We start from the raw sequence: 57671 nt of genomic DNA on the forward strand, positions 1-57671 counted from the left end.
ATTATATTTTTGACAAATTTCTTTGGTGACCATGGAGGAGAGGGTACACCCGAACCCATTCCGAACTCGGTAGTTAAGCTCTCCATCGCCGATGATACTGCATAACGTCATGTGGGAAAGTAGGCCGTCGCCAAAGATTGCTCACAAACGCCCCTCGCCGCTCAACAGCGCGAGGGGCGTTTGTTTTTGCGCGCTGTTCTCGTTGCGGTTGCGCGCGGTACTCGTTGCGGTTGTGCGCTGCCCGCGCACTGACCGGCTGTCCTTACCCGTAAGCCGTCTTAGAGCATTTAACACTTGAAATGCTCGCTTACGGCAGGCAAAAGCCTGCCTTCTCGCATTTCGTGGCAAGGATTTTTAAGAAAATCCTTGCAGAGCAGTTAGCTCATTTCATTCGCTAACTGCCCTAAAGTTTGCCGGCCTGGCAGATTTGTCCTTCGCCAAAGAGCGCCAGCTCGCCGGCCGCAAAGGCCTTCAGGCAGTCCGCCACGCTGGGCAGCCCCGCGTGGTGGTATACGGCCATGCCCGCGGTCTGCAGTTCGCGTAGGGGCCGCAGGCCCAGGCCGCCGGCCAGCACTGCCCCCACGCCCATATCCCGCAAAGCCTGTACCACGGCGGCGCAGTCGCCCTGTTCGTGGTGCAGCCCCGCGCGCACGCGCACTTCGCCCACCACGCCGTTGTGCACGCGCGCCAGAGTGAAGGTGGTGCAGCGCCCGAAATGGGGCTCCGGGGCGGCGGCCAGCCCGCCGGGGGCTTGAGAGGGCACGGCCGCCAGCAATCCGTCCGTCGGGGGCGTGGCTTCTTCTTCCTCAGCGCCGCCCACGGCACAGACGCCGCCTTCAATGCGCAGGGCCTGGCTGTGCACCAGCGCGCCGGCCACGCACTGCCGCGCCCGGCGCAGCAGGCGGCCAAAGGTGTGGCGCGAAACGCCCATGCGCGCGGCGGCGGCGTCCATGTTCAGACCTTCCTGATCGGCCAGGCGTAAGGCCTCCAGGCCGTCCAGGGTAAGCACGGCCTCTTCCAGTTCGGTCATGGGCACGCCGCGCGGTTTGAAATAGCGGGCTTTGGGCAGGCCGCTGACGCGGCGACAGTGACAGGGACGGGCCATAGGCAATCCAAAAGGGGCGTTTGTAGGCTCAGACGCCGAATTCCGTTGCGCCGTGGGGGCTGTCGCCCTCCAGCAGCAGGACGTGGGCATAGCGGCCGCTTTTGCGGGCCTTGTCCGCCAGCTCCCGGCCCAGGGTGCGGCAGTGGGGGCAGGCGTGGCGCGGCGCGAGCAGGCAAAGGGAGCGGGCCACCCGCTCCGAACTGGTTTCCCAGCGGCCCAGACCGGAACAGTCCGGGCAGAGCCGCCAGCTTTCCCGCTGTTGTTCGCGCAGCATATCCGTATCATAAAAAATGTGTTTGGCGCGCGTCCACCAGCCGTCTTGGGCCTGGCCTTCCGTGGGCTGCTTGGGCGGGTGGAAGTAGACGTCCCGCACCTGCTCGCAGAGCCGGGCGATGTATTCGCCCACTTCCGGGCGCTGGCGGGTGGCTTCCGGCGTCCAGCCCGGTTCGCGGATGTCGGTGGCGGGCAGGCCGGCCAGGGCCAGGCAGATGCCCAGGTTGACGTAGGGCAGGGCTCCGCGGATGGCGTACCCGCCCTCCAGTACGGCGATGTGCGGCTTGAGGGCCGCGTTGAGGGCGGCGTAGCCCTGGGCCGAGAGTTTCATGTTGGCCAGGGGGTCGGTAAAGTGGTTGTCCTGCCCGGCGGAATTGATGATCAGGTCGGGCTGGAAATCTTCCAGCATGGGCAGCACAGCGTGGGTGATGGCGTAGAGGTAGCCTTCGTCGGAGGTTTCCGGCGGCAGGGGGATGTTGATGGTGCGGCCCAGTGCGCCGGGGCCGCCGCATTCACGCGGAAAGCCAGTGCCGGGATAGAGGGTGCGGCCGTCCTGGTGTAGCGAGATGAACAGGGTGTGCGGGTCGTTCCAGAAAATGTCCTGGGAGCCGTCGCCGTGGTGCACGTCCGTATCCACAATGGCTATACGCAGGGGGCGGCCGTCGGGGCGGGGATAGTGGTCGCGGATGTATTCCACCATGACGGCTTCATTGTTGATATTGCAGAAGCCGCGGTTGCCGTGCACCACGCGCATGGCGTGGTGCCCCGGAGGCCGCACCAGGGCAAAGGCGCGGTCTTCATGGCCTTCCAGCACCAGACGCGCGGCGCGGATGGCGCCGCCCGCCGAGGCCAGGTGCGAGTCGGTGCTCACCGCGCCCACCGAGGGCAGGCAAAAATGCACGCGGGCGAGCTGCTCCCGCGTGGCAAAGTCCGGCCGGTATTCGGTAATGCCGGGAATGTCGAACAGGCCTTCTTCCAGCAGCTGGTCTCGGGTGTAGAGCAGGCGCTCTTCCCGTTCGGGATGGGTGGGCGCTATGGCCCAGTCAAAGGCCGGAAAAAACACGACCCCCAGCCGTTGCACAGCCTGCAAGGGGGCGGACGCCTGTAGCGCGGATTCAGTCATGGTCGTCCAGATCCTCAAAAATGTCGGCCCCGTAGCGGGCATCGGCCACCAGGCGCCCCATGTGCGCCAGGCCGAGCCCGTAGGCCAGATTGCTTTCCGCCAGGGCGGCGCAAAGGCGGCCATCCCCATCGTGGAGCACAAACAGCCCGCCGGGGCCGTCGGTCCTGCGGTAGACCGCGCAGTGTAACAGGTCGGGATCGCCCAGCCGGGTCGTCAGGGTATAGCCTTCGGGCGGCGCGCCATGGTCCGCAACGTGCGGGCCCCCTTCGGGCAGGGGCGCGAAGCGCACGCCCGCGCCTTCCGGTTCCAGTACATAGTATTCGTTCATAGGACACCGCCTGTGTAGATTTCGGGAGCGGCTCCCGCGTGGAGCACCCCTGTAAAGCCGGACGCGCAGCCGTTTGCAGCCAACGTAAAAGTCTTGGGAGGGGGAGCATGGGGGCAGGGCCCCTTGCTCAAAAGGCTCCCTTAGAGTGTTTAACACTTGAAATGCTCGCTTACGGCAGGCAAAAGCCTGCCTTCTCGCATTTCGTGGCAAGGATTTTCAAGAAAATCCTTGCAGAGCAATTAACTCATTTCATTCGTAAACTGCTCTAGCGCAAAGCCGCACAAGTCCGCGCTCGCGCTAGTCCAGCCCCCTGCCGCGCCTGCCCAGATGCGTTTCCAGGGCCGAACGGCACTGCAGGGCCACATCTTCGGGCGGCTGGGCCGCGTCAATAATGGCAAAGCGTTCTGGTTCCTCTTCGGCCAGGGCGCGGTAGCCCGTGCGTACGCGTTCGTGAAAGTCCAGGCTTTCGCTGTCGAAGCGTCCTTCGGAAACAACCAGCCCTTTGATCCGGTTGCGCTCACCGGCGCGGCCCAGGCCGCAGCGTACGGGCAGATCCAGCAGCAGGGTCAGGTCCGGCGCAAGGCCGCCTGTGGCCGCATCGTTAAGGCGGCGCAGATATTCCGTATCCAGACCGCGCCCGTAGCCCTGGTAGGCCAGGGTGGAATCGGTGTAGCGGTCGCAGAGCACAATTTGCCCGGCCTCCAGGGCGGGGCGGACGATTTCGGCCACGTGCTGGGCCCGGTCGGCCAGAAAAAGAAAGAGCTCCGCCCGGCTGGAAAGCCCGCGCGTGCGGCCATCCAGCAAAATGGAACGCAGACTGCGGCCCAAGTTGCAGCCCCCCGGTTCACGGGTGAGCACGGGGTCCAGCCCGTGGTCCGCCAGGTAGGCGGCCAGCGCCTCCATGACTGTGGATTTGCCGGCGCCCTCTATGCCTTCAAAAGAGATAAACATTCTTCTTTCACCACCTTCTGGGGAGCCGTCCTGGGGGGCGTCGTTTTTTTGGCGGCGGGCTGCGGCGTGTGCGCGGCCCGATAGAGGGGGCGGCTCAATGTGGCCTGCCAGGGGGTCCAGTCCTGCCCGGTTTCGCCCAGTTGGGCAAAAAGCCCCCGGCACTGGGCCATTTTGGCGTCCAGGTTGTCCGCATAGTGCAGAGCCAGGGCTTCGGGCGTCTGCGGCAGGCGCACGGCGCCGAATTCCAGCGTGCCGTGATGGCTCAGGACAAGGTGCTTGAAATGCTCCTGCAGGGCCGCGTCCAGGCCGGATTTGGCCAGCAGGGGGGAGAGCATCTCCAGCCCCAGCATAAGGTGCCCCAGAAGCCGGCCCTCGGTGGTGTAGTCGTTGGCCACGCCGCCGGAAAATTCCCGGATTTTGCCCACATCGTGAAACAGCGCGCCGGCCAGCAGGGTCTGGCGGTCCAGTTCGGGATACTGGTCGGCAATGCGGCGGCAGAGGGTGAAGACCCCCAGGGTGTGTTCCAGCAGGCCGCCCACATAGGCGTGGTGCACGCTTTTGGCTGCCGGGCAGACGCGGAAGCGGGCGCGCAGATCCGCATGGTGCAGAAAGCCCAGCGCCAGCTTGCGCCACGCCGGGTACACAAACTCCGCCTTGCAGAGGTTGGTGAGCTGGTCCAGCATGTCGTCCAGCGGATAGGGGCTGGCGGGCAGCAGGGCGGCCTGGTCCACTGCGGCGCATTCTTCAGGCGTGAGCAGGCGCAGCTGCTCCACAGAAAGCTGCACCTGGTCGCGATAAAGGCCGGCACGGCCTTCGGCCCAGACCAGCGTGCCCACGGGGATGGCGTTAAAGGCCGCGCTGAGGGGGTGCCAGATCTTGGCCTCCAGCGCGCCGCTGGCGTCGGCCAGGGTCAGCCGCCAATAGGGGCCGTTGCGGGACTGCCCCTGCACGGCCTGACTCACGGCAAACAGTCCTCGCGCCTCGCCGGGGGGGGTAATGTCTTTGACGTAGCAGCCTTTTTCCATATATCTTCCCTGAACGCGGCCGGATGTCGGCGCGCTACTGACCCAAATTTCCCTTGTTTGCGAGGTATTGTCAAATGAAGGTTCTGCTCACCAACGACGACGGCATCCGCGCGCCCGGCCTGCGCGCCCTGTACGCGGCCCTGCGCGAGGCCGGCCACACGGTGTGGGTGGTGGCGCCCATGCGCCAGCAGTCGGGCGTGGGGCACTCCCTGACCGTTTTCGAGCCCGTGCGCTCTATGGATATTGTGGAGCCGGACTTTACGGGCACGGGGATTTTCGGCACGCCCACGGACTGCGTGAAGCTGGCCTTGGGCCGTCTGCTGCCGGAACGGCCGGATATGGTCATCTCCGGCATCAATGCCGGGCCCAACGTGGGGCCGGACATTCTCTATTCCGGCACTGTGGGCGCAGCCACCGAGGCCGCCCACGAAGATCTGCCCAGTATGGCCGTTTCTCACGACCTCAACGGCGGCCCCACCGTGGACCCCCTGCCCCAGGCCCGGCACGCCGTGGCCCTGGCCGAGCGGGTGGACTGGGCTCGTCTGGGCCATCGCCGGGTGCTCAACGTCAATTATCCCGCCCGTCCGCTGGATGCGGCCCTGGGCCTGCGCGTCTGCGTGCAGACCAGTGCAGTGTGGAAAAACACCTACCTGGAGCGCAAAGACCCGCGCGGCGCGCCCTATTGGTGGCTGGAAGGCGAAATCCCGCCCGAAACCATCGAACCGCAGTCGGACAAAGACCTGCTCAGCCAGGGCTACATCACCCTGACGCCGCTCTGCTTCGAGTTTACGGACCGCCAGGGCCTGCAGGCCCTGGAAAGCATGAATCTGGACGCGCGATAAGGACTTTTTGCCTGTTTTGGCGGGCCCCGGCGGCTAACCGACCTGTCCCCGCCCGCATACTCTTGTTGCTGCCGCGAACCGGGCGAAAAGCCCGCCGTGTTCACGCGCCCTTTTTGCCGCACGGGGCGCGGGCCATTCCCCTTTGCGCGGATTTGGTGTATGGAAGATCTTGCCCCGCACGGGCTGTGAAGGTATATTCCCGCCCCGCATCGCCAGTAACCCCCGGAGGAAGTCATGCCCCTTACCAGTCCCAAAGAGATGTTTGCCGCAGCCTATGCCGGCGGCTACGCCGTCGGCGCGTTTAACGTCAATAACATGGAAATCATCCAGGGCATCATGGGGGCGGCCGCTTCGGAAAAATCGCCTGTTATTCTGCAGGTTTCTGCAGGTGCGCGCAAGTATGCGGGCCAGGTCTACATCATGAAGCTGGTAGAGGCCGCCCTGCAGGAAGACCCCTCCATTCCCGTGGTGGTGCACCTGGACCACGGCCCCAGCTTTGAAATGTGCCGGGACTGCATTGACGGCGGCTTTACCTCCGTCATGATCGACGGCTCTCACCTGCCCTATGAGGAAAATATCGCCATCACCAAACAGGTGGTGGACTACGCCCACCCCCGCGGCGTGTGGGTGGAAGCCGAGCTGGGCAAGCTGGCCGGCATTGAAGAGCACGTTTCTTCGGCCGAGCACGTCTACACCGACCCGGACGAGGCCGTGGACTTTGTGCGCCGCACGGGCTGCGACTCCCTGGCCGTAGCCATCGGCACCAGCCACGGCGCTTACAAATTCAAGGGCGAAGCCAGGCTGGACTTTGAGCGCCTGCAGACCATCAGCAATAAGCTGCCCGGCTACCCCCTGGTGCTGCACGGGGCTTCCAGCGTGCCGCAGGAGTTTGTGGCCCTTTGCAACAAGTACGGCGGCCAGGTGGGCGGCGCCAAGGGCGTGCCCGAAGATATGCTGCGCAAGGCTGCGGGCATGGGCGTGTGCAAGATCAACGTGGATACGGATATCCGTCTGGCCCTCACCGCCTCCATCCGTCAGTTTCTTACGGAGCACCCGGAGCAGTTCGATCCCAGAGGCTACCTCAAGCCGGCCCGCGACGCTGTGCAGAACATGGTGGCCCACAAAATCCGCAACGTCATGGGGTCGTCCGGCAAGGCCTAGGGCGCGGGGCGTTTTGCCCCGGCCAGGGCCTTTTCGGCCAGACCCCGGTATATAGCAACATCTTCACGCATTAAGGAGCGCCCCATGCCCGTCAAACTGGGACTGAACGGCTTCGGCCGCATCGGCCGGTATCTGCTGCGGCTCATGGCCGACGAACAGGACATGACCATTGCCGCCATCAATGCCCGCGCCGACAACGCGGCTCTGGCCTATCTCTTCAAATATGACTCCACCTACGGCACGTTTGCCGGCAGTGTGGATCACGATGCGGACGGCATCATCGTCAACGGCCGGCATATTGCCGTTACCCGCTGCAAGGCCGGTGAATGGGAATGGGACCGCCTGGGCGTGAGCCTGGCCGTAGAGACTACGGGCACTATCAAGGACCGTGAAGGCCTGAGCAGACACCTGGATCGCGGGGCCAAAAAGGTGGTCATTTCCGCGCCCGGCAAGGATGTGGACGCCATGATCGTCATGGGCGTGAACCACGATATCTACGACGGCGGCAAGCACAAGGTCATCTCTGCCGCCTCTTGCACCACCAACTGTCTGGCCCCGGCGGCCAAGGTGCTGCACGAGCTCTGCGGCATCCGCCACGGGCTCATGACCACCATCCACTCCTACACCATGAGCCAGCGCATTCTGGACGGCTCCCACAAAGACTGGCGTCGCGGCCGCGCGGCGGCGGTTTCCATGGTGCCTTCCAGCACGGGCGCGGCCAAGGCCGTGGGGCAGGTGCTGCCGGAACTGGCGGGCAAGCTCAACGGCATGTCCGTGCGCGTGCCCACCTTTGACTGCTCTCTGGTGGACCTGACCTGCGAGGTGGAGCGCCCCTGCGACGCGGCCGCCGTCAATGCCGCCTTCAAGGCCGCCAGCGCCGGGCCCTTGGGCGCGCATTTCGGCTATTCCGACGAGCCGCTGGTTTCCATCGACTACAAGGGCAGTACCTGTGGCGGCGTGCTGGACGCCCTCTCCACCCAGGTGCTGGACCAGACCATGGTCAAGCTGCTGCTCTGGTACGATAATGAGGCCGGCTTCACCAACCAGCTGCTGCGCCTGCTGCGCATGGTGGCCAAGGACTGCTGAGCCCGTCAGCGTCAAGGATGCCCATGTTCCTTTGCCCTGAAATCCTGTTTGACGCCGGGCGCGTGCCCACACCCTGCTTTGTGCTGGACGCGGACCGCCTGCGCGCCAACGTCGCCGTGCTGGACCAGGTGCAGCAACGCACCGGAGCCAGAATCCTGCTGGCGCTCAAGGGCTTTGCGGCCTGGGCCACCTTTCCGTTGCTGTCGCGATTTAAAGGTACGGGCCCCCTGTGGGGAGCCTGCGCCAGCTCTGTGGACGAGGCCCGCCTGGCGCGGGAGGCGTTTGGCGGGGAGGTGCACGCCTTTGCCGCCGCCTGGAACGCGCGCGAAATGGCCGAGCTGCTCCCCCTCACAGACCACCTGGTGTTCAATTCCACGGCTCAGTGGCGGCAGTTTCGCCCCGCCATTGCCATGCACAATCAGAGCCGCTGTCCGGACCGGCGTATCCAGTGCGGGCTGAGGATCAATCCGGAGCATTCCGAGGGCGCGGCGGCCATCTACGACCCCTGCGCGCCGGGGTCGCGCCTGGGCATCCGGCGCAAAGATTTTGACCCCACGGCTCTGGAGGGCATCTCCGGCCTGCATTTCCATACCCTTTGCGAGCAGAACGCCGACGCCCTGCAGCGCACCTTGGCCGCCGTGGAGGAAAAATTCGGCCCCTGGCTGTCCCAGTGCCGCTGGATCAACATGGGCGGCGGGCACCACATCACCCGGCCGGACTACGACCTGGACCTGCTCTGCCGCCTGCTTACGGACTGGCGGGACCGTTACCAGGCGCAAATCTATCTGGAGCCGGGCGAAGCCGTGGCCCTGAACGCGGGCTGGCTTACAGCCACCGTGCTGGACGTGGTGCAGGCCGACATGCCCGTGGCCATCCTGGATCTGGGCGTGCCTTGCCACATGCCCGACGTGCTGGAAATGCCCTACCGGCCCAATGTGCTTTTTCTGGCCGAAGACGGTTTGCCCTCCCGCGCGGGCCTGCCCGGAAAACAGGCCTGGACCTGCCGCCTGGCGGGCAAATCCTGCCTGGCCGGGGACGTGGCCGGGGAATACTCCTTCAGCGCGCCCTTGCTGCCCGGCCAACGCCTGGCCTTTGAGGATATGGCCATCTACAGCATGGTCAAAACCACCACCTTCAACGGCCTGCGCCTGCCCTCCATCGGTATTTGCGAAGCTGATGCCGCGGGCGGCCAGGGCTTTCGTCTGCTGCGCCAGTTCGGCTACGAAGATTTTAAAGGCAGATTGTCGTAATGCCCAAACTCCCCACAGAACGCCGCAGGGCACGGTTGCTCCAGGTGCTGGCCCACCGGCAGGACGATCTTACCCTGGTGCTGGCCAATATTCACGACCCGCACAATGTTTCGGCCATCTACCGTTCCTGCGACGCCTTTGGGGTCAGCCGCGTGCACCTCTACTATACGGATACCCCTTTTCCTGTACTGGGGCGCAAAACCTCGGCCTCAGCCCGCAAATGGGTAGAAAGTTCCCGCCACAAAAATGCTGCAGATCTCTTCAACGGCCTCAGCGCCCAGGGCATGCAGATTCTGGCCACCTCCTGCGAGCCTGGGGCCCGCCCTCTGCGCCAGTGGGACTTCACCCAGCCCACGGCCGTCATCATGGGCAACGAGCACAGCGGCGTGGCCCCGGACCTGCTGCGCCAGGCCCACGGGTCGCTCTACATCCCCATGTACGGCATGATCCAGAGCTTCAACGTCTCCGTGGCCGCCGCCATTATTCTGGCCGAGGCCGCCCGCCAGCGCGAGGCCGCGGGCTTCTACGCCGCGCCCCGCGTGAGCGAGGGGGCCCTGGAAGCCCGCTTGAACGCCTGGCTGGAAAAATAGCTCGCCGCACATAAGAATTTTGCGCAGCCAACAATATTGCGGACCCCAAACCAGCGCTGTTGGGGGCTGGAACGCAGATTGCCTTTGAGAAGAATGCCTTCTCAAAGGCAATCTGCGTTGCGCGCGGGGAAAGCGCTGCGGCCGCAAAAACGCGGGTCAGGCTGCGCTTGCGGCTCCGGGGCGGGCGTCTGCTTACGCAGAGCCGCTAGGGCAGTTAGCGAATGAAATGAGCTAACTGCTCTGCAAGGATTTTCTTGAAAATCCTTGCCACAAAATGCGAGAAGGCAGGCTTTTGCCTGCCGTAAGCGAGCATTTCAAGTGTTAAATGCTCTAGGGCAGGACAACGCTGCAAGGCCCTAAGCGTCGGCAGTGTTGTCGGCGTCTGGGTGTTTTTCAAGGTTTTCCTGGATGCAGCGCAGCACATAGGTATTTTTTTCCATGCTCAGGACCACAAGAAACATGGTGAAAAAGATAAAAACGCCCAATGCGATCGCTGCCGTGTAAAAGACCACGCCGGACTGCGCTTTTTTGAGCATGACCTGTTCCCTTTCCTGGGCGATGCTCCTGCGCTGCGCGGCAATACTGCTGTCAATCTGTGCAAAATAATCGTCCAGAAAAAGCGCCCAGGTGATGTAGTCCGGGGCGGTCTGCGGCAAGGCCCGGATGCGATCCGCATCGGCTTCAAGGGCCTTGGCCTCCACGTCAAGCTGCGCCAGCAGACTGCTGACGCTGAAATGTGCGGTGTACTGCGTGGCGGCTTTATAAATGCGAAAGCGAAGTTTGTTGCCGGGAGAGAGCTGCTGCGCCTTGTTGGCAAAGCTGACGATGGATTTTTCAATGCTGTTCAGGACGTCCAGGTATTCTGCGGGAATAGCTTCAGGATTGGCGGGCGGGGTCTTGTCCCCCTGAGGGGTGGCGGGAGCCTGCTGTTGGGCCTTTGCCTGCTCCACAGCGGCCTTGGCCTGGGCCCTTTCGCGCTTGAGTCGTTCATAGGAAGGCGTGGGCTGCGTAAACCTTTCTTGCGGGCTGGCATTGTGCAGGTACAGGCCGTAAAGGCCAAGCCCAAAGGCGGTGACAAGACTTATTGAAGTAACAACAAAGAAAAAAAACTGACTGATTTTAAAAAACTTGCGTTCCACAGGCGTTTTCATCGGCGCACTTCCCCTTGCGGCGGTATCAGAAGTTTCTGAGCTGGACTGCCAACTTTGCAGCGAAAAAGACAGGTCTACTGGGAACTACTTCAACGGGCTGAAATCAGCTCCATTTTTCTGAAGCCTTGATTTGATCCAGCAACAGATTTGCTTCACGTTTTTTGTCTGCCTGGGCGAGATGCCGCAGCGAAGCGGCCAGCAATTCTTTCGCCTTGTCGTACTGCCGCCTTTCCATGTGGATTTTAGCCAGGTAAAAATAACAATTGGCGCGTGTTTCCCGGGGCAGAGCCTCGCTCTGCACGGCTTTGGACAAATCTTCAAAGGCCCCGTCAGGCTGGTGCGCCAGGAAGCGTGCGGCCCCGCGTCGGGCATAAAATACAGGAACGGAGGGGTCCAGGGATATGGCTTTATCCATGTCTGCCAGGGCCTTTTCCATCTGGCCCGATTCTCGGTAGGCCAAACCACGCAGGCTGTAGGCCCCGGCATTGATGGGCGTTACGGCAATGGCTTTGTCCAGGGATTTGACGGCGTTTTCATACTGCTGCGCCTGGAAGTAGAGGATGCCGAGTTTTTCGTGATAGCGGCCGTTGTCGGGAGCCAGTTCGGCGGCTTTGGCGCAATAGGTGATGGCTTCCTGCGGATTCTTCTCGGCGAGGCTGTAGAGGTAATAGGCCATGGCCTTGTATTCGTTGCTGGTATGCACGTCGTTGATGACGGCTTTGACCAGGTCTCTGGCCCTTTCGGGCTGGCCTCTTTCCAGCGCTTTTACCGCCGCATTGAGCTCGTCTATAGCATCGGCAAAACAGGGTGAAACCGGCGCAAGAAGCAAACAAAGAAGAAGGAACCCTCTGAGCATGGCATTCTCCGGTAGTGTTGCGGTAATGGGCACAAATATATAATACTATATTTATAATTGCAATATTTTTATATAAAAATAATTAATAAAATAATTTTATGCAGTTAAAGTTTTAATTGGCGTGGGTGTCCGGGGCGGCAAAACCCGGCAGAAGGGGGGATGTGTGCCTGTAAGGCCTGCGGCGCGACAGGCGGCACGGCAGCCCGTCAGGCAAACGGCCTGCCCGTTCGGGGCAGGCCGTTTGCCTTCCTGGGGAAGATTTTTGAAGGATGCGGGCGCCTGGGGTCAGGGAGCTTTTGTGCAAACGCCCTGCCCCTGACAGCTAGGCTTCCTGTCCGTTCTGGAGGCGTGTGAAAAAGGTTTTGCCTTCGTCCGTGCCAAGAATGGTCTGGAGGGCGGCGATCACCTGTGGGTCGTAGCTGGGCGGCGTGGTTTTGAGCAGCTTGAGGGCCGCGTCCACGGGCAAGGCGGTGCGGTAGGAGCGGGGACGGACCAGGGCGCAGAAGGTATTGGCCACGGCCAGGATGCGGGCGTTGGGGCAGATGTTCTCGCCCTGGAGGTGGTCGGGATAGCCGGAGCCGTCCAGGCGTTCGTGCATCTGGGTCATGGCTTCCAGCACGGGCAGGCCAAAGTCAATGCCGGCCAGGGCTTCGCGGGCGTAGTCCACGTGGCGTTCCAGCTGGGCTCGTTCGTCGGGGGTGAGGCTGCCGGACTTGGTAAGCAGCTCTTTGGGCAGCTGGATCATGCCCAGTTGGGAGAGCTTGGCGGCGGTGCGCAGGGTGGCCAGGGTTTCCGGGTCGTCGCGGCCCAGCTGGCGAGCCAGGAGGACGGCCAGCTGGGCGGTGAAGTCGGAATGTCCGCGCAGGTAGGCGTCCACGGCCTCGATGGCGCGCACAAAGGCGTTGACGGCCTGCGTGACCATAAGCTGGGCGCGTTGCTGGGCCAGGGCCAGCTCGGTCATGTCGCTGTAGACGGAAACCACGCCGGTGATGCGGCTCTGTTCGTCGCGGAAAGGCGTGCAGGAGGTCAAAAAGTAGCGGGTCTGCCCCCGGATAGGCAGGGTTTCGGTAAAGCTGGAAAGGCTTTGCGTCTGGTAGACGGCCAGGGTGTGGGTGACCAGGCTGCGGGCCAGGTCCGGACCCAGGTCGGTGTGGGCCATGCCGGGCAGCTGTTCGGCGGGCAGACCTGTCATGCGGGCAAAGCCTTGGTTGGCGTAGAAGAGGCGGCCGTTAAAGTCGTTGAGCACAATACCGGCGGAAAGGGCGGAATTGACGCCGTCCATAATCTGTTTCTGCTGGTTGACCACGCGGTAGAGGCGGCGCAGCTGGTCGGCCACGGCGCGTTCGTTGCGGCCTACCAACCACCACCAGAGGGCAGCCAGCATGATGCCTGCCAGGGCCGTGAACACCAGGGAGGCCAGCAGGGCGTTTTTACGGATATGCGCGTACTGGGCCTCCAACTCCGGAGCGGGCACGCCCTGGGCCACCAGCCAGGGCAGGCCGGGTACGGGTTCTGCCAGACAGTAGCTCTGCCGCCAGTGTTCGGGCAGGGCGTTGTCTTCGCGCATGGCCGGGGGCAGGCGGCCGTTTTCCAGCTGCCAGCCGGGCAGGTTGTGGGGGCCGGTTTGGGGGTCCAGGCGTTGCAGGCTGTTGCCGAGGGCCTGCAGGATGGCCGATTCGCCAGTATGGGAAACGGCCTTGACCACGGGCGATACGTTGGCGCTGAGCAGCAGCACGGCGGGCACGCCGACGCCGGAAGCGTCCATGTAGAGGGGGGTGAACACGGGGTAGGCCATGTCCATGACCAGCAGGCCGTCTTCACGGCGTGCGGGCAGAAAAACGGGCTGTTTGTCGCTGAAGGCTTTAAGCGCGCTCGTGCGCTGGGCCTCGTCCAATTGGGGTGGCTTGCCCGCGGACAAGAAAATTTCGCCTGTGGCATTGAGCAACGAAACCCGGAGAAAACTATTCTTTTCTTTAAAATCACGCAATTGCCGCAACGTCGCAGGCAGGCGCGGGGCCAGGGCCGCCAGGGGCGCGGCGGTATCCTGCAGGGGGGCCGTCAGGGACATGGGCTCGGCCTCCAGCGTGGCCGCCAGCTCCAGAACGGCGGCGGCGGGCTGGCCCGTGTTGGCCGCCTCTGCGGCAAACAGGCGTAGCCAGTCCTGGCCGACAAAGGTGCGGACCTGATCTGTGAGGCTGCCGGACCAGACCGTGAGCAGCGCTACTTGGTTGGCGGTCTGCACGCTGAGGCTCTGGGCCGTTTCATGCCATTGGCGCTGGCGGGCGTTGCGCAGATACCAGTTGGCGCTGACGGCAATGCAGACCACGGCCAGGGCAAACAGACCCAGCATGGCCAGACCGGCGCGGCGGTTGTGTCGGCGGGATTTCTGGTCGGGATTTTCCTGCGTGGACATGTTCCGCACCTCTCAACGTTCCCGCAAGGCGTTTTGTTTGGCCTTGAGAATGGGCTTGAGCAGATAGTCCAACACGGTTTTTTTGCCGATGAGGATATCCGCGGTCACCACCATGCCGGGGATGATGGGCAACAGCTGGTTATGGTAGGCAATGGCGTTTTTGCGGGTGCGCACCTTGACCAGATAGAAGTGGTCGCCCCTTTTGTCCTCGATGGTGTCGGCGCTGATGGATTCCAGCTTGCCTTCCAGGCCGCCGTAGATGGAAAAATCGTAGGCGGAAACCTTGACCATCACTTCCTGACCGGGCCGCAGAAAGGCCACGTCCTGCGGCCTGACGCGGGCTTCCACCAGCAGTGTGTCGTCCAGGGGCACCAGGTCCATGATGGGTTCGCCCGGCTTGACCACGCCGCCTACGGTGGTGATGTAGATCTGTTTGACCGTGCTGCGCACCGGGGCGCGCAGTTCGGTGCGGGTCACTCTGTCGCGCCCGGCGGAAAGACTTTCACGCAGGGAGTTGAGATCCTGACGGCGCTTGTTTATTTCGTCCGTAACGGCGGCGGCCTGTTCGGCCCGGCGGGAGGCGATGCGCTGTTTGGATTCTTCCGCTGCGGCCTGGGCTTTGGGGAGGCTGGCGGCCAGGGCGTCGATCTGCCCCTGCAGCTCCACCACGCGCTGCTGCAGGCCCAGGTATTCCATTTTGGAAAAGTTGTGGCGCTGCACCAGGGCATAGGCCGTGTCGCGCTGTTCCATCGCCAGGGCCAGGCTGCGGTCCAGTTGCAGCTTGCGGGCGCTCTGCTCCTCCACGTCGTGGGTGCGCTGCACATATTGGGAGCGCAGCACTTCAATTTCCGCGTGGAGCTGATCCTGCCGGCTGTGCCAGGCATTGGTCTGGTCGCGCACAATCTGCCGGGCGCGGGCCAGCACGTCGCCATCCACCTGACGCCCCACCAGCTGGGCGGCCCAGGCGTCCAGATCTTCGGGAAAGGCGGGTTCCTGGTCTTTGAGCTCGGCTTCCAGGCGCAAAATGGCCAGGCTGTTTTCCATGGCCTTATTCACGGCGTCACGGTAGGCGCTTTCGGCCATTTCATTGTCCAGCTGGGCCAGCACCTCGCCTTTTTCCACAATCTGTCCTTCGTGCACCAGCACCGCGCGCAAAATGCCGCCTTCCAGGTTCTGGATGGTCTGAGTGCGCTGAGAACCCACCACCGAACCTTCGGCGTGGGTCACCTCGTCCACATTGGCAAAAGCCGCCCAGAGCAGCAGGCAGAACAGCATGCCCGCCACGCACACGGAAAGGGCGCGGGCCCCGAAGCGCGGACGGCGGGCCAGGGCGGCGTCCACTTCATTGGCAAACTGGATGTCGTCGGGGGTAAGCCCGCGCAGGGGCGCGTCCATGGCCGCAAACAGGCCGGGATTGGGCTGCGGCGGCAGGGGGGGCGCGCCTGCAGGTCCGGCGGCCGCCGCAGGGTTCTGGCCGTGCCCGGCAATCTGGGCCACGGTTTCGGCCAGGCTCTGGCGCAGAGTTTTATCGGGTTTTTGTTCCTGGTCGCCGCCCAGCAGGAGTTCCCGGAAAAAGGCTTTGGCCCCCTGGGCTTCGGGAGAGGGTTCCTGCGGCGTGACCGGGTTTTCGGGCAGGCCTGGCCCCAGCAGAGAGAGGGGCAAGCCGCCGTCCGGCCGGGGCGCTGCAGGCTGGCCTTCGCTTGGGGGCGGGGCGCCGGGCATGGCGGGCAGGGGGCCGGCCTCTGCGCCAGGGGGCTGCGGCAGAAAGGGCAGGCCAAGTTCGCCCCAGGGGCAGGCCTCGCCTTCGCGCAGGGGTACGCGAAAGGCGTCGGGCGCGGGGCCGCTTTGCAGGGGTGGGGGCATTGTGGGGCCGGGGGCGGGCCTTTCGTGCGCGGGGGCTTCCTGCGGGCGCGGGGCGGCCTCGGCAAGGCCTGCGGGCCGGGCGCGCGCGTCGGCGGGGTTGACGTCTGCAGGGCTCATGCCTGTGGTGTTGGCGTCTGCGGGCGGGCGCATCAGGCGTGCTCCGCCGCGGCTTGCTGTGCGCGGTTGACGGTGGCCACGGTCTGCCGGGAGCGTTCGCGCAGGCGCTGGAGCACCTTGTCGCGCGGGCCATCCAGTTTGATTTGTCCGTCTTCCATGACAATAAGCCTGTCCACAATGCGCAGCATGGAGAGGCGGTGCGTGATGAGCACCACGGTGCGGCCGCCCATGGCAGCCTGAAGACGTTTTTGCAGCAGAAGTTCGGAATCCGTGTCCATATTGCTGGTGGGTTCGTCCAGGATGAGCACTTCGGGATCGCGCACCAAGGCACGAGCCAGGGCCACGGCCTGGCGCTGTCCGCCGGAAAGGGCCCTGCCCTGTTCGCCCACCTGTGCGGCGAACCCGGCGGGATTGTTGCGCAAAAAGTCCGCCACGCCGGCCAGGGCCGCGGCGCGCAGCACCAGATGGTCGTTGATGGTGGGGTCGCCCAGGGCGATATTGTCGCGGATGCTGCCGTAAAAGAGCACCACGTCCTGAGGCAGCACGCCCACGCGGCCACGCAGGTCGGCCCCAGGGATCTGGCGGATGTCCACATCGCCGAACTTCACCGCGCCCTCCTTGGGCTGGTAGAGGCCGATGAGCAGCTTGCCCAGGGTGCTTTTGCCCGACCCCATGGGGCCGATGACGCCCACATGCTCACCCGGCTCGATGCGCAAAGAAATATTGTTGAGGGCCTGGCGTTCCTGGTGGGGGTAGGCGAAGGAGACGTTTTCCATGCTGAAAGAAGGCCGCAGCATGCCGAAATCCATGCAGGTTTTTTCCGCCTGGTTTTCCGAGGGCAGGGTCATGAGCAGGTCCAGGGCCTTGAGGGCCACATGGGAGTTCTGGAGCCGCGTGAGCAGGGAGGCCATCTGCAGCAGGGGGGCCATGCTGCGGCCCACCAGGATGTTGACGCCGATGAGCGCGCCCATGGTCATCTGCCCGTCGGCGATGCGGTAGACGCCCCAGACGATGCAGGCCACGGTGACCACCTGGGTGACCAGCATGGAAAGGGTGACGGCCAAGTTGTTGTATTTGCGGGCCTCGCTGCTGGATTTGGCCGAAAGCCCCACCACCGATTCCCAGAGTTTTTGCATCCGGCTTTCGGCCATGCAGGCCTTGAGGGTTTCCAGGCCGCCGACGATTTCCACCAGCAGGGCGTTTTTCTGCATGTTCTGGCGGTAACCGGCTTCGGCGCTGCGGCGCGAGCGGTGCTGCAGGGTGAGCCCCAGACCGATGAGGATGGGCATGGCCCCCAGGGGCAGGAAAACCAGGGGCCCGCCGATGAAGGCGATGAGCAGAAGAAAGATGACCAGAAAGGGCAGGTCGATGCAGGCCAGCAGACTGGATGAGCTGAAAAATTCACGCAGTTGTTCAAATTCGCGCAGGTTATTGACCAGCGCGCCCGTGGATTCGGGCTTGGCGTCCAGCCGCATGGAAAGGACTTTTTCCACCAGCGCGCTGGAGAGCACAATATCCGCATTGCGGCCGGCCACGTCCACAAAATGGGTGCGCAGGGCCGAGAGCAGAAAGTTGAAAAGGTAGACGATGAAGATGCCTATGGCCAGAACCCAGAGGGTTTCCATGGCGTTGTTGGGCACCACCCGGTCATAGACGTTCATGACAAACAGGGGGCTGCCCACGGCAATGAGGTTGATGACCACGCTGGCCAGGGCTACATGGCGGTAAATGGGCGCGTAATAGCGCAGCACGTCCCAAAACCAGCGCTTGCCGTGCGAGATGCTCAGGCGGTCGGCCCGGTGGTCGGGCGCGGCCTCTACGGCGGCGAACAGGGCGTAGCCGGAATACTCTTCGCGCAGGGCCTCCAGGGGCACCACCTGGCTGGTTTCGCCCGTTTCGGGAAAGATGACCTCGGCCATCTCGCCGTCCAGGGCCGTAAGCACGCAGGAGCGGTCGTTGGTGAGCAGGAGGATGCAGGGCAGAACCAGGCCGGGGATGTTTTCCAATTGCGGGCGGTAGGCGATGCGGCCTGAAAGCCCCACCTTGCGCGCGGCCCGCAGGCAGGCCTGCGGCGTGACCCGGCTGCCCGTGAGCCCGGCCATGAGGGACTGGGGCGAAACCACCCGACCCCGCAGGCGCAGTACAATAGCCAGGCTGCGCAGCAGGCCGGGCATGAAGTCCACGTCTGAAGGACGCAACGGCCCCATGCCCGTTGCGGGGCCGCCTTGCGGCGCACGTTGCCCCTGGTCGGCGGGGGGCGGCCCAGTATCCGGGCGCGCGGCGTGGGGGGGAGCCGTGGCGGTGTTGCGCGACATTTCAGCCCCTGAAGCGGCAGTCTTGTCCATGAAGAAGCCCTGGAGGTTGTGCCGGAACGACCGGCGCGGGCAAGGAAAAGAGTAACTATTGTGCTTGCTGGCGTATAAAAAAGCCGCCCAGGCGGCGCGGCGTTTTGCCCCAAAGTTCTTGGTCTATAACGTAGTTGGCCCGGCCGTGCAAGTTTTGCTCTGCGAGGCGGCCACACAAGAGTAGAAGGATACTCCAGAACTGCGGGTTTGCCAAGCCGCCGACGCCGTCCGGCGTGGCCTGCACAGTGTGGTGGGCGCTGCCGCAAGCCGTAAGTTCGTTGGAGCGCAAAAAAGCGGGGAGCCGCCAGACTCCCCGCTTTGACGGCCACCGGCCGACGCCGTCCGTTGCGGCGAACGGCGCGGCCCGTGGCTCCCCGCGGACTATGCCGCGGGGGCTGGAGGCCAGGGACCATCTTCCCCCCCGGGATGAGACCACCGACCCCCAACAGTGTCCGGCGCGATGCGCCGGGATTATCGGTCTAGGGCATTTCAACTTTGAAATGCCCGGCGGTTGCATAAGCAGCCGCCCGCCGTGGAGGCGCAAGCGCAATTTATTTGCGCGGTTAAGCGCCGGAACGAGCGTGCCGTAACCTTTGAGAATACATAGTCTCAAAGGTTAGCTGCTCTAGTGCGCCCAGAGCAGTTCCGCGTACTTGGGCAGCTGCCAGAGTTCGTCGTCCACCAGACGTTCCAGGGCGTCGGCGTGCTCGCGGCAGGCCTTCATGGCCGGCAGCACCGTGTCGCGGGCGGCCGTAGCCTGCTCCAGAGCGCCCTGGGCTTCCTGGGCAACGGCAACGGCTTTTTCCAGGGCGGCCACGCCTTGCTGCAGGGCCACGATATGGCCGCGCAGTTCGGTAAAGGCGGCCTCTTCGCTGTCCGCCCCGGCTTCGCCCAGCACGGCGCGGGCCTTGAGCACAGCTTCGGCGGCCCGGGTCTGGGCCGTAAGGCTGGGCGGCAGCACCGAGGTGCGCAGCATGTCGGCCATAAGGTGGCCTTCGATGCATACGGCCTTGCTATAGTTTTCCAGCAGGATTTCCTGCCGGGAGAGGATCTCGCGTTCCGTGAGGATGCCGTGGCGCAGGAAGACGTTCATGACCTCCGGGTCGGTGTAGTGGGCCAGGGCGTCCACGGTATTGTGGTAGTTGGGCAGGCCGCGGCGGGCCGCTTCTTCCGGCCAGGCGGCGGCGTAGCCGTTGCCGTTGAAGACAATGGGCATGTGCTCCTTGAACAGGCGGGGCAGGAGCTGCTGCAGGGCGCTGTTCAGGTCCGCGCCGCCGGCCACGGAGGCTTCCAGTTCGGTGGCGATGTCGTCCAGGGCGCAGGCCGCGGCGGCATTGAGGGCGATGTTCACCGGAGCCACGGACTGGGAAGAGCCCACGGCGCGGAATTCAAACTTGTTGCCGGTAAAGGCGAAGGGGCTGGTGCGGTTGCGGTCCGAGAGGTCCACGGGCAGGGGCGGCAGGGTGGAGACGCCCACTTCCATGAAGCCGCTCTTTTTGCTGGCCGCGCTTTTGCCGTTGACGATGCCGTCCAGCACATCGGTGAGCTGCTCGCCCAGGTAGACGGAAAGGATGGCCGGCGGGGCCTCGTTGGCGCCCAGGCGGTGGTCGTTGCCCGCGCCCACGGTGCCCAGCCGCAGGGCCACGCTGTGTTTGTGCACGGCGCGCAGCACGGCGGCCAGAAAGACCAGGAACTGGGCGTTGTCCTGCGGGGTGCTGCCGGGGTTGAGCAGGTTGACGCCGTCAGAATCGCTGATGGACCAGTTGTTGTGCTTGCCGCTGCCGTTGACGCCGTCAAAGGGCTTTTCGTGCAGCAGGCAGACAAAGCCGTGTTTGGCCGCCATGTGGCGCATCATGTTCATGGTGAGCATGTTGTGGTCGCAGGCGATGTTGGCTTCTTCAAACACGGGGGCAATTTCAAACTGGCCGGGGGCCACTTCGTTGTGGCGGGTCTTGGCCGGGATGCCCAGGGCCCAGAGCTCGTTTTCCACATCCTGCATAAAGCTCATGACGCGGCCGGGAATGGCCCCGAAGTAGTGGTCTTCCATCTCCTGCCCCTTGGGCGAGGGCGCGCCCAGAAGGGTGCGGCCGGCCAGGAGCAGGTCGGGGCGCAGTACGGCCAGGTTTTTGTCCACCAGAAAGTATTCCTGCTCGGGGCCCACATTGGGACGCACATAGCTGGCCGTATGGTTGCCGAACAGGCGCAGAATGCGCAGGGCCTGGCGGGAGAGGGCGGCAATGGAGCGCAGCAAGGGGATTTTGCGGTCCAGGGCTTCGCCGGAATAGGAGTAGAAGTAGGTGGGGATGTGCAGGGTGGCCCCGTAGGAGGCGGGAATGATGAACACCGGCACGGAGGGGTCCCAGGCGGTGTAGCCGCGCGCTTCAAAAGTGGAGCGCAGCCCGCCGGAAGGGAAGGAAGAGGCGTCCGGTTCACCACTGATGAGCATTTTGCCGGAAAATTCGCTGATGACCTGGCCGTCGGCGGCGGGAGACAGGAAGGCGTCGTGTTTTTCGGCGGTGAGGCCGGTCATGGGGTGGAACCAGTGCGTGTAATGGGTAGCGCCCATTTCAATGGCCCAGTCTTTCATGGCATTGGCCACCACGTCGGCGATTTCCGGGTTCAGGCGTTCGCCGTCGCGGATGGTCTTGGCCAGCTTGCGGTACACGTCCTTGGGCAGACGCTTGCGCATGGTGCTCAGGCCGAACACGTGGCAGCCGAAAAGCTCATCCGTTTTCTGCGTCTTTTTTTCGCAAGGCGTCACGGGCGCGGTGTTTATCGCCTTGAACATGGCCTTTTTCCGGGGGGAACTCATATCCTGTCTCCTTAGCGTTAAAAATCCTGCAAAAAGCGCCTGGCGGGGGGGCGGTTGGCCCGCCCCGCGCGCTTGCCGTTAAGATATTGTCGAATGCCTACAGGGCCTCGTCGCCGCGTTCGCCGGTGCGGATGCGGATGGCGTCCTGCACATCGCTGATAAAGATTTTGCCGTCGCCCACCTGTCCGGTGCGGGCCATGGAAACTACAGCATTAAGCACGTTTTCCACCATGGCGTCGGGCAGGACCACTTCCAGCCTGGTCTTGGGCAGGCAGTCCACCTGCATCGTGGTGCCCCGGTACACTTCCGTGTGCCCGCGCTGTCGGCCAAAACCTTTTATTTCCACATAGTTGAGGCCGTGAATGCCCATTTCGGAAAGCACGTTTTTGACTTTGTCAAACATGCTGGGCCTGATGATGATTTCCATCTTTTTCATGGCTGATTCCTTTCCCTGGAGGGGGGTTACAGGGAGTACCCGCGTTCGTTGTGTTCGCCCAGATCCAGGCCGGTGAATTCTTCTTCGGGGGCCACGCGCAGACCCACTGTGGCGTTGACCACGAAGAGGATGATGCGGGTCATGATGTAGACGAACACCCAGGTGCCCACGATGGACACGAGCTGAATCCAGACCTGCTTGGGGTTGCCGTAGAAGAGGCCGTCGGCGCCATTGACGGCGGCGCAGGCGAAGAGGCCGGTGGCCAGAGCGCCCCAGGTGCCGCCGAGACCGTGGATGCCCACCACGTCGAGGGCGTCGTCATAGCCGAACTTGTTCTTCAGCAGCACGCCGCCGTAACACACGATGCCGCCCACAAAGCCGATGAGCATAGCCGGGAGAATTTCCACAAAGCCCGCACCGGGGGTAATGGCTACCAGGCCCGCCAGCGCGCCGGAGATGGCGCCCAGGCTGGTGGGCTTGCCCGTGCGCACCCATTCCACCAGCATCCAGCCCAGCACGCCGCAGGCGGAGGCCATGTGCGTGGTGACCAGGGCGTGGGCGGACAGGGGGCCAGAAACCAGGGCGCTGCCGGCGTTAAAGCCGAACCAGCCGAACCAGAGCAGGCCGCCGCCCAGCAGGGTCAGGGGCAGGTTGTTGGGCGTGGCCGGTTCAGCGCCGTTGGAGAGCCGCGGCCCAAGGGCCTGGGCGCAGGCCAGGGCAGCCGCGCCGGAAGCCATGTGCACCACCGCGCCGCCGGCAAAGTCCAGGGCGCCCATCTGGCCCATCCAGCCGCCGCCCCAGACCCAGTGGGCCATGGGAGCGTAAGCGAAAATAAGCCACAGGCCGGAAAAGAGCATCATGGCCGAAAAACGGATGCGTTCAGCATACGCGCCGGAGATGAGGGCTACGGTCAGCGCCGCGAACATGCACTGAAAGGCCATGAACAGGGTGTGGGGCAGCTGGGCCGCTGCGGGGGCCGATTCGCCGCCCACGCCCTTGAGGAACAGATAGGAGAGATCGCCGATGACGCCGCCCACGTCTGGTCCGAAGGCCAGCGTGTAGCCGATGAAGGCCCAGAGCACGGAAACCAGCGCCAATGCGCCGTAGCTGTGCATGTGCGTGGAAAGAATGTTGCGTGAGCGGACCAGGCCGCCGTAAAACAGGGCCAGGGCCGGGGTCATGAGCATGACCATGCAGGCGCAGATAAGAATAAATGCAGTATCCGAGGCGTTCATACGGACATCCTTCTGAGGTGTTTTGCGGGGGGGAATGGCTTTGCTGTCGCAATCCGCCGCCGCACCCGGTTCAAAACCTGTTCCTTTACGGGGCTGGCGCCTGTCCCGGACCGGGCTTCCTGCCGCGGTCTTGGAAGGAATAGCACGCACTGTGCCAAAGCCTGATGCAGGGGCGGCAATATACATATAATTTATTTATTTAACTGTGTATTTTAAAAAAATGCGGGAAACGGACAGGAAGGTTGTCCGGGGTGGGCGCAGGTATTTTTCTACATTTATGTTGAAAAATAAAGAAGCCCCTGGGGTCGGAAAAAGACCTTCGGGGCTGCTTTTCAGAAAAAGTAAAAAATTTATAATGTTAACGGAAAAAACAACAATTATACAAAACTGTCGTTTTTATGTGAGGACTTTCGCCGTTTTTGTGACATGTTTATATAACATGCATAAAAATAAGATAATTTTTTCTATCATAAATTTAAGATGGCCCAGCGAAAAAACTACCTTTATGTCGATACCTTGAAGCTAGCGCTGTTCTGCAGCGTCCTCCCCTTACGGCGTTGGCGATAGCAGCCGCCGGCCGCTGCAGGGCAGGCAGGCGCACGTCCGCACGCTTGCCGCCGCCGGGTTTTGCGGCGTCGGAGCCGTTTGGGAGCAGGCAGGGCGCGTGCGCCCGAGCCGCTAGAGCAGTTAGCGAATGAAATGAGCTAACTGCCCTGCAAGGATTTTCTTGAAAATCCTTGCCACGAAATGCGAGAAGGCAGGCTTTTGCCTGCCGTAAGCGAGCATTTCAAGTGTTAAATGCTCTATTCGGCGGCGGTCCGTGTCCCGCCGGTTTTGCGGGGCCGGAATGCCTTGTAGGTGATTCCGTATTTTTTCATGCGCAGAGCCATAATGCGTTCCGTCAGGCCCAGGCTGGCGGCGGCCCGCCCCATCTGCCCCTGGCTGCACTCCAGGGCTTCCACAATGGAGGCCCGTTCCAGCTCGTTGAGCTGGTCCTGCAGACTGCCGGAAAACACCGGCCTGGCCGCGCCCGGCAGCTTGCCGCCCGGCGCGCCGTGCTCGCCGTGCAGGGCCGGGGGCAAATGCTGCGGCAGAATAAGGCCCTCACGGCCCAACAGCAGCACCGCACGTTCCATGACGTTTTCCAGCTCGCGGATATTGCCGGGCCATGCGTACCGCTGGAGCATGTCCATAACCGCCAGCGAGAGCCGCACGTTGTCGCGGCCGTTGGCGTGGCCGTATTTTTTGATAAAGTGGTTGGCCAGGGGCAAAATGTCTTCCGGCCGCTGGCGCAGGGGCGGCAGATTGATGGGGAAGACGTTGAGCCGGTAGAACAGGTCGCGGCGAAAGGTTTCCTCCGCCACCATGCGCTCCAGGTCGCGGTTGGTGGCCGTGATGAAGCGCACGTCCACATAGTGGGTTTCCATGCCGCCCAGGCGTTCAAAGGCCCGCTCCTGCAGCACGCGCAGCAGCTTGGCCTGGGTCATGAGAGAAAGTTCGCCCACTTCGTCCAGAAACAGCGTGCCGCTGTTGGCCAGCTCAAACCGGCCTTTGCGCGTAGCGTTGGCCCCGGTAAAGGCCCCACGCTCGTGGCCGAACAGCTCGCTTTCAATGAGGTTTTCCGGAAGGGCCGCGCAGTTGAGCGAAATAAAGGGTTTGTTGGCCCGCGTGCTGGCCGTGTGGATGGCCCGGGCGGCCAGCTCTTTGCCCGTGCCCGATTCCCCCTGCAGAAAAACCGTGGTGGCCGAAGGGGCCACTTGGGCGATCTGGGCGTAGACCATCTGCATGCCTTCGGAATTACCCACAAAACCGCGCGGCCGCAGGGCCGGAACCTGCTCTTCGTCCATCCTGCCCTGCGTTTCCAGGGCCGCGTGCCCCAGCAAGGTGGACACAATGGTCAGGAGGCGCATTTCGTCTTCCAGGGTGGCTTCGTCCACCAGCAGGTGATCTACAGAAAGGGCGCCCACCACCTGATCGTTGAGCCGGATGGGCACGCAGATGAAGGAAATGCCCTCCTTGCCCAAATCGCGCGAACGGGTGCGGTTGAGAAACAGGGGCTCTTCCGAAACATTGGAAATGTACATGGGCCGCCCGGTTTCGATGACTCGGCCCGTAATGCCCTCGCCGCGCACATAGCGGCCGCGTCGGGCCTCGGCGGGTTTGAGCCCGTAGGCGGCCTCAATGCGGATTTCGCCCGTATTGGGCGAGATGAGGGTAATGGCCCCGCGCATCATGTGCAGGTGCTCGGCCATGAGCTGCAAGGCTTTGTCCAGGGCCAGGGCCACGTCTGTGGCCGCATTCATGGTTTCGGAAAGCTCCAGCAGCAATCTGAGCTGCTCTTCACGGTGGTCGTTGCGGCGGCGGTCGCCGGTGTGGTCGGAAGAAAGGGCAGCCCGGCGGGGGGAGGTGTGGCTGGTCGACATGGCGCTCTGGGGGCCCGCCGCCCGTGACGTTGGGCGCGGCAGGGGGCGGGCGAGGGTTAGGCGTTGTGCAGGGTCAGGTACAAGTCGCCCTGCCAGGGGCCCACGCGTTTGCCCAGACCGCGCAGGCGCACGGGCTTGCCCACGGCAAAGTCCGGCGGCAGGGTGATTTCAACGGTTTGCAGTTCTCCGGAAAAAGCCTGGCGGATCTGCAGACGGATCCGTTTGCCCGGGGCCAGATGGGCGGCGGGCAGGGTCAGGCTTTGTTCTTCGTCGATCTGGCGGCGCAGCCAGCCTTTGACCAGACCTGTGACGCCGCCCGCGGCGGCGTCTGCGGGCGGCCGCCCCAGCAGGTTGGCCCGGTGCAGCCTGGTGGCCTTTGCAGCGGAGCGGGGTTCGGGCCGGGCCGCGCGGGGGGCGGGCTCCGCGTCCGGTTGGGGCGGCGGTGCAGTCTGCTGGCGGTTCAGTTCGCTGTAAATATCTTCAAACACACGGCGGGCAAAGGGATCGTTGAGCAGGTCGCGCAGCACGTCGTGCTCCGCATAGGCCGCGCGTCCGGCCGCGCTCTGGCGGTCCGTACCTTGTGTGGGGCCCTGCGTGGCGTCTTGGGCAGGGTCGGCCGTGCCCTGCGCTTCATGCGCGTCGCCAGGCTGTGCCGCGTCCTGCGCCGTGGCGTGCCCGGCCGCGTCCGGACCGGCGGCCTTGCGGGCGTCGGCCGCAGCCCCCTGGGCGCGTTCATTCCGGGCCTTTGTCGCCGTGGGCCCGCCGTCGGTTTCGTCGTCCGTCCCGGCCGCGTCGGGCTTGGTTTGCAGCACGGCAGAAAGGGCCACGTAGGCCTCGTTGAGCAGTTGGAAGCGGCGTCCGGCGTCGGGCTGGCCGGGGTGCAGGTCCGGGTGCAGTTCAAAAGCCCGCCGCCGGTAGGCCCGCTTAAGCGCGGCCAGGTCCGCCCCTTGCTCCAGGCGCAGGATGGCGTAACATTCCTTGAGGCTCGGTTGGCGGGGGGTACTGCGTCGCATGGCGGTTATTTGAGGATCAGCGCGTTGGCTTCACAGCGGGGGTCGTGGGCCAGCAGGCCGTGTTCGTACAAATAGGCGCGCCCGATTTTGGCAAAATCCGTGTGGGACGCTTTAGTGGCGATGCCGGGGCAGTAGTCTTTGGCCATTTCCAGGCTGGCCGGGTCTTCGATATTGCCGCGAAAAAAAGGCCAGGCCCGGCACACGGCGGGCTTGCCCGCGTGCACCCCGCAGCCCGCTCCGGGCCGGAAAAAGATGCAGAAGCCGTCCGCCCCCACGCGCAGCTGCCACTTGCCGCCCAGACGTTCGCAGCAGCGCTGCAGCACGTCCGCTTCCGGCAGGCCCAGATGCCCGGCCAGACGGGTGAGGTCTGCGGGGCTGACCACAATGCCGCCCCTGCCCTGGCAGCAGTGGCCGCACATGCGGCAGTGAAACACGGCGTCAACGGCGCTCATGGCTGGCATCCTTGGGGTTGCGGGTTCTCTTCCCTGGCCTGGCGCAGCGGGCCGGAAAAAAGCGGAGTTATGGCCAGCAGTTTGTTGGTGCTGCCGAAAACATACACTATGTCGCCCGCTTCGAAAACCGTGTCCGGCCCGGGTGAAGCCAGGGTCACGCCCTCACGCAGCACAGCGATGACCGTCACCCCATAGAGCTTGCGCAGCTGGGTCTGGGCCAGGCTGTGCCCGCAGAGGGGCGAGGCCGCGCCCAGGCGCATGGCCTGCACGCCCATGTCCGGCAGGCGCTTGACCATGGAATCCACCGCGTCCACCGAATGGCTCATGCGGCGGATCATGCGGTAATTTTCCTGCCGGATGCGGGCGGCAAAGGTGTCGATGTCCTGCCGGGGCACCAGATACTGGGTGAGTACGCGAGAAAAGATTTCGATGGAGGTTTCAAACTCTTCGGCCACCACCTCATCCGCGCCCAGCCGCCGTAGAGGGGCCACTTCGGCCACGAAGCGGGTGCGGGCGATGATGTGCAGGTTGGGGTTGAAGCGGCGGGCCTCGGTGACAATGGCCCGCACGGCGGCCGGGTCGGAAATGACAATGACCAGCACGCGCGCTCTGGTCACGCCCAGATGTTCCAGCACAACGGGCTGGGAGGCGTCGCCGTGGGCGATGGGTTCTTTGTGGCGGTAGCGGCTGACGGTTTCCGGATTCATTTCCAGAATGGTGTAGGCAATGCCCGATTCGCGCGCTACGTGGGCCAGGTGTTTGCCGCTGATGCCAAAGCCCACGATGATCAGGTGGTCCTGCAGGGGGCAGGCTTCGCCTTCATCCGCTGCGGGCGCTTCCGCTTCGCCCCGGCCGCCGACGATTTTGGCGGCCAGGCGGGGGGCTATGGCCATGAGGCCGGGGGTGAGCATCATGGTCAGCACGCTCACGTCCAGAAAATTCTGGTAGGCGTCCATGTCAAAAAGCCCGGCGGCCAGGCCGGAGGCGGCCAGCACAAAGGCGAACTCGCCCACCTGGGCCAGGCTGAGCGAGGTGACTATGGCCGTGCGCAAAGGGTAGCCCTGGATGAGCACGGCGGGCAGGGTGAGCAGGGTCTTGAGCACGATGAACACGGCCGTGTAGCCGATGATGGAAAAGAAGTGCGACCCCAGAAAATCCACGTTGAGCATCATGCCCACGGAGATGAAAAACAGGCTCATGAATACGTCGCGGTAGGGCAGAATGCCCGCGATGACGCTCATGCTGTACTGGGATCGGGCCAGCATGAGCCCGGCCAGAAAGGCCCCCAGCGAAAGGGAAAGGCCCAGAACATTGGTGAGCAGGGCCATGCCCAGGCAAAGGCCCAGGGTGGTGAGCAGCAGAATTTCCCGCGTGCGGGTGCGCACCACGGCTTCCATCAGGCGGTTGAGGCCGAAGCGGGCAAAAAGCAGCACCGCGCCCAGCACCAGCACCACCCAAAGGACGGAAAAGAAGGCTTCCTGAAATGAAAGGCGCAGCGCGCCGGAAAGCAGCGGCACGGCGAGCAGCATGGGGGCCACCATAATATCCTGAAAAACCAGGATAGCCAGAGAAAGGCGGCCCGTGGGCGTGTTGGTGGTGCCTTTTTCCTGCATAATGCGCAGGACAATGGCCGAGGACGAAAGGGCCACCAGGCAGCCCCAGAGGATGCCCTGCTGGTAAGGCATGCCATGCGCCAGGGCCAGGCCTGTGACGGCCAGCACCGTGAGGCCGATCTGCAGACTGCCGCCCAGAAAGACCGGCCGCTTCAGGCGGTTGAGGGCGTCGCCCGAAAGTTCCATGCCGATGGTGAAAAGGAGCAGGGCCACGCCGATTTCCGCCACATGGTCGATGGCCTGGCGGTCGCGCACCACGCCCAGCAGCGAGGGGCCGCAGAGCACGCCGGTGAGCAAAAAGCCCACGGTGGCGGGCAGTTTTATTTTATTGCAGACGATGGTGACCACAATGGAAAGCAGAAAGATGGTCACAATCTCGTAAAGCAAAGGGACGTCCATGCGGCCTCCGTGCGGCGCAAAATACACGCCGCGCCGCCGTAAGGCAAGTGCGCGGTCCTGGGGATGGGGCGGATTGCGGGGCCCGTCCGCGTCGGGCGTTTTACCGCCTGGGCAGGGCAGAAGGCGGCTTCTTGCGGCGGTTTGCCCTGCGGAAAGCATGGGGCAACTGCGGAAAATACTTATGGATAACAGCCCAGGGCGTTACGACTGCCGACGTTTGAAAAGTTTTTCCAGCGCGCCCGCGTCCCAGCGCAGCACGCAGGGCCGACCGTGGGGGCAGTATTCCCGTTCCGGGGTCTGCAGCCACTGGCGCAGCAGGCCGGCGGCCTCGTCGTCCGTCAGCCTCTGCCCCGCCTTGATGGCGGCCTTGCAGGACATGGAGGCAAACAAGGCCGTAAGGTCGTCCTTGCGTCCGGCCAGGGCTTCCTCCAAAAACTGGCGGGCCTCGGCGCGGCAGAGCACGGGCGGCAAGGCCGTGACCTGCAGTCCCCCGGCCGTGCTCTGGGCGGTGAAGCCCAGGGCTTCCAGGCGTGGGCGCAGGGCGCAGAAGCGTTCTTTTTCCGCCGGGGGCAGGGGCAGGTCCAGGGGCAGGGCCAGAAGCTGCCCCGTGCCCGCAAAGCCGCCCCGGCGCAGCCGGGCGTAGAGCACGCGCTCGTGGGCGGCGTGCTGGTCTACCAAAACCAGCGCCCCTTCCTGATCGCGGAGGACAAGATAGGTGGCGGCCACCTGGCCCAGATAGGCAAAGGGCCCCACCCGCACGGGCTCCCGTCCGCCCCTTGCCGCTTCCGGCGTGACCCCCTGGCCGTGCGCCGGGTCCGGAATCTGGTCCGAAATCGTGTCCTGGTCAAGGGCGTAGGCGGCCTCGTGTTCCGCCAGGCCAGGGGCGGCTGCTGCCGCGTCCATAAAAAATGTTGCGGTTCTGTGGGCGTCCTCCCCGGCCGGGTCCGCGCGCCTGTCCGGCACGACCGAGGACTGGACGTCCGGCGCGCGCTCAGGTATGGCGGTGGACGCGCCTGCTGCGGCTGCCGCGGGGCTGTTTGGCAAAAGGTCCGGCGTGCGGCCAGCGCTTTTTTCCGTGGGGTCGTGCCTGGCCTCGTGGACCGGGCCGCCCGCGGCCTCCGTGGGGGCGTCCGGCGGGCTTCCTGCGGCCGCAGGCGTGGGCTGCGCCGCCGGGCCGCGCACCTCCCAGGGCGCGGCGACCGGCGCTTCCGGCTGGGGGCGTTCCAGCAGCGGGGGCTGGTCCAGACGGCCCCAGAAGCCCAGGGGCCGGGGGGCCTCCTGCCTGTCTTCTGCAGCGCCGAGCGCGGGGCTGTCGGCGGGTGCAGGGCCGTCCGCTGCCGCCCCTTCCTCCCAGCGGCCCGCGGCCAGGTCAAAGGACGTGAGCAGCGCCTCCTGTACGGCGTGGAGCACGGCGGAAAAGACGCCGGATTCATCGCGAAAGCGCACTTCGCTCTTGGCCGGGTGCACGTTCACGTCCACTTCGGCGGGGTCCAGGTCCACAAACAGGACCACCTGGGGATAGTCGCGGCTGGTCAGGCGGCCCTTGTAGGCCTGGCGCACGGCGCTGAGCAGGCGTTTGTCCGTAACGGCCCGGTTGTTGACGTAGAGCAAAATGCGGTCGCCGCGCGGCTGGCTCACGTTGGGCAGGGCGGCCAGGCCGTGGGCGCGGACGCCGTGGCGGGTGGCGTCAAAGGGGCGCAGGGCTTCCACCACCAGGCGGGGCCAGATCAGGGCCAGGCGGCGGGCGAGGTCCTGGCCGGGCAGAAAGCGCAGGGCTTCCCGTTCGCCGGCAAAGAGGGCAAAGCCCACCTCCGGGCGGGTCAGGGCCAGGCGTGAGAGCCAGTTTTGGGCACGTTTGAACTCTGTGCCGGGGGTCTTTAAAAATTTCAGCCGCGCTGGTATGTTGCTGAAAAGATCACGGACATCCACCACCGTGCCCTGGTGCAGCGCCGCCGGGGCCGCGTTTTTGAGGCGGCCGTGCTCCACCTCCACCTGGTGGGCCGGGCTTTGGCCCTGGGGCGTGCGCCGGGAGGAGGTGATGGTGAAGCGCGAAACAGAGGCGATGCTCGGCAGGGCCTCGCCGCGGAAGCCGTAGGAGCGGATGCGCTCCAGGTCTTCCATTTGGGTAATTTTGCTGGTGGCGTGGCGGGTGACGGCCAGCTCCAGTTCGTCGGCGGGGATGCCCGCGCCGTCGTCCTGGACGCGGATGCGAGTTTGCCCGCCGTTTTCCAGCAGGACGTCGATCTGCCGGGCCTGGGCGTCGAGGCTGTTTTCCACCAGTTCTTTCACTACGCTGGCGGGGCGTTCCACCACCTCGCCGGCGGCAATCTGGTTACGCAATGCGGGCGGTAGCAAACGGATATGCGAAAAATTTTCGGTCATGGTTGCAGTGTATGCGGGCGTGCGGGGCAAGGCAAGCGGCGGGTGTGGGCCTGCGCCTGGCGGCGCAAAGGGGCTTGCCTTGGCGCGCGCTGTGCTTATGTATGGAAAGGCAGGCTCGGCCTGCGCGCGGCCAGGGTGCTGGCGCGCCGCCTGGCCCGCCGGGAGGTATCCATCATGCGCAACAACCCCATCAGGACCATTGCGGAGCCCTTGCGCGGGCCTCTGGTGCCCAAGGGCTATGACCCGGAACTGCTCTATGTGGAGTGCGGCCGCTGCGGCTCTCCCGTCATGTGGGAGAAGGGCAAGGCCAGCCAGATTCTCGGCCTGGCGGGCATAGACCCGCTGGAGCTGGACGCTTCCTGTATGCTGGTGACGGACGGCTGCCCCATGTGCGGCGGGAAGGGCCACTATACGGTGCAGATTTTTCGGGTGGGCGGGGATACGCCTGCCCGCAGGCCCCCCTACTACGGCAACGCCTGAGGGCTGGGCCGCCTGTGCGCGGCAAGGGGGCAAATGTTTTGGGCTTACGCGTTTGCGCGCCGCGGCGTGTCGGGCGTAAGCCTTGTGCAAACCCGGAGCGGGCCGACCTGCCTGCCGTGTTCAGTACAATGCCTAGAGCAGTTTACGAATGAAATTAGTTAATTGCGCTGCAAGGATTTTCTTGAAAATCCTTGCCACGAAATGCGAGAAGGCAGGCTTTTGCCTGCCGTAAGCGAGCATTTCAAGTGTTACCTACTCTAATGACAATGACAAAGGCCGTCGGGGTGTCCCGGCGGCCTTTGTCGTAGTGTCGGCATGCGGGCTTCGCCGCCCGCTGTTCAGCCTTTGCGTTCCAGCTTGGCCCAGGTGTCGCGCAGGGTGGCGGTGCGATTGAATACGGGGCGGGCGTTTGTGCTGTCTTTATCTTTGCAGAAGTAGCCCAGCCGTTCAAACTGCACGGCTTCGCCGTCCTGCAGGGCGGCGGCGGCCGGTTCCAGCAGGCCCTGCGTCACCTGCAGGGATTGGGGATTGAGGTTGTCCAGAAAGGTCTTGCCTTCCGGGGCTTCGTCGGGGTGTTCCGTGGCGAAGAGCTGGCTGTAGAGGCGCACTTCGGCGGGCACGGCGCTGTCTGCCGCCACCCAGTGGATGGTGCCCTTGACCTTGCGGCCATCGGGGCTTTGGCCGCCGCGGCTTTGGGGGTCGTAGACGCAGCGCAGTTCGCGCACGCTGCCGTCGTCGTTCAGCACGGCCTCGCGGCAGGTGAGCAGATAGGCGTAGCGCAGGCGCACTTCCGCGCCGGGGGAGAGGCGGTGGTATTTTTTGGGCGGCTCCAGACGAAAGTCGTCGCGTTCAATATAGAGCTCCCGCGCGAAGGGGGTTTTGCGGCTGCCGTAGGTGGGGTCTTCGGGGTGGAAGGGCATGTCCAGCTCTTCCACCTGGCCTTCGGGATAGTTTTCAATAACCACCTTGATGGGGTCCAGCACGGCCATAACGCGCTTGGCGCAGGCGTTGAGGCGCTCACGAATGCAGAATTCCAGCATGGCGTAGTCCACCGTGGAGTCGGCGCGGGCCAGGCCGATGCGGGCGCAGAACTGGCGCAGGGCTTCGGGCGGCACGCCGCGGCGGCGCAGGCCGCTCAGGGTGGGCATGCGGGGGTCGTCCCAGCCGGAGACGTGGCCTTCCTTGACCAGCTGGATGAGCTTGCGCTTGGAAAGCACGGTGTAGGTCAGGTTAAGGCGTGCAAATTCGATCTGCTGCGGATGGTACACGCCCAAAGCGTTGAGCACCCAGTCGTAGAGCTCCCGGTTGTTGACGAACTCCAGCGTGCAGAGGGAATGGGTGATACCCTCCATGGAGTCCGACAGGCAGTGGGTGTAGTCATACATGGGGTAGATGCACCAGGTGTTGCCCGTGCGGTGGTGGGCGGCGTGACGGATGCGGTAGAGCGTGGGGTCGCGCATGACCAGGTTTGGGGAGGCCATGTCGATTTTGGCGCGCAGCACGTGTGCGCCGTCGGGGAATTCTCCGGCCCGCATGCGGCGGAAGAGGTCGAGGTTTTCTTCCACGCTGCGGTTGCGCCAGGGGCTTTCGCGCCCCGGTTCGGTCAGGGTGCCGCGGTACCGGCGGATTTCCTCGGCCGAAAGGTCGTCCACATAGGCCTTGCCCATCTGGATGAGCTGCTCGGCATACTGGTAAAGGCGTTCAAAATAGTCGGAGGCGTAAAATTCCCGGTCTTGCCAGTCGCCGCCCAGCCAGCGCACGTCCTCGCGGATGGCGTCCACGTATTCCGTGTCTTCCTTGGTGGGATTGGTGTCGTCAAAGCGCAGGTTGCACTGGCCGTGAAATTCTTTGGCCACGCCAAAGTTGAGGCAGATGGATTTGGCGTGCCCCAGGTGCAGGTAGCCGTTGGGCTCCGGGGGAAAGCGGGTGTGCACCTTGCCGCCGAAGCGGCCGGAGGCGTTGTCCTGGAGGATGCGTGCGCGGATAAAGTCGACGCCGGCCCTGGCCGTGTCGGCGGTAGTGGCTGCGGCTGCTGCGGCGGGGGTATGTTCAGAAGACATGGGAAGACTCCGTTGGCTGTGCGTCAATGCAGCCGTCCAATTTACGTCAAGGCGCGGCTGTGGTCAATGCGTTTGGGTTCCGGGCGCTTGACAGGACGCGGCCCCTGGGCTAATGTGCGTCTTCGTCGCCGCGCCGCCAAGGCGCGCGGCAGCGCGGAGAGGTGTCCGAGCTGGTCTAAGGAGCACGATTGGAAATCGTGTGTACGTTAACAGCGTACCGAGAGTTCGAATCTCTCCCTCTCCGCCAGCAGATTTTTACGGGGTTGCCGGTTTCAGGCAGCCCCTTTTTTTGTCCCCGTTTTTGCGGTAGAGCCGCCGGTAGAGCCAGGTAGAGCCGGTAGAGCCCTCATAACCAGGGCCCCGTGCGCATAAAACGTTCACGGGGCCCTGTTGCCTGTTGCCGCGCCCACCGCGCCTGCGCTGCGTCGGCCGGTAGATGCTGCGTCGGCCGGTAGACGCTGCGGGGGCGGGGTGTGCGCGCTACACTTCGCTGATTACGGGCACCACAATGGGGTCGCGTTCCAGCACGCGGCGGAAAAAGCGCCGCAGGGACGAGCGGATATTTTCCTGCAGGCGGTTGATCTGCCCTGGGCGGGCGGCTTCTATTTCGTCCAGCACCAGGCACTTGGCGTCTTCCAGCAAGTGGCTGTAGTGCTGTTCAAATACAAAGCCCTTAGAGATCATTTCCGGCCCGTGCAAAATGCTGCCGGTTTCAGAATCCACCACCAGCACCACAATGACCATGCCTTCGTCGCCCAGGATGCGGCGTTCTTTGAGCACGGCGTAGCCCACGTCGCCCACGCCCTTGCCGTCCACCAGGGTACACTCCACGGGCACGCGGTTTTCAAGCTGAAAGTCGTTGGGCCGCAGGGTAATGGGCTGGCCGTCTTCCAGCAGCACCACGTTGTCCTGCGGCACGCCGCATTCCGCGGCCAGGCGGCCGTGCTTGACCAGATGCTGGTATTCGCCGTGGATGGGGATGAAGATCTGCGGCCGCACAGCGGCAAACATTTCGCGCAGTTCGTCGCGCTGGGCGTGGCCGGAGGCGTGGATGGCGTGCACGCTTTCATAGAGCACTTCCGCGCCCATGCGGTACATTTCGTTGATAAGTTTGGAGATGGCCTTGGCGTTGCCGGGTATCATGCGCGAGCTCATGACCACGGTATCGCCTTTGCGGATATCGAGCTGGCGGTGGCCGCCCAGCACCATGCGCGAAAGGGCGGAGAGCGGCTCGCCCTGCGCGCCGGTGACCACCAGCACAATCTGGTTGTCGGGCAGGTCGGGCACGCCGTTGTGGGCGTTGAAGAAGGCGGGCGGCAGTTTGGCAATGCCCAGGTCGCGGGCCATTTCAATATTGTTGGCCAGAGATTTGCCGCTGATGACCACGGTGCGGCCGTGGGCGCGGGCCAGGTCAAAAACTTCCTGAATGCGCTGAATGTGGCTGGAAAAGAGCGTGATGACAATGCGCCCCTGCGCCGTGGCAAAGATGTTGTCCAGCGAATCTTTGACTTCGCGCTCGGTCAGCGACCGCCCCTCGCGCATGGCGTTGGTGGAGTCTGAAAGCAGCAGGCGCGCGCCTTCGGGCCCGGCAAAATCGCGAAACAGCCGCAAATCCGTGCCGCTGCCGCTCAGGGGGTGGGGGTCGATTTTAAAGTCGCCGCTGTGCACCACGCGGCCCACCGGGGTTTCCACACCCAGGCCGAAGCCTTCGGGTATGGAATGACAGACGGGAAAGAAGTGGAAGGTCAGGTCGCCCAGGGGCAGCACGGTTTTGGCGCTGACGGGGCACAGTTCCACCCAGTCCAGAATTTCGCGTTCGCGCAGCTTGTGTTCCACCAGGGCCAGGGTAAAGGGTGAGCCGTAGATGCGGGTGCCTTTGAGTTCGGGCACCAGCCAGGGCAGCGCGCCGATGTGGTCTTCGTGCCCGTGGGTCAGCACAATGCCCAGCAGTTTGTCTTTGATGGCGCTCACCGCGCCGAAGTGGGGGATGACCACGTCCACGCCCAGGTGGGCGTCGTCGGGGAACATGAGGCCGCAGTCCACCATAACCACGCCGCCGGGCGTTTCCCAGAGCTGACAGTTCAGGCCGATTTCCCCCAGGCCTCCCAGGGGGGTGATGGTAAGGTAAGGTTCATGCATGCTGTTTGTGTTGTATCCTTGATGCGGTTTCGCGGCGGGCAAAAGCCCGCGGGGTGAAAGAAGGGCGCGGGGCGCAGAAGGCCGTCTGCGGCCGTAAGCCGTGTGGTCCGTAGCAGGGGAAGGACGTTTCCCCCAAAAATTGTCGGCTGCCGGGGGCGCAACGCAGGCAGCAGGGGCCGGGCCGTAGGGGCGGGCAGGCGCGCCTGGCGGTTGCGTAAACGCAGATTCTTGGCGCGGTCAAACGCCGGAAGGCGCGTGCCGTAAACTTTGAGAATGCCTGTTCTCAAAGGCAATCTGCTCCAGCGCGTTGCGCCTTTAGAGCATGTAACACTTGAAATGCTCGCTTACGGCAGGCAAAAGCCTGCCTTCTCGCATTTCGTGGCAAGGATTTTCAAGAAAATCCTTGCAGAGCAGTTAGCTCATTTCATTCGCTAACTGCTCTAAGACGTTTTGTTCCAGAGGCCGTCCGCGTCAGCGCCGGGCCAGATCCGGCCGAAATTCGCCCATGGCCACATAGATCTGGGCCAGGGCGGTGAGGTAGTCGGCCTTGGCGCTGGTCAGCGAGGCCTGGGCCGCGGTGAGGTTGGACGAGGCGTCCAGCACGTCAAAGTTGGTGCCCACCTGTTCCTGATAGCGGGCCAGGGCCACGTTGTAGGCTTCCGTGGCCTGGTCCACGGCGGTTTCGGCCACGGCAATGCGTTTTTCGGCATCGCGCACGGCCAGCAGCTTGGATTTGATGTCGTAGCCCACGTTGAGTTTAAGGTTTTCTTCTTCGTAGCGCACCTTGGTCACCAGCCAGCCGGCGCTTTGGTCGGCATAATAGGTGGTGCCCCACTGAAAGACGTCCCAGGTGGCTTTTGCGCCCACTTCCCAGGTGGTGCCGCGGTAGCCCTGGTCGCCCACGCGCTGCAGGTCCATGGTATTGCCGGTCTGGGCCACGTTGTAATAGGCCTCCACCTGCGGGTAGTAGCCGCTCTGCACGGCCTGCCGGTTTTTGCCGGCAATGGCTACGGATTTGGCGGCAATGTACAGGTCGGGGCGCTGGCGGTAGGCGACCTCCAGGCACTGTTCCAGGCTGCGGGTAAAGGGCACGTGGTCCAGGCTGCCCACATAGCGGGTAGCGGCCTGGGCGGGCAGGCCCAGCAGGGTGTTGAGCCTGGCCAGGCTGGTGTCGCGGCTGTTTTCGGCCTGGATAAGGGTGCTTTCGGCCTTGCGCACGTCCACTTCGGCCTGCAGCACGTCCAGGCGGGGGCGCAGGCCCACGTCGTAAAAGGCCTGGGTAATGCGCAGCTGGTCGCGCAGCCGGGCCAGCGAATCTTCGGCGCTGCGCACGCTTTCTTCATAGCGCAGATAATTCAAAAACTGGGTCTGCACTTCTTCGGTCATGGAAAGTTCGGCACTGCGCAGGCTGGCCTTGTCGCTTTCTGCCTGCAGTGCGGCTTTCTGATAATCCGCCAGAAGTTTAAAGCCGGTAAAGACCGGTTGCGATACTTCCACCCCCCAGGTGTAGACGCCCTGCTTGGGCGGCTGCGAAACGGTATAGGAGGGGGAATAGTCCTTATCGGTTCTGGTGGCGGTATAGCTCATGCCCAGCTTGGGGCCGAACGCGCCGCGGGCGGATTTGCGGGTTTCTTCGGTAGATTTGCTCTGCGCTTCCTGCGAGCCCAGGCTGGGGTTGCTGTGCAGGGCGCGTTCCACGGCCTCGTGCATATTCAGGGGGCGCGTGGGCGGGGTGCGGGGTTTGTCCGCGGCCAGGCTGCGGCCGCCGCTGTACAGGGGGGTAGCCGCAGCCTGGCCGGGGGCGGCGGGGGCCGTGCCGGGCAATGCCAGGGCAGCGCCCAGGGCGGTTGCCAGGGTCAGGGCCGCCAGCCAGGTGAGGCGGGCGCGGCGGGTGCGGCGGGCGGGCCAAAGGGAACGGCCCCGTAAAGGGCGGCGCATGTGGGCAAGGGCAAACATGGGGCGCATGCTACACCGCTGGCCCCGGCTTGGCAAGCGCGGCGGGGCAGCCGCAGCCCTGGCCCCCTGCGGCGCGCCCTGCGGCGCATGTTGCCCGCGCCAGCGTCTTGAGGGCCCAACCCAAGCCATAACCACTTGGCGGCTACCCCCTGTGTGAAAAATTCTGAAAACTCCCGTGCGTTGCAGTCCCTTCTTGACCAGGGCCGTATCGTTTTATATGTTTTAAAAAATCTTTTAACATCTAGTAATGTATATACTTTTTTGCATGTCGGGCCACGGCCCGGACGTGTCGTCCCTGTTTGTCCACCACTTTCAAGCCACCTTGCAAAGAGGGAGAACATATGTCCCAGGCCGCCCCTGTCGGCTCGGCTGACCAAGCGCAGGTTTTAGCCCAGGTGCGTCAGCAGGGCGCATCCAACGAAGTCTATTTTGTAGATTCTTCGTTGGATGCCGCAGCCCTCTCCCTTACCGTGGGCGACGATTCCAGGGTCTTTGTCATTGAAAACACGAGCAACGCCTTCATCCAGATGGAACAGGCCCTGCAAAGCCTGGAAAACCCGGCCACGGCCGTGCACATTTACGCCCACGGCGCTGCGGGCAGCGTGACCCTGGGCGGTCAGGTCTTTGACGAGGCGGCGCTCAACGCCAATGCCGCCACCCTGGCGGCTATGGGCGCGGCCCTGGCAGAAGGGGCGGACCTGCTGCTCTATAGCTGCAACACGGCAGCGGGCAGCACGGGCGAGAGCTTCATCAACCGCCTGGCCCGTCTGGCCAGCGTGGACGTGGCCGCCTCTGACGACGTTACCGGCACATCCGGCGACTGGACCCTGGAATACACGGTGGGCGACGTCACCACCAAACCCACCAACCCCGGCATTGACGGCGACCTGGACGGCGGCGACACCCTTTCCGGCTGGGGCGTCATCAACGGCACTGCCGGCGCGGACTCCCTCACCGGTTCCGTCACCAACGACCAGTTTTACGGCAACGGCGGTCAAGATACCCTGGTGGGCAAAGACGGCAACGATGTCTACTACATCAGCGGGACGGGCACCGACGGCACCCAAGTGGTGGAAGCGGCCTACGGCGGCAGTGATACGGTCTACAGCCAGGTGAGCGATCTGAACCTGAGCACCAGCTCCACCACAGCAGATGGCACTAGCGGCAACTCCCAGATCGAATACATCGTGCTCCAGGCCCAGACGAGCATCCAGAACCAATCCGCCACGGGCAACAACTACAGCCAGACCCTGGTGGGCAACGCCCTGAACAACCAGCTCACCGGCAAGGGCGGCAACGACATGCTGGTGGCCGGCGACGGCAACGACTACCTGGACGGCGGCAGCGGCAACCTGAGCAATGCCGGTGACGGCTCCGGCTACGACACCCTGGTGGGCGGCAAGGGCGACGACAACTACGTGGTCCGCACCGGCAACGAAACCGTTGTGGAAAACAAAAACGAGGGCACGGACCAGGTCTACTCCTTTGTGGACTACACCCTGGGCGCGAACATTGAAAACGGCGCGCTGCTGGGTAACACTGATACCTCCCTCGTCGGCAACGACCTGAACAACGTGCTCGCCGGTAACAGCAGTGCCAACTACCTTTCCGGCGGCAAGGGCAACGACACCCTCTACGGTGATAAGGGGAGCAAGGCGGATATCCTGGATGGCGGCGCGGGCAACGACCTCTACCACCTCTACGGCAATAGCACTGACATTATTGAAGACAGCGCCGGCAACGACACCGTGGTTTTTGAAAGCAGCGTCACAGGCGGCTACACCTTGGGCGACAATGTAGAAAATCTCGTCCTGCAGGGCAGCGCCAATGCGGGCTACGGCAACAGCCTGAACAACCGCATTGAGGGCAACGCCACGCAGGGCAGCACCCTGGACGGCAAGACGGGCAGGGACACCCTGGTGGGCGGCACGGGCAACGATACCTTCTATTTTGACGGTACGGACACCCTGGAAGACGCTGGCGGCGCGGACAGCGTGCGGAGCAGCGGCACCATCGACCTCAACAAGTTCAAAAACGCCGCTATCGAGTATGTGGCGCTGGAAGGTAGCGGCAACATCAACGCCACGGCCAAAAAAACCGTTGCCGCCACCCTGGTGGGCAACAGCGGCAACAACAAGCTCACCGGCAGCGATGGGGCCGATACCCTGGACGGCGGCGATGGCAAGGACACCCTCATCGGCGGCCTGGGCAACGACCGGTATTATGTGAACGGCGACGACCTGGTGCAGGAAGGTAAAAACGGAGGCAACGACACTGTCGTTGCCTCCGTGGACTACACCCTGGGCGCGAACCTGGAGAACCTGGAACTGACAGACAACGCGACCAGGGGCACGGGCAACGAGCTGGCCAACCGTATCTCCGTCAGCGACAGCGGCAGCAGCGGCAGCGGCAGCTTTTTCCTGGACGGCGGCAAAAACGCGGCCACTACGGCTGGCGATACCCTTGTGGGTGCGGCCACCGGCAGCACCACCTTTGTGGTCAATAACGCCAACGATGTAATCTCGGTTACTGGCGGCACAAACGTCGTCTATGTGAGCTATGCGGTTGTGGGCGGCGCGGATAAGAGTGATAATGACTGGATCAGCTATTTTGGCGACCGTCTTATGGTGGACAGCAGCGCGACCAACCTCACCTTTGTCTACCGCGGCGACGCCGACGACAGCAAGGCCGGCGGCGTCAGCATCACCGGCAGCGCCAGCAATACCTACCTGCTGGGCACAGCGGGCGCGGATACTATCACTGGGGCAGCTGACTCCAACGTTGGCTGCACCATAGACGGCCAGGGCGGCGCGGACAGCATCATCGGCGGCCAGGGCGACGATTATATCTATTACTACGGCAAGGAGTCTTTCTCTGATGCTGCGGCTGCGAAACTAGGCGCCGACACCCTGCACGTCATGAGCCTTAAAAAAGGCGATAAAACGCTGGACAGCGTTGACGGCATTCACGGCATTGATGTGGTGCTGCTGGATAACGCCGCCGGCGCAGTGAATATTGGCGGAGATACAGCCCCAGGCCACAATATGACCCTTATAGGCAACGCCTTTGCCAACAAAATTACTGGCACCAATACCAGTAGCGACGATCTTGATGGCGATGGCAACGACAGCCTCGACGGCGGCGCGGGCAACGATACGCTCAGCGGCCTCAGCGGCAACGACACCCTGGACGGCGGCGAAGGTGCGGACAGCATGCAGGGTGGGGCAGGCAACGACCTCTATGTTGTGGACAACAAGGGCGACAAGGTGGTGGAAGCGGCCAGCGAGGGCGCGGACAGCATCCAGACCCACGGCGTGGCCATCGACCTGGGCAAAACGCATAAGAATATCGAATACGTGGAGAACCTCGGCGCGGCCACAAAACTTACCGGCTCCAGCGCGGGCGGGGAAACCCTTGTGGCCGGCGTGTACGGCGACACCCTGGACGGCAAGGGCGGCGCGGATAGCCTGGTGGGCGGCGACGGCAGCGACCTCATCTACTACCACGGCACATACGACGACTATGGCGAAAGTATTGCAGGCGGCAACGGCGTTGACACCCTGCTGGTGACCAAGGAAGCCGTCTATTCTTATCTTAACATAGGTACAAATTCCAGCATATCCGACATAGAAGTGGTCAAGCTGGACGCCGAGGCTAATTACATCAGTGTGGTCGTCAGCGGCCAGGCCGTCACCGTGCAGGGCAATGCCAACGCTGCCTACATCTCCACCGACGACCAGGATGACAGCATTGTGGGCGGCGGCGGCGTAGATATGATTGATGCCGGCGGGGGCGACGACTTTGTGGAAATCACCGCCGCCAGCTTTGTGCAGAAGTACCAGTATTCTTCCGGAACATATGTGGAGCGTGGCGGCGTTATGGGTGGCGCAGGCACGGACACCCTCTCCTTTGGCGCAGCTAACGACAAGATCACCTTCAGCTATGACGCAACAGCTGGCCTGGTCATCAAAAGCGGCACCACCGTGCTTTCCGGCGCGGCCACCGTATCCGGGCAGGAACTCTATGGCGGCATCAGCGGCTTTGAGGTCTACACCGGTGGCGCGGGCAACGACACGCTGGACGCCGCCTCTGTCACGGGCGGCATCTCCCTTACGGGCGGCCTGGGCAACGACCTGCTCACTGGCGGCAGCGGCGACGACCTGCTTATTGCCGATGGCGGCAACGACACTCTGGACCTCACACAAGGCGGCGTGGATGGCATCAAGCTGCAAGCTGGCTCTGACCTGAACTACAACAAAAAGGGCACGACCACCATCACGGTCAAGGGCTACGGCCCGGGCGACTACGTCAACGACAGCGCGCTGATGGAAGAAGGTGAGGGCAACTGGGACAAGTCCCCCAACGCCGTGGTAGACAGCAAAAAGAAGACCACCACCTTCACCTATACCAAGGGCAGCCAGACCATCAACGTGGTCTTTGAAGGCATTACCGATCCCAACAGCATCACCTTTGCCCGCCAGGTAAGCCTGCGCACTGGCCAGGAGAATGCGGTAGACAGCGTCGCCACCCTGCCCCTCTTCATCACGGCCACCAGTGTTTCCGTCGGCGACGGCGCCACCTTCCAGGTGTCGCAGGCTGGTTACGACAAGGTGACCATCACCGATACCGCGGGGAGTGCGGATGCGGTAGAAATGTTTGGTGGTTTGACCGCCGAAGATCTCACCGCCGAGGGCGGCTCCGGCGTCTTTGCCAAGTGGGAGTCCAGCAGCCATACGCTGTCGCTTTCGCTTGACGGAAGCAGCCAGTCTGCGGTCCTCACCTTCACGAGCACTGATGCCTTGACAGCCGACGGAGACACCCTGACCTTCAAGGACAGCAGCGGCAACAGCGTCCTTGCCGGCATCGACCTGGCGGATATCGTTACAGCTTTGGGCACCAACACCGACATGAAGCAACTGAAGTTCACGGCTTCGGACGGTAATGTTACGAATATTGAGATTGCCAGCTAACCAAATCCCAAACCGACCTTAACCGGGGCGGCCGTATCCACCAGGGTGCGGACGCCCTTTTTTGCGGCCTGCGGCGCATGTTGCCCGCGCGCCGGGTCTGGTCTGCCGTTGGATAGTCTGCCGATCTACAGTATCTTTTGTTCAGGGTAGGCCCTGTGCAGCGCGCTGGGGAAGGAAAGTTTTTTGAAGGGATGGGGGGTGTGGGGGGAAGGGGGACTTTTGTTCACAAAAGTCCCCCTTCCCCCCACAAAAAACAAAACGTTTCTACCCGTTAGAGCATTTAACACTTGAAATGCTCGCTTACGGCAGGCAAAAGTCTGCCTTCTCGCATTTCGTGGCAAGGGTTTTCAAGAAAATCCTTGCAGAGCAGTTAGCTCATTTCATTCGCTAACGGCTCTAGTGGCGTTCTTCGCCGTCTTCGGGCCACCACCAGCGGGCGCGCTGGCAGAGCAGGTCCACATCGCCGGCGGCGGCGAGGTTGAGCATCTGGCGGTACTGGCGCACGGCCTCGTAGCTGTGAGGGTTGGCCTCGAAGAGGCCGGTGAAAAGGGCGGCGTCTTCGGTAAGCATTTTGCGGGCTGCGTCGCGCCGGCGGCGGAAGGAGGGCGTGAGAAAGGGGAGCAGGTCGTCCTGCCCGGCCAGAAGGGCGAAGTAGGCCAGGTTGGTGATGAAGTTCATGCTCTGGATGCGGGCCATGGCTTCGTCGTGGGTGCGGGCGGTGGTGCGGAAGGTCTGGAAGCCCAGGGCGTGGTAGAAGCCTTCCACCAGGGCAAGGGCCGTTGCCGGGGCACGGCGGCCGGGCACAATGGCCACGGGCAGGGGGCCGCTGGGGTCCGGTTTGGGGCCGAACAGAGGGTGGGTGCCCACTACGGGGCCGGGCCAGGCTTCTTCCATCTGGCGCAAGGGGCGCTCTTTAACGGAAGTGATGTCGGCCAGCACTGCGCTGGGCGGCACGTGCGGGGTAAGGATGGCCAGGGTGGCGGGCACCACGGCCGCGGGCACGCAGAGCAGAACAAGCCCTGCGTCCGCGCAGGCCGGGGCCAGGGCGGCGGGGGTCAGGGGCTGGTCCACGCCGCGCGCGTTGAGGCCCGCGGCCGCGGCGCGGGCCAGCAGCATGGCCCCCATACGCCCGCGCGACCCCACAATAAGCAGCGGGGTGCGGCGGCAGGCGGCGGCGCAAGGGTCGGCCATGGTTTCAGGGGCCTGGGGGGCTGTGCCGGCCTGCGCCACGCCACTGTGCCGCGCCGTTGCGGCGGGCAGGGCCGCGCCGTCGGGCAGGGTTGCGGGGGCCCGGTGGTCGCGCTTCATGCCAGTTGCTCCCAGACCTTCCAGAAGTGCGGGAAGGATTTGCTGACCACGGCGGGGTCGTCCAGGCGGGCGCGGACGTGGGTTTCGGGCTCGCGCAGGTCCAGCAGGGCCAGGGACATGGCCATGCGGTGGTCGTCGTGGGCGGAAAGGGTCGCGTCTGCGGGCAGACGGGGATGGTCGGGCCGGTTGGGGCCGCGTCCGGCAAGCCCGTGCACCAGCAGGCCGTCCGAAAGCTGGTCCACGGTAACGCCGGTCTTGGCCAGCTCTGTGGCCGGGGCGCTGATGCGGTCTGATTCTTTAAGGCGCAGATGGGCCACGTTGCGGATGCGGGTGGAACCGCCGGCAAAGGCGGCCAGCACGGCCACGGTGGGCACCAGGTCCGGGCAGTGGCCCATGTCCAGGTCCACGCCGTGCAGGGGAGAGGGGTAGACGGTGACGGCCTTGGCGCTCGCTTCCAGGCGGGCCCCCATCTTTTGCAGAATGTCCAGCAGGGCCCGGTCGCCCTGCAGAGAGGCGGGGTTGAGGCCTTCCACCCGCACGGGGCGGCGGCCCAGAGCGCCCGCAGCCAGCAGGTAGGACGCGCCGGACCAATCCCCTTCCACGCTGTAGTCGCCGGGCCGGTAGGGGCCGGGGCGGACAGTGACGCGCAGACAGCCCGGTTCGGCGGTTTTGAGGCCGCGCCAGCCGCCGGGGGGCAGGGTTTGCCAGTGCACGTCCGGGCAGGGGCGGGTTTCTACCGTAAAGGAGAGGCCAAAGGCTTCAAGGGCGTGCAGGGTGAGCCCCACATAAGGCCAGGACACGGCCTTTTGTCCGCAAAGGGACACGGCCAGGGGCGCGGGCCCCAGGGGGGCTGCCAGCAGCAGGCCGGAAAAGAACTGGCTGGACCGCTCCATGCCCAGTTCCACTTCGCCGCCGCAAAGGGCGGGCTGCAGGCCCGCGGCGTTGATGCGCAGGGGCGGACAGCCCGGCTGCCCGCTGCAGCGGACGTCCGCGCCCAGGAAGCGCAGGGCCTGGAGCAGCTCGTCCATGGGGCGCTGGTGCAGACGCCCGGCTCCGTGGAGGTAAAAGGCCCCGCGCCCGGCGGCCAGCACGGCCGTGAGCAGGCGACAGCTGGTGCCGGAAGCGCCCACATTGCAGTCCAGGGGCGCGGCCTCTGTGCCGCCCCGGGGCTGCCCGGCCAGGCCGGTGACCCGCCAGCAGCCTTCCCCCCCGCCCTCCGCGGGGGGCAGGGGGGTAAAGCGCGCGCCGGCGGCGGTCAGCACGGCGCGGGTGTGGTCCGTATCGTCACTGACCAGAGCGTGGCGCACGGTAGAAACGCCCTCGGCCAGGGCCGCGCCCAGCAAAAAACGGTGGGAAAGGGATTTGGACGCGGGGGCGCGTACCGTTACAGTGGGGAAGGTCTGACTCATGAGATCAGCACTCCGGTTCTGTGGCGTTGAGGTCCAGGCGGTCCAGTTGCGGGCCCGTGGGGTAGCTGCCCAAAATGCGGAAGCTGGTGCAGGCCTCGTGCAGCCTGGTCAGCAGCTCGGCGTAGCGCGGGTCTTGCAGGTCGCATTCCACATCCACAAAAAAGACGTACTTCCAGCACTGGCCGCGCAGAGGGCGGGATTCCAGCTTGCGCATGTTCACGCCGTGGCCGGCCATGAGGTCCAGCACACTGGAAAGCGCCCCGGCCTTGTCCGGAGTGGTGAAGAGCAGGGAGGTCTTGTCCGCGCCGGTATGGCCGGGCTGGGGACCGCTGAGGCGGCCGCCGTGGCGGGCGCTGCCGGGGCCGATGATAACAAAGCGCGTCCAGTTGCCGGGCTCGTTTTCAATGCGCCGGGCCAGTACGCCCAGGCTCAGCAGGTCGGCCAGCTTGCCGTGGCCGATGGCGGCGGCGTCGGGCTGTGCGGCGGCGCGCTGGGCTGCGGCGGCCGTGGATTCCACGGGCACCAGGGCCGCGCCGGGCAAGTGGGCCCGCAGCCAGACCCCGCACTGGGCCAGGGGCTGGGGGTGCGAATAGACCGTGCGCACGGCGGCCAGGGAGGGCGCATTGCTCAGCAGGCAGTGCGAAATGCGGGAAAAAAGCTCGGCCTGGATGTAGACCTCGTGCTTGAGGAACAGGTCAAAGCTCACGCCCACCGTGCCCTGGAGGGAGTTTTCCAGCGGCACCACGCCCAGTTCACACTGGCCGGAGGCCACTTCTTCAAAAACTTCGGCCAGGTCGTTGCAGGGGTGGAACTGGGCGGCGTGGCCCAGGTACTCCACGCCCGCAAAGTAAGAGAACGTGCCCTCCGGCCCCAGATAGGCCACGTTCTGCGGCCGCTGCAGGGCGCGGGAAGAGGAAAAAATCTCCCGCCAGATGGCCCGCAGGTGGTCTTCGGGCAGGGGGCCGGGGTTCTGGGCGGCCAGGCCGTCCAGCACTTCCTTTTCCCGCAGGGGCTTGAAGATGATGCCCGGCACATGGGCCTTGATGCGGCCCACCTCCAGGCTCAGGGCCGCCCGGCGGTTGCAGAGGGTCAGCAGTTGGCCGTCCACGCTGTCAATTTCTTTGCGGATGGCGGCCAGGCGGGCCTGGGGGTCTGTCGGGGCAAGGTCCGCGGCAGGGGCGGGTTGCGCGGCCTCTGCCGGGGTGGGGGCGTCGGCGGAAGCGCCGCGCCAATGGCTGGTGCTTTCGTCCATGCCTAAACCTCCTGAATGTCTTCGCGCACGCGCATGCCGAAATGGCGGCCCGCCTCGTCCAGACGGCAGAGCACCGCATCGCCGGGCTTGAGGCCCACCACGCTCACGGGCGCGCCGTCGGGCGCGGTGAGGCGGATGGTTTCGGCATTCTGCAGGAAGACCGCGCCGCTGCGGGGGCCGTCTTCGGTTTCGGCCTGGGCCTCAATAAGCAGCATGGGCCGCACCTCAATCTTGACCCGGCCCAGAGTGGCCAGGGTGGCCGCGCCCTCCGCGTCCACAATAAGCACCTCCTGCCCGGCGCGCAGTTCGCCCAGGTAGGTGGTCTTGTCGTGGGGCAGACGGGTGTAGGCGTGCACGGCCCCGGCATTGACCCGGAAGGGCCGGGCGGCCACGTATTCGTTGTGTTCCGTTTCGGCGTGCACCAGAAAGGTGAAGGCGCTGGAATTGCCCACCAGCATGCCCTGGCCCCGGTGCAGCAGGGAAAGGGTATCCGCGCAGACGCGGTGCCCCAGACCCACGGATTCCACGCGGGTGATCACCGCGGGCAGGAGGGTTTCCCGCGGCTGCGCCAGCTTGCACTGGGGCACCACCTCTTTGAGCTGCGGGGCCGGGCCGGAAAAAACAATGCCCGCCACGCCGCGTTCCAAAATTCCCGCGGCCAGGCGGGCCTCCTCCAGGGTGCCGGCTTCGGCCAGCACCGTGTCGCTTTGGGCCAGAAGGTTCTCTACGGGGATGACCTCCCAGCCGCGCGCCAGCACCACGCGCTCGCCCTGGCGCAGACGGGCCAGCACGGCTTCTTCGTCGGCCTTGGAAGTCAGGGCGGCCAGGGGGGTATCCTCGTCGGCCCAGACAGCGCCGCGGGCCAGACCCGCCACCTGTTCCACATGTTCGCGGGGGGCGATGACGCCGTCCACGCCCGACTCCAGCGCCAGGGTCACGGCGCTTTTGTCAAAGGGCACACAGCGGAAGTAAATGCGCGACATGGGCTATTCCCCCACCATGGCCAGGGCCTGGTCCACATCGGCGTCCTGGTGCACAATGGCGCGCAGGGCCTTGACCAGCGCCACCCTGTTGGGATGCTGGAACACGTTGCGCCCCACGGAAATGCCCGCGCCGCCGGCCTGAAGAGAATCGTGGACCATCTGCAGGATCTGGCGGGTGGAATCCATGCGTTCGCCGCCGGCAATGACCACGGGCACGCAGCAGGCGGCCACCACTTCGGCAAAGCTCTCCACATCACCGGTGTAGGGCACCTTGACGATATCCGCGCCCAGCTCCACGCCCACGCGGGCGCAGTGGGCCACCACGGTTTTGTCAAAGCCGTTCTGCACCTGCGGGCCGCGCGCGTACATCATGGCCAGCAGGGGCACGCCCCAGTTGTCGCAGGATTCTGCCACCCGGCCCAGATCGGCCAGCATGAGGCGTTCGTTGGGGTCGCCCAGGTTTACATGTACGGAAACGCAGTCCGCGCCGTGCTTGAGGGCTTCTTCTACCGTGCCCACCAGGGTTTTGGCGTTGGGGTAGGGGGAAAGGGCCGTGGAGGCCGAAAGGTGGATGATCAGGCCGATATCGCTGCCCGCGCTGCGGTGGCCGCAACGCACCAGGCCTTTGTGCATGAGCACGGCGTCCGCGCCGCCTGTGGCCATGTCGTTGACGGTCTCGCGCATGTCAATAAGGCCTTCCACTGCGCCCACGGTGACGCCGTGGTCCATGGGCACGATGATGGTGCGCCCGTCTTCGCGGTTAATGATGCGTTCCAGCCGGATGCGTTTGCCCAGATACATGGTGGTCTCCTTCCCTTTGCTGAGTTGCGCGCGGTGTGCCCGCGCGGGTGGGGGAAGCGGAGCCCGGCTTTTTCCGGCGGCCGTTACAAGAAAAGGGCCGCCGGCGGATTTGCCTGCGGCCCTTTTGAACTTCCCAACTTTTCTTACGGCGTCAGCGAAGCTCCCGACCACAGGCTCCCATAAAGTACGCAAAGTAATACCAGCTGAAGAAGCCGGCGGCGTAAGCGGAGGTGTGGTTGGGGGCGATACGTTGCATGACGTGAACCTTTGTAAAATTCGTAAAAGCAGAATTACGCGCGGGCCGGGGGCTTGTCAACAAAAAAATCGCGGGGCGGGCAAAAAGACGGCGGCGGGGCGCAACCCGCGAATTTTTGCGTTTTGCGCGGCGGCTGGTTCCGCCCGGAGTATCCTGCCCGGAGTATCCTGCCTGGAGCATCCCGCCCGGATTGCCCCGCTCAGGAGGGGGCTGGCCGGGCCTGCTCCGCATGGGCCTGGCTTGTATGGGGCTGGCCCGTTGCCGCCTGCTCCGCATGAGGCTGGTCCGCGTCGGCCGGGGCCGCAGCCGTGGTTGGGGCCGCCTGCTTGGGCCGCAGTTTGCGCGTCTCCAGCCGTTTAAGGACAAAATCCGCCGTTTTGACGCCTTCGGGCACGGCGCTCAGGGGAAATTCGGCCCGGCCCAGGGTGCGGTGCCCGCCGGCCTGGCCCACATCGTAGAAGCAGGCGTCGGCCAGGCGGCCGATGTCCCGTCCGCCGTCGCCGCGAAAAATGACGATAACGGTTTTGCCCACAATGCCGCTGACGGCTATCCATTTGAGGCCGTGCACGCGGGTGAAGAAATCGGCCACGGCCACCAGCAGGTCCGCGCTGTTGACCTCGTTGAGGCAGGTGTGCGCGCCCGCGCCCCGGCAGTCTGTAAGGGAACGGAACGCGCGGGAAAACAGGGGCAGCCACTGGCGCAGGTATTCGCTGCGCACAATGCGGCGCAGCACGTTGTTGTCCGCATGGCGTGAAAGCCACTGGTAGGCGCGGAAGTCGTCCTCGCCGCCAGAGCGTTCAAAGGCCGCCGTGTCCGTACGGATGCCGTAGAGCAGGGCCGTGGCCAGGCGCGGGCCGGGCCGCACGCGCAGGCCCTGCAGGTAGCGGGTCATCATGGTGCTGGTGGCCCCCACGCCGGGGCGGATGTCCACAAAAGCCTCCGGCGTTGTTGCGTTGTCGTCCGGCGTGCCGGGTAAGGGGTGGTGGTCGATGATGCAATCAAACTGCAGGCCCTGAAAGGCCTTGTGGTGGTGGGGCTGCGAATCCACCATGGCAAAGCGCGTGTACTGGCAGGCCTTGTCCGGCTGCCAGGGCTTTGCCGGGATGTTCAGATAGCGGATCATGGCCAGATTGTCCGGCCGGGTTACCTCGTTGACGCGCGCAATATCCACGCTGTGCACGTGGTGAACCAGAATGCGCTTGAGCGCCAGCGCCGAGGCCAGAGCGTCCGGATCGGCATTGATGAGGATGCACCAGTGGTCGTCCTTGTTCAGGCTTTGCCGCCACTGCTTCATGTGGGCGACAAGTTCGGCATTGCCTGCCATGACATGTCCTTGTAGGGATTCCTGGTTCCGGCCCTCCCGTGTGGGCGGACCTTGTGTGGGGCCTTGGCCGGATTTTTTTGGGGGGGGCTCAGGCCCCGCCGCGCAGCGTCGCTGCTCCTTTTTGCGCCAGCACGGCCAGAACAGGTAGCGAAGCGGCCAGCCCGTTCCACTGAAAAATTTCCACCAGGTGCGTGGCTGCGGTCGGCACACGGGCCATGACGGCAGCGGCCGTGCGGGCTTCCTCCGGTGTGAAGTCTGTAAGCGGTCGGTGCCGGTCGCCGCCGGCCGGGGCGCTCCAGTGGAGCAGCGCCGCGGTCTCCGGCAGGGCGGAACGCAGCAGACGGAACTGAGCATAGCCCAGGAGGTGGCCTACGTCCAGGCAAAGACGCAGGCCGTGGTCCTCCAGAAATCCCCTCCCCAGCGTGGCCGGGTCGCAGATGTCGATATTTTCCACCAGCAGGGGCGGGCCGCCCTCGGCCTGCCACAGGGCGGCAAAGTCCGCCAGCAGCCGACGCTGGCGGGCCGGCGCGCCGTCCGGCGGGTGCAGTACGGCCAGGCGCGGCCGCAAAAAGGCGGCCTTGGCGGCCACGGCGCGGGCCAGGGCCACGCAGGCGGCCGCCGGGTGCGCGCCCGCAGCGCGCGCGGGCCAGGGCAGATCTACGGGCAGATGCACATGCCAGCGCAAGGGCAGGTCGGCCAGATCCGGGGGCAGATCTTCCGGCCCGTAAGTCAGGCAGGCGCGGGCTTCAAAAAAACACAGGGCCACCTCGTCCACCTTGTGGGCCAAAAAGCGGGCGTTGGCCGCCACCGTGCCGGGCAGCACAAAGGATGGCGCCGCCAGGCGGCCTGCCAGAGGGTGCGCGGCAAGGGGGCCTTGCAGCCCGCCGGCCTCCCCGACCGTGGGCCTGCCCCCGGCAAAGCTCATGGCTGCGCCTCCGGCCCCGGCGCGCGCAGCGGGGGCGGCGGCAACTGCCGCATGGCCGCCAGCCAGCCGCCTACGGCGCGGGTGCAGGCGGAGCTTTCCATATCGTCCAGGGGCGCGGGGCGTGCCGGGTCAGGGCGCAGGGCTGTGCAGATGCGCAGGGCCAGAGCGCCCCAGGGGGCTTGGTCTGTCGGCGCGTCCGGGTCTGCGGGGAGCGCCGTCGGCGTGTGGTGGCAAAGGTCCGCATCCAGAAAGTCGTTGCAGAAGACGGCGCGCTCTGCGGCGTCTACGGGCAGGCGCAGAAAGCGGGAAAGGCGTTCCAGAGCCGCCTGGGGATCGCGCAGTAAGGATTCGTAGTCCACCAGCATCCGGGGCAGCCCCGCACTGCCCGTGATGGCCCCCAGGGTATGGGCCACCCAGAGCGCATGGCTCTGCTCCGCGTCCAGATTGTCGCGGCGGGCCAGAGAAGCGGCTACGCTCTCTGGGTGGCGCAGGCAGATCAGGCAGTGCGGCCGTAAGGCCGCTGCCGCCAGCACCGGCCGCCAGAAGGGCATAAGCAGGCTCAGCCGCGGGTCCTTAAGGCCGTGGGGCGCGCCGCCCGCACATTTGTCGCGCAGCAGGGCCAGAGCTGCCGCCCCGGCCTCGCCGCCCGCCAGACGGCGTTGCTCCACGGCAGGAGGCGGCGGCCAGTGGCTCCAGTTCTGGCCCAGCTGCCGCAGCAACTGCCTGTTGCAGGCGTAGATATCCTCATCTTCAAAAAAACCTTTGGGATTGCAGGACAGGGGGGGCAAAAGCCGCGCGCCCAGATCCACACCCAGCACGCGCAGGGCGCGCGCCCAGGCGCTTGTACCGCTGCGGTGCATGCCCAGCACCAGAATCAGCCGCGCCGTTTCCGGCATGGGAGCCCCCTTGTGCGATGGGTGCGGAGAAAAAAGGCCGGATCCGGTGTTCAAAGCGCCAGCACCACCACCAGAAAACCGCTCTGCATGAGGACCGCCAGCCCTAAGGCCAGCCAGCGCATGCCGCCGGAAAGGGCGCGCGGCGTGCGCTCGGCGCAGAGCGCCAGAATGCCCTGCACGGTCCGCTGCAGGGGCCAAAGCAATACCAGCAGGGCCCAGAACAGCCCCGCCCAGGTAAACCAGCGGATTTCGCGGATATTCCAAAAACGCGCCAGTGTTTCGTAAATGTCCAGACCCCCGTTGCTGAAGGCGTTGGCGATGCCTTCCACCCGGTCCAGAGCCGTCCCTTCGTTGAAAATAAGCCCCATGCCCAGAAACAGGGCCAGCAGGGCCAGAAACAGCAAAAGGAACAGCCAGAAGGTCTCGAGCTGCCATTGGGCGTGGGCCGCGCCCAGCGCTTCGTCCCCCCGGATGCGGGCCATGCGCCGCAAGAGCAGGGCCAGCACCAGCACGGGCAGTGGCGTCAAGGTCAGACGCGGCAGCCAGAGCGCGAACGAACCGCTCGCCAGCAGCAGGTAGTTCAGCCAGAATAACCACGGCGTGGAAAGGGCAGCGGCGGGCATGGACGCTCCTAGGTATGAAATGCGATATATTATATATGTAAAATTAATTTACGTCCAGACGTGAAAAAACATTTTGACGCGTACCGCGCGAGGCTGCAAAAAAGCAAGCAAAGCGGCGCCGCCTCCTCAGGGATGCGGCGCCGCAAAAAATGGAGACAAAAACCAAGGCTACTTGATGGCGTCTTTCAGCCCTTTGCCGGGCGTAAATTTGGCGACCTTGCTGGCGGGGATGGTGATCTCCTTGCCGGTGCGGGGGTTGCGGCCCTTGCGGGCGGCGCGCTCCACAACCTTAAAGCTGCCGAAGCCGGTAAAGGTCACGGACTCGCCGGCGGCCAGAGCTTCGCGCAGGGCGGTAACCACAGCGTCCAGAGCTTCCTCGGCCTTGGCTTTAGTGGGCAGACCGGCCTTGGCATGGATTTTTTCAACAAGCTCAGCTTTTGTCATGATGCTTCTCCAAACGGATTTTGGTTTCCTGTGTTGCCGGTCCGGCAAGGGCTGGACCGAGCCCCGGGGCTGACGACGCCAGACGCCATAGAGCGCTCAACCTGTGCCGGTCCGGCAAGGATACGCCCCGGGGAAAAAGACCTCTGGCCGCGTCAATCGCGGTCGGACTGTCCCTTCCTTACGTGAGCCCCCCCCTCCTGTCAACGAAAAAGCGCAGAATCCCGCGCCCACTCTGGCTTTTGCGCCCTGGAGGGCCCAGAGACGCACGGGGACGGCAAAGGGATTTTTTTATATTATTCTATTATTCAAGTATGTTAAAAGATTGATAGCTACAAGTCTACCAAGGCCACTTCCGCCGGGTCCAGAGGCCGCCCCAGAAAGAGGCTGCCCGTGCGGGCAAAGCGGGCCGTGTTGTCCGTAGTCAGGAAGCGGCAGCGGCCGCCCTCGGCGGAGATTTCGTCGGGCCGCAGCAGGTCTTGGCGCTCCAGGGCAGCGGCCACCCAGGCCGCTGTGGTGGCCGCGGAATCCACAATGCGCACCTGCGGCCCCACCACCGGCCGCAAGGCCCCCAGCAGCAGCGGAAAATGCGTGCAGCCCAGCAGCAGCGTATCCGGCGCAAGGTCTGCGCTTGTGGCGGCCGGCAAAGCGGCTGGCGCGGCGGTTGGCGCGGGGAAGAGGTCGCTCAGGTAGCGGCGGGCCACGCCTTCCACCACGGGGCCCTCCATCCAGCCTTCTTCGGCCAGAGGCACAAAGAGGGTGCAGGCCCGACCCGTGACCACGGCCTGGGGCCGCAGCCGGGCGATGGCCCGCTGGTAGGCCCCTCCGGCAATGGTGGCTTCGGTGGCGATGACCACGATGTGCCCGTTATGGCTGGCCTGGACGGCGGCTTCCGCGCCGGGCTCCACTACACCCAGCACGGGCAGGGGGGCGAGGGCCTCGCGCAGGGTGGGCAGGGCCGTGGCCGTGGCCGTGTTGCAGGCCACCACCAGCATTTTTACGCCCATGTCCACCAGGGTGCGGGCGGCCTTGAGGGTGTAGCGGATGATGGTGTCGCGGCCCTTGGTGCCGTACGGCAGGCGGGCCGTATCACCGAGGTAGACAAGATCCTCATGGGGCAGGCGGGCATTAAGGGCTTTGAGCACGGTAAGGCCCCCCATGCCGGAATCAAACAGCCCCACGGGCAGGGCGGCGGTATGGCGCATGGCGTATCCTTTAAAATCTTTCACCTTTGAGAACAAACCTGCTCAAAGATTTTACCCCGTTCGCTTCGGCGTTTATCAGCACAACGACATTGCGCGCACGCCTGCGTGGTGTTTACTCGTGTCCTTGATATCCTCGGACATCAACGACATTGCGCGCACGCCTGCGTGGCGGGCGGCCGCTCAAGCAGTCGCCAGAGCAATTGCAACGTGAAACTGCCCTGACCGCGTGCAGGCTGCCCTGCGGCGGCGCGCGGCGCTACACACCTTGGCCCAAATAGCGCAGGGCTGTAAAGAGCAAAACCGCAGCCAGCAGCGCCTTGAGCGCAAAGGCGGGCACATGCTTCTGACAGCGCGCGCCCAGGTAGACGCCGCAAAGTCCGCCCAGCCCCACCAGCAGGCCCATGCGCCAGTCTGGGGCCACGGTCAGGTGGGGGTAAAAGGGGGCGAGCAGGGTGTAAAAGCCCACGCCGGCCAGCGAGGTCAGCCAGGTGGCCAACAGCGTGGCCCCGGCCACTACGTGCACGGGCAGGCCGAAACAGGCCACCAGGAAGGGCGCCATAATGGCCCCGCCGCCGATGCCGTAGGCCCCGCCCACCAGCCCCACCGCCAGGCTCAACAGGGCCAGCTTGCGAGTGGATACGCTGTAATGCGCGTCCTGAAACGTGAACTCCAGCACACGGCTGTTCCAGGCAAGCACGCGGCAGGAGGAAAGATTCTGCCCTGCGGGCCGGGGCGCTGGCCTGCGCCCCCGTTCCCGCCACAACAGACGGGCCATGCGCAGACCCATATACAGCAGAAGCAGCCCGGCAAACAACTGGAAGCTGGCCGGATCCGGCAGGAGGGTAATGCGGATGAAAGCCCCCAGAAAAACCCCCGGCAGGGTGCCCAGAGCCACGGTAAAGGCCAGGGGCCAGAGCATGCGCCCCTCGCGCCAGTAGCGCCAGACGCCTGAAGGACAGGCCAGGACGTTGAAGAACTGGTTGGTGGAGCTGACGCTGGGGTTCACATAGCCGAGCACGCTCATCTGAAAAGGCAGCAGCAGAAAGGCCCCGGAAATGCCCCCCATGGAGGTGACGAAAGAAATGCCCAGCGCGGCGGCAAAGGGGATGAAGGGATGGCATTCAATGCCGGCTGTGGGAAAATACATGGCGCGCCCTCTCAGGTATTGTCAGAATAACAAAAAAATTATTGTAATAAAAACAACAAAATATTTATTCTGTTCTTCACGGTTTTTATAATAAGCGTGATTAATGCTCTTGTCACCCCAGGCCCCTTGGCGCGTCGCCCGCAGGAGGCTGATCCGCCTTCGCAACCGCCCGGCGTCGTTGGCGTTTTGTGGACTGAAAATTTTGCGATCGTTGCCGCATCCACCTTGTCCGGGCTGGGCCGACGCATTTTTGCGGCGGCCGGGCGGCAGGGGCGGCGTGCTGTGGCCCGCGTTGCCTGCCGGGACGGAAAAAGCTATAGTGCCTCTCCGCAACAGAGGTATTTGACCGGCGCTTTCCCCCCGTTTGCGCCGTCCATACAAGAGAGGACGCACATGTTGGCCATTCTGGACTACAAGGCGGGCAATCAGACGAGCGTGCGCCGGGCCCTGGAGCATCTGGGCATTCCCTGCGCCATCACGGCGGATCCCGCGGCGCTGGACGCGGCCCAGGGGATAATCTTTCCCGGCGTGGGGGCCGCGGGCCAAGCCATGGGCGCGCTGCGCGCAAGCGGCCTGGATCAGGTGCTGCGCCGCGCCGTGGAGCGGGGCCGGCCCCTGCTGGGCATCTGCCTGGGCTGTCAGATTCTGCTGGAGCGCAGCGAAGAGAACGACACCCCCACCCTGGGGCTTGTGCCCGGCGTCTGTCGCCGGTTTGCGGACGGCATGCGCCAGGAGGACGGCACGCCGGCTCCGGTGCCGCACATGGGCTGGAACGATATCAATCTTCAGGCCCCCTGTCCGTTGCTCACGGGCGTGGACCCCGGCGCGGAATTTTATTTTGTGCACAGCTATTATGTGGAGCCGGCTCCGGACCTGGTGCTGGCCACCAGCGTGTACGGGCGGGAGTTCTGCTCACTGTACGGGCGGGACGGGCTTTGGGCCGTGCAGTTCCATCCGGAAAAAAGCGGTCGCCCCGGTCTGACCCTGCTGCGCAACTTTTATCGCTACTGCGAGGCCCGCCATGCTGCGTAAGCGTGTCATTCCCTGTCTGGACGTGCGCAACGGCAGGCTCACCAAGGGCATCCGTTTTGCGGGCAACGAGGACATCGGCGACCCGGTGGAAAGCGCCCGCCGCTACTATGAAGAAGGCGCGGACGAAATCGTGTTTTACGACATCACGGCCTCGGCCGAAGCCAGGGGCATCTTTCTGGACGTGGTGGAGCGCGTGGCCGCGCAGATTTTCATCCCCTTTTCCGTGGGCGGCGGCATCGCCAGCGTGGCAGACATGCGCGCCGTGCTTCTGGCCGGGGCCGAAAAGGTTTCGATCAACTCGGCGGCGGTCAAAAATCCGCAGCTTATCCAAGAGGGCGCGGCGGCTTTTGGTTCCCAGGCTGTGGTGGTGGGCATGGACGTGCTGGCCGTGCCCGTAAGCCCGGAGATCCCTTCGGGCTACGAAATCGTCATCCACGGCGGGCGCAAACGCATGGGCCTGGACGCCGTGGCCTGGGCCCGGCGCTGCCAGGAGCTGGGCGCGGGCGAACTTTGCATCAACTCCATTGACGCGGACGGCACCAGGGACGGCTACGAACTGCGCCTCACCCGCGCCATTGCGGACGCCGTGAGCCTTCCGGTCATCGCTTCGGGCGGGGCGGGCGAACCCCGGCACATGCTGGAGGCCGTCACCACCGGTGGGGCTTCGGCCGCGCTCATTGCCTCCATTGTGCACTACGGGCAGTACAGCATCCGCCAGTGCAAGGAATATATGGCCGCCCACGGCGCGTCCGTGCGGCTCACCTGGTGACGGGCTGGACTTTGCCGCCGAAAGTGTTTATACATACCCACTTAAATTACGGGGTTGTTTCCCCTGGAGGAAGTTATGGCTCATAAAAAAGTGGAACGCAAAAAGGAACTGGACCGCCGCCGTCACCGTCGCGAAGAGCGACTGAAGCAGCGCGTGCGCGAAGCCAAGGCCGCCAAAGCCTGACCCCTTGCACGCCAACGCCCCGTTGGCCGCATAGGCAATAGTGCGGCGTGGGGCGGGGCTTTTGTGTTACAGGGCTTTCCGCTTGCCCGAAGTGCGTTCGCGCGCCTTTGGGAAAGTGAAACGTTTTCGGCGGCGGGCGTGCGGGCTCCTCTTGCGGGGCTGCCGCGCAAACGCCCTGTTCCGCCCCTTTTATCCACAGCGTTCCTCCCGGCTGACGGCGGAACGTGCCCCGGGGCACTGCGGTTTCGTAGTGCCCCGGTAACAACTC

The 57671-nt window shown here is 64.5% G+C and carries 42 protein-coding genes, 1 tRNA gene and 1 rRNA gene; 11 read left to right on the forward strand and 33 right to left on the reverse strand.

Annotated features, from left to right (window positions below; genetic code table 11):
- Nucleotides 1-21 precede the first annotated feature (21 nt).
- A 5S ribosomal RNA gene (gene rrf, locus EB812_RS04710) occupies nucleotides 22-136 on the forward strand.
- 267 nt (nucleotides 137-403) lie between these two features.
- Here the strand turns inward: rrf and EB812_RS04715 are convergent.
- The 5 genes from EB812_RS04715 to EB812_RS04735 form a co-directional block, all read right to left on the reverse strand.
- Nucleotides 404-1105 (reverse strand): DUF134 domain-containing protein, encoded by a 702-nt coding sequence (locus EB812_RS04715; protein WP_130957885.1) that lies wholly within the window; start codon nucleotides 1103-1105, stop codon nucleotides 404-406.
- 28 nt (nucleotides 1106-1133) lie between these two features.
- The gene (locus EB812_RS04720; protein WP_118230604.1) at nucleotides 1134-2501 is read right to left on the reverse strand and encodes a histone deacetylase family protein; all 1368 of its coding nucleotides are present in this window, start codon (nucleotides 2499-2501) and stop codon (nucleotides 1134-1136) included.
- On the reverse strand, nucleotides 2494-2829 hold the full coding sequence (locus tag EB812_RS04725) for a hypothetical protein (RefSeq protein WP_130957886.1): 336 nt from the start codon (nucleotides 2827-2829) through the stop codon (nucleotides 2494-2496). Before EB812_RS04725 ends, EB812_RS04720 begins: the two co-directional genes overlap by 8 nt.
- Before the next feature lie 297 nt (nucleotides 2830-3126).
- Nucleotides 3127-3780, reverse strand: coding sequence for a dTMP kinase (gene tmk / locus EB812_RS04730; RefSeq protein ID WP_118230606.1), 654 nt, complete (start codon nucleotides 3778-3780; stop codon nucleotides 3127-3129).
- The gene (locus EB812_RS04735) at nucleotides 3756-4805 is read right to left on the reverse strand and encodes a 3'-5' exoribonuclease YhaM family protein (RefSeq protein WP_118230607.1); all 1050 of its coding nucleotides are present in this window, start codon (nucleotides 4803-4805) and stop codon (nucleotides 3756-3758) included. Before EB812_RS04735 ends, tmk begins: the two co-directional genes overlap by 25 nt.
- 74 nt (nucleotides 4806-4879) lie before the next feature.
- Here EB812_RS04735 and surE point away from each other — a divergent pair, with 74 nt between their 5' ends.
- The 5 genes from surE to EB812_RS04760 all read left to right on the forward strand — a co-directional run bounded on the left by surE (nucleotide 4880) and on the right by EB812_RS04760 (nucleotide 9734).
- Nucleotides 4880-5647, forward strand: a complete 768-nt coding sequence (surE, locus tag EB812_RS04740) for a 5'/3'-nucleotidase SurE (RefSeq protein WP_118230608.1) — start codon at nucleotides 4880-4882, stop codon at nucleotides 5645-5647.
- 234 nt (nucleotides 5648-5881) lie between these two features.
- On the forward strand, nucleotides 5882-6808 hold the full coding sequence (gene fba, locus EB812_RS04745; protein ID WP_130957887.1) for a class II fructose-1,6-bisphosphate aldolase: 927 nt from the start codon (nucleotides 5882-5884) through the stop codon (nucleotides 6806-6808).
- A gap of 84 nt (nucleotides 6809-6892) precedes the next feature.
- On the forward strand, nucleotides 6893-7894 hold the full coding sequence (gene gap, locus EB812_RS04750) for a type I glyceraldehyde-3-phosphate dehydrogenase (protein ID WP_118230610.1): 1002 nt from the start codon (nucleotides 6893-6895) through the stop codon (nucleotides 7892-7894).
- Between the two features lie 23 nt (nucleotides 7895-7917).
- Nucleotides 7918-9144, forward strand: coding sequence for a carboxynorspermidine decarboxylase (nspC, locus tag EB812_RS04755; protein ID WP_118230611.1), 1227 nt, complete (start codon nucleotides 7918-7920; stop codon nucleotides 9142-9144).
- A complete protein-coding gene (locus tag EB812_RS04760; RefSeq protein ID WP_118230612.1) occupies nucleotides 9144-9734 on the forward strand; it encodes a TrmH family RNA methyltransferase in 591 nt (196 codons plus the stop codon). Before nspC ends, EB812_RS04760 begins: the two co-directional genes overlap by 1 nt.
- A gap of 356 nt (nucleotides 9735-10090) precedes the next feature.
- Here the strand turns inward: EB812_RS04760 and EB812_RS04770 are convergent, their stop codons facing one another.
- From EB812_RS04770 to mutL, 13 genes are all read right to left on the reverse strand, one after another.
- The gene (locus EB812_RS04770; protein WP_118230613.1) at nucleotides 10091-10885 is read right to left on the reverse strand and encodes a hypothetical protein; all 795 of its coding nucleotides are present in this window, start codon (nucleotides 10883-10885) and stop codon (nucleotides 10091-10093) included.
- 103 nt (nucleotides 10886-10988) lie between these two features.
- The gene (locus tag EB812_RS04775) at nucleotides 10989-11741 is read right to left on the reverse strand and encodes a tetratricopeptide repeat protein (protein ID WP_118230614.1); all 753 of its coding nucleotides are present in this window, start codon (nucleotides 11739-11741) and stop codon (nucleotides 10989-10991) included.
- 322 nt (nucleotides 11742-12063) lie between these two features.
- Nucleotides 12064-14154 (reverse strand): HD domain-containing phosphohydrolase, encoded by a 2091-nt coding sequence (locus EB812_RS04780; RefSeq protein WP_130957889.1) that lies wholly within the window; start codon nucleotides 14152-14154, stop codon nucleotides 12064-12066.
- Between the two features lie 12 nt (nucleotides 14155-14166).
- On the reverse strand, nucleotides 14167-16167 hold the full coding sequence (locus EB812_RS04785; RefSeq protein ID WP_242621196.1) for an HlyD family type I secretion periplasmic adaptor subunit: 2001 nt from the start codon (nucleotides 16165-16167) through the stop codon (nucleotides 14167-14169).
- On the reverse strand, nucleotides 16167-18479 hold the full coding sequence (locus tag EB812_RS04790; RefSeq protein ID WP_242621197.1) for a type I secretion system permease/ATPase: 2313 nt from the start codon (nucleotides 18477-18479) through the stop codon (nucleotides 16167-16169). Before EB812_RS04790 ends, EB812_RS04785 begins: the two co-directional genes overlap by 1 nt.
- Nucleotides 18480-19104: 625 nt before the next feature.
- The gene (locus tag EB812_RS04795; protein ID WP_118230616.1) at nucleotides 19105-21291 is read right to left on the reverse strand and encodes a glutamine synthetase III family protein; all 2187 of its coding nucleotides are present in this window, start codon (nucleotides 21289-21291) and stop codon (nucleotides 19105-19107) included.
- A gap of 97 nt (nucleotides 21292-21388) precedes the next feature.
- Entirely contained in the window at nucleotides 21389-21727 is a 339-nt protein-coding gene (locus EB812_RS04800) for a P-II family nitrogen regulator (protein WP_118230617.1), read from the reverse strand.
- Between the two features lie 26 nt (nucleotides 21728-21753).
- Nucleotides 21754-22962 (reverse strand): ammonium transporter, encoded by a 1209-nt coding sequence (locus EB812_RS04805; protein ID WP_118230618.1) that lies wholly within the window; start codon nucleotides 22960-22962, stop codon nucleotides 21754-21756.
- An 803-nt stretch (nucleotides 22963-23765) separates the two neighbouring features.
- Nucleotides 23766-25385, reverse strand: coding sequence for a sigma-54 interaction domain-containing protein (locus EB812_RS04810; RefSeq protein WP_118230619.1), 1620 nt, complete (start codon nucleotides 25383-25385; stop codon nucleotides 23766-23768).
- Between the two features lie 56 nt (nucleotides 25386-25441).
- A complete protein-coding gene (locus EB812_RS04815; protein WP_130957890.1) occupies nucleotides 25442-26398 on the reverse strand; it encodes a J domain-containing protein in 957 nt (318 codons plus the stop codon).
- 5 nt (nucleotides 26399-26403) lie between these two features.
- Nucleotides 26404-26850 carry a YkgJ family cysteine cluster protein gene (locus tag EB812_RS04820; protein WP_118230620.1) on the reverse strand — a complete coding sequence of 149 codons (447 nt, stop codon included), beginning with the start codon at nucleotides 26848-26850 and terminating at the stop codon, nucleotides 26404-26406.
- Nucleotides 26847-28862 carry a monovalent cation:proton antiporter family protein gene (locus EB812_RS04825; RefSeq protein WP_118230621.1) on the reverse strand — a complete coding sequence of 672 codons (2016 nt, stop codon included), beginning with the start codon at nucleotides 28860-28862 and terminating at the stop codon, nucleotides 26847-26849. The genes EB812_RS04820 and EB812_RS04825 overlap by 4 nt, the downstream gene beginning before the upstream one ends.
- Nucleotides 28863-29063: 201 nt before the next feature.
- Nucleotides 29064-31244, reverse strand: a complete 2181-nt coding sequence (mutL, locus tag EB812_RS04830; RefSeq protein ID WP_130957891.1) for a DNA mismatch repair endonuclease MutL — start codon at nucleotides 31242-31244, stop codon at nucleotides 29064-29066.
- A gap of 174 nt (nucleotides 31245-31418) precedes the next feature.
- On the opposite strand from mutL, the gene EB812_RS04835 reads away from it, so the two are divergent.
- Nucleotides 31419-31724 (forward strand): hypothetical protein, encoded by a 306-nt coding sequence (locus EB812_RS04835; RefSeq protein ID WP_118230627.1) that lies wholly within the window; start codon nucleotides 31419-31421, stop codon nucleotides 31722-31724.
- A 338-nt stretch (nucleotides 31725-32062) separates the two neighbouring features.
- Here the strand turns inward: EB812_RS04835 and EB812_RS04840 are convergent, their stop codons facing one another.
- On the reverse strand, nucleotides 32063-33784 hold the full coding sequence (locus EB812_RS04840; protein WP_130957892.1) for a glutamine--tRNA ligase/YqeY domain fusion protein: 1722 nt from the start codon (nucleotides 33782-33784) through the stop codon (nucleotides 32063-32065).
- A gap of 155 nt (nucleotides 33785-33939) precedes the next feature.
- On the opposite strand from EB812_RS04840, the gene EB812_RS04845 reads away from it, so the two are divergent.
- A tRNA-Ser gene (locus tag EB812_RS04845) sits at nucleotides 33940-34031 on the forward strand.
- Between the two features lie 233 nt (nucleotides 34032-34264).
- On the opposite strand, the gene EB812_RS04850 is transcribed toward EB812_RS04845, so the two are convergent.
- Entirely contained in the window at nucleotides 34265-35923 is a 1659-nt protein-coding gene (locus EB812_RS04850; protein ID WP_130957893.1) for a ribonuclease J, read from the reverse strand.
- Nucleotides 35924-36394: 471 nt separating this feature from the next.
- Nucleotides 36395-37888, reverse strand: coding sequence for a TolC family protein (locus EB812_RS04855; protein ID WP_242621198.1), 1494 nt, complete (start codon nucleotides 37886-37888; stop codon nucleotides 36395-36397).
- A 332-nt stretch (nucleotides 37889-38220) separates the two neighbouring features.
- On the opposite strand from EB812_RS04855, the gene EB812_RS11660 reads away from it, so the two are divergent.
- On the forward strand, nucleotides 38221-42849 hold the full coding sequence (locus tag EB812_RS11660) for a DUF4347 domain-containing protein (RefSeq protein WP_165450894.1): 4629 nt from the start codon (nucleotides 38221-38223) through the stop codon (nucleotides 42847-42849).
- 396 nt (nucleotides 42850-43245) lie between these two features.
- Here EB812_RS11660 and EB812_RS04905 read toward each other — a convergent pair whose 3' ends face one another.
- From EB812_RS04905 to EB812_RS04960, 12 genes are all read right to left on the reverse strand, one after another.
- Nucleotides 43246-44040 (reverse strand): prephenate dehydrogenase/arogenate dehydrogenase family protein, encoded by a 795-nt coding sequence (locus EB812_RS04905; RefSeq protein WP_130957918.1) that lies wholly within the window; start codon nucleotides 44038-44040, stop codon nucleotides 43246-43248.
- Nucleotides 44041-44153: 113 nt separating this feature from the next.
- Nucleotides 44154-45566, reverse strand: coding sequence for a 3-phosphoshikimate 1-carboxyvinyltransferase (locus tag EB812_RS04910; RefSeq protein ID WP_118230855.1), 1413 nt, complete (start codon nucleotides 45564-45566; stop codon nucleotides 44154-44156).
- A gap of 4 nt (nucleotides 45567-45570) precedes the next feature.
- Nucleotides 45571-46818, reverse strand: coding sequence for a prephenate dehydratase (pheA, locus tag EB812_RS04915; protein WP_130957894.1), 1248 nt, complete (start codon nucleotides 46816-46818; stop codon nucleotides 45571-45573).
- A 2-nt stretch (nucleotides 46819-46820) separates the two neighbouring features.
- Nucleotides 46821-47801: a 3-dehydroquinate synthase II family protein gene (locus EB812_RS04920; protein WP_118230857.1), complete on the reverse strand. Its 981-nt coding sequence runs from the start codon at nucleotides 47799-47801 to the stop codon at nucleotides 46821-46823.
- 3 nt (nucleotides 47802-47804) lie between these two features.
- Nucleotides 47805-48602 carry a 2-amino-3,7-dideoxy-D-threo-hept-6-ulosonate synthase gene (locus EB812_RS04925; protein WP_118230858.1) on the reverse strand — a complete coding sequence of 266 codons (798 nt, stop codon included), beginning with the start codon at nucleotides 48600-48602 and terminating at the stop codon, nucleotides 47805-47807.
- Nucleotides 48603-49057: 455 nt separating this feature from the next.
- Complete coding sequence (locus EB812_RS04930) at nucleotides 49058-50182, reverse strand: DHH family phosphoesterase (RefSeq protein ID WP_130957895.1); 1125 nt, start codon at nucleotides 50180-50182, stop codon at nucleotides 49058-49060.
- A gap of 88 nt (nucleotides 50183-50270) precedes the next feature.
- Complete coding sequence (gene cbiR / locus EB812_RS04935) at nucleotides 50271-51107, reverse strand: cobamide remodeling phosphodiesterase CbiR (RefSeq protein WP_242621199.1); 837 nt, start codon at nucleotides 51105-51107, stop codon at nucleotides 50271-50273.
- Nucleotides 51104-52003, reverse strand: coding sequence for a sulfotransferase family protein (locus EB812_RS04940; protein WP_118230568.1), 900 nt, complete (start codon nucleotides 52001-52003; stop codon nucleotides 51104-51106). The genes cbiR and EB812_RS04940 overlap by 4 nt, the downstream gene beginning before the upstream one ends.
- Nucleotides 52004-52053: 50 nt before the next feature.
- A complete protein-coding gene (locus EB812_RS04945; RefSeq protein WP_118230569.1) occupies nucleotides 52054-52626 on the reverse strand; it encodes a hypothetical protein in 573 nt (190 codons plus the stop codon).
- Nucleotides 52627-52794: 168 nt separating this feature from the next.
- Nucleotides 52795-53118 carry an HU family DNA-binding protein gene (locus tag EB812_RS04950; RefSeq protein ID WP_270229405.1) on the reverse strand — a complete coding sequence of 108 codons (324 nt, stop codon included), beginning with the start codon at nucleotides 53116-53118 and terminating at the stop codon, nucleotides 52795-52797.
- Nucleotides 53119-53399: 281 nt separating this feature from the next.
- Nucleotides 53400-54272, reverse strand: a complete 873-nt coding sequence (gene murI / locus EB812_RS04955; RefSeq protein WP_118230571.1) for a glutamate racemase — start codon at nucleotides 54270-54272, stop codon at nucleotides 53400-53402.
- 256 nt (nucleotides 54273-54528) lie between these two features.
- Nucleotides 54529-55419 carry a sulfite exporter TauE/SafE family protein gene (locus EB812_RS04960; protein ID WP_118230572.1) on the reverse strand — a complete coding sequence of 297 codons (891 nt, stop codon included), beginning with the start codon at nucleotides 55417-55419 and terminating at the stop codon, nucleotides 54529-54531.
- 393 nt (nucleotides 55420-55812) lie between these two features.
- On the opposite strand from EB812_RS04960, the gene hisH reads away from it, so the two are divergent.
- Together hisH and hisF are read left to right on the forward strand one after the other, a co-directional pair.
- The gene (hisH, locus tag EB812_RS04965; protein ID WP_118230573.1) at nucleotides 55813-56451 is read left to right on the forward strand and encodes an imidazole glycerol phosphate synthase subunit HisH; all 639 of its coding nucleotides are present in this window, start codon (nucleotides 55813-55815) and stop codon (nucleotides 56449-56451) included.
- Entirely contained in the window at nucleotides 56441-57220 is a 780-nt protein-coding gene (hisF, locus tag EB812_RS04970; RefSeq protein WP_118230574.1) for an imidazole glycerol phosphate synthase subunit HisF, read from the forward strand. Before hisH ends, hisF begins: the two co-directional genes overlap by 11 nt.
- The last annotated feature ends 451 nt before the right edge of the window (nucleotides 57221-57671 follow it).

It is taken from the genome of Desulfovibrio legallii, from assembly GCF_004309735.1.
Classification (GTDB): Bacteria; Desulfobacterota; Desulfovibrionia; order Desulfovibrionales; family Desulfovibrionaceae; genus Desulfovibrio; species Desulfovibrio legallii.

Coding starts and splice junctions, on each gene's coding strand:
- EB812_RS04715 (WP_130957885.1), bottom strand. CDS start 1,105: ATGGCCCGTCCCTGTCACTGTCGCCGCGTCAGCGGCCTGCCCAAAGCC.
- EB812_RS04720 (WP_118230604.1), bottom strand. CDS start 2,501: ATGACTGAATCCGCGCTACAGGCGTCCGCCCCCTTGCAGGCTGTGCAA.
- EB812_RS04725 (WP_130957886.1), bottom strand. CDS start 2,829: ATGAACGAATACTATGTACTGGAACCGGAAGGCGCGGGCGTGCGCTTC.
- tmk (WP_118230606.1), bottom strand. CDS start 3,780: ATGTTTATCTCTTTTGAAGGCATAGAGGGCGCCGGCAAATCCACAGTC.
- EB812_RS04735 (WP_118230607.1), bottom strand. CDS start 4,805: ATGGAAAAAGGCTGCTACGTCAAAGACATTACCCCCCCCGGCGAGGCG.
- surE (WP_118230608.1), top strand. CDS start 4,880: ATGAAGGTTCTGCTCACCAACGACGACGGCATCCGCGCGCCCGGCCTG.
- fba (WP_130957887.1), top strand. CDS start 5,882: ATGCCCCTTACCAGTCCCAAAGAGATGTTTGCCGCAGCCTATGCCGGC.
- gap (WP_118230610.1), top strand. CDS start 6,893: ATGCCCGTCAAACTGGGACTGAACGGCTTCGGCCGCATCGGCCGGTAT.
- nspC (WP_118230611.1), top strand. CDS start 7,918: ATGTTCCTTTGCCCTGAAATCCTGTTTGACGCCGGGCGCGTGCCCACA.
- EB812_RS04760 (WP_118230612.1), top strand. CDS start 9,144: ATGCCCAAACTCCCCACAGAACGCCGCAGGGCACGGTTGCTCCAGGTG.
- EB812_RS04770 (WP_118230613.1), bottom strand. CDS start 10,885: ATGAAAACGCCTGTGGAACGCAAGTTTTTTAAAATCAGTCAGTTTTTT.
- EB812_RS04775 (WP_118230614.1), bottom strand. CDS start 11,741: ATGCTCAGAGGGTTCCTTCTTCTTTGTTTGCTTCTTGCGCCGGTTTCA.
- EB812_RS04780 (WP_130957889.1), bottom strand. CDS start 14,154: ATGTCCACGCAGGAAAATCCCGACCAGAAATCCCGCCGACACAACCGC.
- EB812_RS04785 (WP_242621196.1), bottom strand. CDS start 16,167: ATGCGCCCGCCCGCAGACGCCAACACCACAGGCATGAGCCCTGCAGAC.
- EB812_RS04790 (WP_242621197.1), bottom strand. CDS start 18,479: ATGGACAAGACTGCCGCTTCAGGGGCTGAAATGTCGCGCAACACCGCC.
- EB812_RS04795 (WP_118230616.1), bottom strand. CDS start 21,291: ATGAGTTCCCCCCGGAAAAAGGCCATGTTCAAGGCGATAAACACCGCG.
- EB812_RS04800 (WP_118230617.1), bottom strand. CDS start 21,727: ATGAAAAAGATGGAAATCATCATCAGGCCCAGCATGTTTGACAAAGTC.
- EB812_RS04805 (WP_118230618.1), bottom strand. CDS start 22,962: ATGAACGCCTCGGATACTGCATTTATTCTTATCTGCGCCTGCATGGTC.
- EB812_RS04810 (WP_118230619.1), bottom strand. CDS start 25,385: ATGTCGACCAGCCACACCTCCCCCCGCCGGGCTGCCCTTTCTTCCGAC.
- EB812_RS04815 (WP_130957890.1), bottom strand. CDS start 26,398: ATGCGACGCAGTACCCCCCGCCAACCGAGCCTCAAGGAATGTTACGCC.
- EB812_RS04820 (WP_118230620.1), bottom strand. CDS start 26,850: ATGAGCGCCGTTGACGCCGTGTTTCACTGCCGCATGTGCGGCCACTGC.
- EB812_RS04825 (WP_118230621.1), bottom strand. CDS start 28,862: ATGGACGTCCCTTTGCTTTACGAGATTGTGACCATCTTTCTGCTTTCC.
- mutL (WP_130957891.1), bottom strand. CDS start 31,244: ATGACCGAAAATTTTTCGCATATCCGTTTGCTACCGCCCGCATTGCGT.
- EB812_RS04835 (WP_118230627.1), top strand. CDS start 31,419: ATGCGCAACAACCCCATCAGGACCATTGCGGAGCCCTTGCGCGGGCCT.
- EB812_RS04840 (WP_130957892.1), bottom strand. CDS start 33,784: ATGTCTTCTGAACATACCCCCGCCGCAGCAGCCGCAGCCACTACCGCC.
- EB812_RS04850 (WP_130957893.1), bottom strand. CDS start 35,923: ATGCATGAACCTTACCTTACCATCACCCCCCTGGGAGGCCTGGGGGAA.
- EB812_RS04855 (WP_242621198.1), bottom strand. CDS start 37,888: ATGCGCCCCATGTTTGCCCTTGCCCACATGCGCCGCCCTTTACGGGGC.
- EB812_RS11660 (WP_165450894.1), top strand. CDS start 38,221: ATGTCCCAGGCCGCCCCTGTCGGCTCGGCTGACCAAGCGCAGGTTTTA.
- EB812_RS04905 (WP_130957918.1), bottom strand. CDS start 44,040: ATGGCCGACCCTTGCGCCGCCGCCTGCCGCCGCACCCCGCTGCTTATT.
- EB812_RS04910 (WP_118230855.1), bottom strand. CDS start 45,566: ATGAGTCAGACCTTCCCCACTGTAACGGTACGCGCCCCCGCGTCCAAA.
- pheA (WP_130957894.1), bottom strand. CDS start 46,818: ATGGACGAAAGCACCAGCCATTGGCGCGGCGCTTCCGCCGACGCCCCC.
- EB812_RS04920 (WP_118230857.1), bottom strand. CDS start 47,801: ATGTCGCGCATTTACTTCCGCTGTGTGCCCTTTGACAAAAGCGCCGTG.
- EB812_RS04925 (WP_118230858.1), bottom strand. CDS start 48,602: ATGTATCTGGGCAAACGCATCCGGCTGGAACGCATCATTAACCGCGAA.
- EB812_RS04930 (WP_130957895.1), bottom strand. CDS start 50,182: ATGGCAGGCAATGCCGAACTTGTCGCCCACATGAAGCAGTGGCGGCAA.
- cbiR (WP_242621199.1), bottom strand. CDS start 51,107: ATGAGCTTTGCCGGGGGCAGGCCCACGGTCGGGGAGGCCGGCGGGCTG.
- EB812_RS04940 (WP_118230568.1), bottom strand. CDS start 52,003: ATGCCGGAAACGGCGCGGCTGATTCTGGTGCTGGGCATGCACCGCAGC.
- EB812_RS04945 (WP_118230569.1), bottom strand. CDS start 52,626: ATGCCCGCCGCTGCCCTTTCCACGCCGTGGTTATTCTGGCTGAACTAC.
- murI (WP_118230571.1), bottom strand. CDS start 54,272: ATGCGCCATACCGCCGCCCTGCCCGTGGGGCTGTTTGATTCCGGCATG.
- EB812_RS04960 (WP_118230572.1), bottom strand. CDS start 55,419: ATGTATTTTCCCACAGCCGGCATTGAATGCCATCCCTTCATCCCCTTT.
- hisH (WP_118230573.1), top strand. CDS start 55,813: ATGTTGGCCATTCTGGACTACAAGGCGGGCAATCAGACGAGCGTGCGC.
- hisF (WP_118230574.1), top strand. CDS start 56,441: ATGCTGCGTAAGCGTGTCATTCCCTGTCTGGACGTGCGCAACGGCAGG.